A 55,799-nucleotide genomic window follows, 5' to 3' on the forward strand; every position below is an offset into this window, starting at 1 on the left:
CTAAAGTTGCAATTATCTGCTGCGGTAGAAAAATGGAAAACGACATCACAGTCGGGCTGCGACATAAGGATGCAATCCTTTTTATCCATGAAATTTGTCTTATCTTCTTCGGTCAAATATTCGATGGATGTCCCATCGATAGAATCAACATAATAGCCAAGGCAATTTTTTAAAAAACTAGCAATGGTTGTCATGATACAAAACCCTTTTCTGAGCCTTGTTTAAAGCCTTCTTGGTAAATTGTCCGGTATTGTCCTTCATAAGCCTCGCTCTTTGAAGGTTCATTGTTTTTACCTGCTTTGAAACCGGTATTGAATACGCTGAGTTCCTTGGTGCAGTCTGTACATGTTGAATCGCTATCTTCACACATAATGCATGAAAAGGTTGTAAAGCCAGTGATCGGATTGCATTTCATCATTGTTTTGGTCCTTCATGGTTTACATGCTTAGCTACTGATTCTTTTGTTAATTCAATGCGTCCATTGCTATTAGTATTATCAGGTGTGAAGAACACACGATAGCCTTTCTGTATCAAGCATATTGCAATAGTAAACAAAAAGATTTGAGCATGTTCATCCTTGTCTAACATGATCGTTAGGGCTGTGCCGGCATTGTAGGGATTTTCATCAGCCAAGTTCGAAAAATGAAAGAATGGTGTGCGCTGTGCATAATCATTGTCTTTTACATACGTTGGGACAAAAACGGGGTAATAACCAAAAAGAGTACCTTCAACAACTTTGCAAAACTCAATCTTAATGCTAGTGGATAGGAATTTTTCACTGTTCAGGCTTAAGTCCGAATATGCGCCGCTCGTTTGAAAAGCAGTTAAGCAATCATGAAATGCAGTACCAAAATTGAGTTCGGTGGATAGGTTACTTGAAATTATAGTAAGTTCACTACGCAAAGGCATGAGAGTATTCTCCAAAGTTGATTTTATTATTATACAATATATACCGCATATATATAATACTATATTGTAAATATTTGCTTTTAATTTTGGATTATAACTTTTGAAGATTAAGCATTGGCATTGTTGGGTTTAGTCTCAGCATCACCTGAACTCCGATAACTTATAACGAATGCGTTAGCAGACGTTATAAGCGTAAGCGGGCAGGAAATAAGAGGTTATTTGCCTCTATTTTTTTCATACTGTTTTTCCATTAGGGATAGTTTTTCAACAAGAGGTTCGCATTTAGTAAATAGCTCTTGGTAAGGTTTTATATTTTTATTAAATATATAGAAAATTAAAAAAATGGCTCCTAAGAATAATATTGAACCCATACTGATTGAGATTGATAAATTCTGAACAATTAAAAGATCATAATAGGTGGCATCTAAAAAGGATATAATAGCTCCTCCAAGAAAAATACTCACGATAAAAAATGAAAAAAATATGTCTCCAATTTCAGATTGACGTGTTCTTAGAAAATTCGAGAAACTGAAAAGCGCACCTATTGTTCCAATCCAACCGAAACTACCAGTTACCATTTTGTAATTTCCAGTCAAACTAAATAAAGAGTAAAGGAAAATTGATATAGAAAATCCTAGAACTAAAGTAGATAGGCTTGAATTTAAAATATTTTTCTTCCACATCAAAGTTTCTTCTTTTTTTCTTAAATCTTCGTAATTTAATAAAGTATTCTTTAGGTCGGTATTGTAAAGTGTGGTTTGCAATGTATAGCTCAAATTGGGTAATGTGAATGCAATAAAATTTGAACAATTCGTCAAAGTTGATTTACTAACTTCAAGATTACTTTCAATAGTTTTAATCCTTAATTGCTGAAAAGTATAAAACTGTTGAAGCATACTCACTCGGGTCTGAACTCTAGGATCATCAGAATTTGAATTTGAGTCAATAACTGTCTTTAACTTTGAGTTTGCGGATTTTAAAATTGTAATATTATTTTTTATTTCTTCTGACCATGAAGTTAAAGAATCAAACTCTCGACTAAGAAAATTTCCAGTATTTAATATTTCTGATAAATTGTGGGATGAGTTTATTTCTGTAACTGCTTTTTTAAATTCTGTTGATATATGCTTATGAATCCGACTGAATGATATATTTTCTTTAGTTATGTTTATTGCATGTTCAATTTGATTTGATATTTCAATTAATTTATTACCGAAAGATATTTCATCTATGTTAATCGACTCGATTTCCAAAATCTCACCAAAACCAATCAAGTGATGATCATCGTTATGAATTTTTACTGGTTGAAGATGAGTTGCAATTTTATCTTTAATGCTCGGGTCGAATAGGTGTTTTAAAATATTTTCCTCAAAGGTTTTGTTTTTCATTGCAAACAGTCCAAAAAATAGAATATTGTTTATTATAATATATACCGCAAAATAAGAATACTAAAAACTGTAAGCTTAGCTTTCTTACTAAGCTTACAATGAATTATTTATACATCAACAAAACGATAGCAAAGGGCTTCATGGTCCTCGTTTGATAAAAAATTACTGATTGAATCGAGTTCTGAAATTGAATAATCATTGAATGAGCTTCCTAAAAACCGTCTGTATGATTCATTGATATATTCTTCAACCAAGTCCATTCTTTCTAAGATTAGCTCTTTGTTGAATATTTGAAGCCATAACGCCGTGAAATATATGCTTGGGTACTCATTCGCTAGAGGTGTTGTTGACATTAGATGCTCTCCAACACTTTTTCTTTAAGGGTTGGGTAGGGATCAAGATAGTCTGCGGCAATCATTTTGATAATTTCGTTACGCTCGCCGATATATCCCCAACATGCTTCAATTTCTTCATGGTGTTCAGAGCTGCAACTGTCGCATGTCGAAATTTCTTCAATTTTGAATCCAAAGCATTCCCCTGAAATATAATTATTGTAAAGTTCAACTTCACCAAGGATGTATTCCTTGGCTTTGTCTGAATTCCACTCACAACCAATGTTTTGAAAATCTTTTAAAGTTGTAAAGATATAACCGATCTGCCCTGAATCCCATGGGCAAGAAAAAGGACTTGTTGAGTACACAATCCCCGAGTGTTCGTATTTATATAGTGGTTCAATTTGGATGTATTGTGCTTCGGGGTCTGCTTTTTTTAGGGCATCAATTAATTCGAATTGTTCCATATCGTCATAGTCATCAATACTTAATTGACGGCATAAGTCATGTAGGAGGGTGATAGATTCATCGATGTTATCGATTTGTCCCGAGCGGCTATTTCTTGTAGTATAGAAATGTGCAATATTTGAATCATTTTCTTCACGCGGGCTATTGCAATAATGATCATAAATAAGGCTAAAATTTAAATTATTTATGCTAGCTGAAAATGCAATTTCTGACATGTGTATTACTCCAAAGTTGATAAGAGTATTTTACAACATATACCGCAAAATAATAATACTTGTTTTGGTTTCAGCGACACAACTTGACGCTTTTAATTCGCAATAAAACCTTTTAAATTCAATTATCTGAATTGAAATAAGAATGAAAAATTTGGCTTAGTTTTTTTGATTGCATGTTGGCTGCGTTAGCAGACAGCATTTAAAGCGCAAGCGAGGGGATGTAGTAAAATCGCAAAAATCCTCCAAAAATTAAATTCCTTAATTTTTGATTATTTAGAAATCCGATATGAATTTACTATAATAATATCATCATAATTATTTATTTTTATCTCCATCAGTTGCCAAATTTTTATTTGATTCTTTAGAAAATAGAGAAAACGTCAATATAGTTATAAAAACGCCTACGATCATCGTTAGCCAAAATGAACTAGGGTTGTTACTGTAATGAACGTATAGGTCGGATTTGTTTAAGGTTGCTGAAAAAGTATTAGAAATCAATAACGAAAATGGCTTAAGGAAAAATACAAAATAAAGTACGCTAAGTAGAATCGAAAGGCTTAAATAGAAGATAACTAAAAATTTTCTTTCGTTTTTGGTGAAAACCGGATTGAAATTCTCATCGGTTTTCCAATCATCGTTTTTATTAACTGGCATAATGACACTCCGATATTTTTAATAGTTAATATTAGCATTAATATTAATTCAATATTTAACGTTTTCAGAGAATAAGTAAAAAACGGACTTTATCTGGATTTTAGATGCTACTGCATTCAAGACCTGTACATTTAAAAAATGGGGTATAGACATACTCGATACCTCCAGAGATTGCATCCTGTTTGTAAGCATGAATATACCCTTGATTGAACAATTTTTTTAACTTTGAACTTGCATTAGGTGATGAAATATCAAGAAAATGTGACAACTCACTTGTGGTTGTTTGCTTCTTAGAATAAACGAATGATAAAACTTCCTTTCCTCCAGAATTTAGGTCGCCATAAATTGATCCGGTCCCATCATTATTTTTTATCAAAAGCGGCATTTGCTTTGCATGGAAGCCATAAATCAGATTTTCAAGTACATCAACATTCTCAACATTGGTAATTATGATACCAATCTGTTTGCTATTGAGCTTAGCGAAGGCTGCAATACCATTTCGGATAAAGCAGGCATCGAAAGCAGTCATGTTCTCAAGTGAGATTTCAAGGGCATTAACAGGACCATTGACCGAGCTTCTTAAATGATTCAGTACTTCATCACCCGCCTTACTGCCCATGACGAAATTTTTTTTAGTTACATCAATTAATCTAATTTGAAAATTGTGGTCCATTTCGATTTCACCTGATTGTTAAACTACTTATACCGTTTCAGTTTTTAACTCTGGTGTCCGTGTATTCCATTTATGAATGGCATCATTCAATGTCTTGGCTTTGATTTCCAAACGGGAAGAAAGTGGATCACCATCGCAATGGTGGATTATAGAGACACTTATAATAACGTGTCTCATGCCGGTCCAGTTTTTACTTGTGTTGATATTGATTTGGTTTGAACCACAAAAAGGGCAGGGTTGCAGGTCATAAGGTTTCAATTCTTCACTGCGGAACCATCCCCAATGGCGAGTACCACCAACGTCAAATTTTTTTATATCTTGCCGATAGTTCTGGATTTTACCTTCGCACCATTCAACTTCACTGTCAGTGGTGTGGACTGGAAAAAATACTTTATCGCCTAATTGATAATTATGCATACGAAATTATCCTTTCTTTGTTTAGACAAGTTCAAGGTTTGTCTTGATATAACCCATCATATCTTCAATAGAATTTGGACTGCGACAGTCTGATGTCATGCTAAAAGATGACAGTAACCAATTTTCGCTGCATTCTGTGATATGGGTTTTAAGTGTTAATTCTTCTTGATCAATTTGATTTAAGGTTAAATCTATATAAGTTTGATTCAACTGTTCAGAGTCGAATTTTTTTAAGGTTTGTTCTACTAAATCTAAATGACTCATGGTGGCGAATTCACAATAAACTATTTATTAAATATACCGCAAAACAACAATATTAAAAAATTATTTTTTTTAATTTATTTCAGTCGGGACGGGTGAGGGCAATCCATTGCCTCCCGTCCCATATTGATTAACCACTTTTTTTACGGCGTTTTTCATTAGGAAACCCGATGACATCGCCTTGAGTTGAAACATAAGCTGTTTTAGCTGCTTGATTTGCTTCCTCTACTGCTGCTGTAGCAACTTTGGTGACAATTGCTTGCATACCACCCATCGCACTTGTTCTCACTAAGAGAGCAGCTCCTCCGCTTACAACGTTTCCGGTTTTGGCAACCACCTTGCTATACCACGGATCATTTTTAGCTTCTGGTTTTGACGTAGGGGTCGGGGTAGGCTCGCTTGTTTTGCTGCCTTTTGGGGTTTTGGGATTCATAGTATGTTTTCCTAATCGATATTCATGACCAATTCATGAACGAATTAAAGTAAACATAACTGACGATGCTGTGGCAAGTGCTTCTGAGGAAAATCTTTGATAAACATTGGAATAAAAAAATCAGCAATTAAATATTGCTGATTTAATATGCCCACATTAGCCGGCTTTTTTAGTTTTGTGCTTACTGGAGACAACAATTGTTTCGTTAATCTGTTCGATAATTTCGTCAATACCACCAATTGATCTCATTCTTGCATTCTTAGCGTAACCACCATAAATTACGATGCCCGCACTGGTGACTACTTGCGCTGATGCAAAAGTATTTTCTATATCTATAGGTTCAAATGTAAGTGGTTTAATATTTTGCGCAGTTAAAGCACTAGCTATTTTCATTGCGGCTTTTGAATCCTGCCTCAATGAGTCGATTTCTGATCTCGTCATGGCTTGCGGGTTTTTTGAAGTGTCCAAGTTCGCCTTGGGTGAGGTATTCGATTGGAAAGTTGAACTCATATAGCCACCACTCAGCAAGTTGCGGATGTTTTTTCATCACATAATCAAGGGTTTTTTTCAAAGGAACAAGGTCGATCTCTGGTACCGAGAAACCGGTTAATGTAGTTGCTAAAACAACTTTACCACCATTGTTCTCGATATAGCCTTTCAGAGCAGCTAATGTTCCGCCCATTGATACCGTATCATCAAGGATAACATAATTTCGCCCCTCTTGGACCTGACCTTCAAATAGTGGTTGTCTTACAATTCTTTCGTATGCTCCGGCATCTGTATGATTTGCTTTTACGGATTGAACAATATCGTCATTGAATTCAAATCCTAGATAGCCGCTTAAAATATTGGCATAAGCTAAGGGAATTCGATTATTACCAAGGCGTTCTTTTGCTATCACCGGTACCAAAATGGGTTTGTCTTTGAAAAGACGTACACCAAGTTCATATACATCTTTTTCTTTTAAGACATTTTTATAAAGCAGTTTAAACGCAGCTTCCATATCTCCACTTTTAGCATCGATATATAATTCTTCGGATGCTTTTTTTAGTGTACCAAGTGGGTAAAGCACTTTCACTTTGGGAAAGCCATCCCAAGGTGTTCTTATGAAGCTCATTCTTTGCTTTCCTGCATACTTAAAGGCGTTATTGAGATTTTTTGATCACATTGAACGCAGACTAATGAATTTACGTGCAGTTCAGAGAATTCATCGAATCCACAAGAAATACATCGTAAAAAACGCTGAGGCTTATAGTCTGGAATATTAGAAAAATTATCATAACCTTGAAACTTGAATGAGCTTAAAACTATTTTTTCTACATCAAGTTTTGATGACCATTGATTGCCAGATCGTTGGACTCTTAAAACCAAAGCCATTTTTTTAATCCTTTAGTCATTAGGTTTGGCTTCAAATGGGACAAGTTTTGCTATGAAATAAGCACATAGTACTGCAACGAAATAAAATAACGCATATTGCATAGATTCGGTTGTATGCAGATATTCTGTAAATCCACTTGGACCGAGTTTTGCAGCTTTTAGAGCATATATAGTAAAAAATAGAATGGTTGGGATAGCAATTAATATCCCCAACAATATTTGTGATTTTTTATGCATGATTTACTCCAGTACAAAAAATGAAGTTCTAATTTTACAACTCAGATTTACTCAGAAAGTTCTTCTGAGCAACTTTCGCATATATCTTCGCTGTTCACTGGTGATTCAATGATAAGGGAGGGTATAAACCAGTAAAAGCATTCAGTACAGAACAAAATGTAATGATCTAATTCACAGCAAAAGTTTGTATCCTCTGCAAGAGCGGGGTCCATATCCAGTTCTTCAAGTACATCTCTAAGACTGTTACAGGTATGTTCGAGTGTATCTGCGACCAATTTTGCATTAGCTTTGACAAAAGACATAGATATAGCCCTCTTTCGAAAAATAAATCACTCTATTAACTATGTGATGGTTCCAAATTACTTTGAAAGTATTCAGAAGTTAGAGGCATATAGCCCTCATCAACATCGTCTTGTTCGCAGTAGAATGCATTATATCCGTTATCGACAAGTACCTTAGCAATACTAAGCAAAACAAAATTAGCAACCCCACCTACATCCAAGCTGAAATATACATAATTTTCATCTTTAGGGAAAAATGAGTAGCCTGTATTTGGTGCTTGCATGATAGATAATTTACGATTTTCAGTAACTTCAAAGTTTGCAGGATTAATCCCCGTTACAACAATTGGATAGCTACTGTAAAAACCAGATTCAGCAAAAGAAACCTCCAAACGATCACTTAAATATGGCTTTTCAAGTTTATTCAATTCTGAATAAGCACCAATCTTTTTTAGAGCGGTACGAACATGTTTCCAGATTTGACCAAACCACAAAGGAGCTGTTGCATCATTAGGATTGGTAATAATAAGCTTGGTATTAGATGACATATATTTTCCCCCGTTAAACCACCTAGCTTAAGCTAGGCAGTTGTGATAGATGATCGCACGAGCATTTAGATAATTTAACTTCGCACTTTGAGTTTTCAAACTCGATAGATTTTCTACAAAATTTGGTTCCAGTGTTAAGTTAAGGAAGTTGTTTTGTAATTCTTTAGCTTTGATTAAAAAGTCTAAAATAATCTGCCGATTCTGCGCGGTGAATCCCATTTCATCATTAGTATTTAATGGTCCAATTTTTTCAAACTCGGAAATTAATTCTTGTGTTTGAAGTTGTTGAAAACTTTCTTGAGTGCGCTTGAAACTATGAATAAAATTAGATGCCTCACCAAGATTGTCGATACAATGCCAATTAATCCCGAAAGAGTCGATAAATATAATTGCACGATTGCTTAAATCTGTAGAGATGGATTTTAAAGTAGGTTGATTAGTCATGGTGATTCTCCAAAGTTGATAATGCATTATACAACATATACCGCAAAATAAAAATACTTTTGCTTTTAAATTACCCATAATTACAATATTGATGCAGTCGGGTGTTAATAAATTTTCAATTTCCGAGATGCCTTCTTTGGAGGCTCAAGCCGGTTGCGTTAGCAACATGGCTTAAAAGCGTCAGCGCGGGGGGCTTAGTATTAAAGATAACTAAACGAGTGTAGCCGTAAGCAAATAGGAAATATGCAGGCAATGAGCTAAATGATGTGGAAATGCGAGAGAGGTGAGGTGCGTTAGCACCGGCGTAATGAAAATAAAACTCTCGTTTATATTTTCTTTAATTAATGTATTAAGTATATATATTCTTATTAATTGAGAACGTACCAAAATTATTTGTTGCAGATTTTATCTGGTTGGCATCAAAGGCTACAAATTGTTTTGAATGCTCAATGTTATTTGCCCAAGAGTGGTCCTCAAGTATTAGTCCATCAAACTTTTTTTTAATAAAATTTTCTCTTACCATTTCCTTGTAGCGATAGGGGGTATTGCTTAGTTCGGGGTGTAGTGACTTAAGTTTCTCTGATCGTTTCTTTAAGTTGGCATCAGCTCCTTTAAATCCATTGAAAGAATAACAAACTGAGTTGATAAATTTTGGTCGCCGCAAATTTAGAAAAACGGCTTTCAAGCTTCCAAATTCAGTGCCAGAGTAATTAGATGAATAGCGTCTTGCGATTGACTCACTTTCAGTGAAAAATACTCCTTCATCATATACCGTGAACTCAGAAAACTCATAAAAATTAGGCGGAGTGCCATGATACAAAATCAATGGTTCTCCATTCTGGTCTAATACCTTTGATGATTCATTTGGATTATTTTCCCAATCACCAAACCACTGCTTAAATGCATCTGTTCTTACAATCAGCCATTGTTTTTCACTTAAATTAGATGGCTGCCCATTAGGAGCTTTTAACCATTTTTCTGAATTGAAGTGTATTGAATTGATTGAGCCTAAATTTGCAGCCATAACAGCATCCAATGAGTCAGCAAGATTTAAAGTTGATCAACTAAAGCAATCTGCCGTGACATCTCAAGAAACTTTCTAAACTCGATCATTGCTTTGTCAATTAGTACGATCGCACGGGTAGCATTATTGATGACTGGTACACCGTTAATGTTAATATTGCCTGCCATGCATTTCGATAAAATCTTACTTTCCAATTCATCTAGTAAATTATTGTTTTGCGCGACTTCGAAAAGCTTAAGTTTAAGTTTTGCTTTAAAGCCATCTAAGTAACTATTGATTGTGCTGTTGCCCAATGCAACTGATTTTGTAAAATCAGAAAAGTTAAAATCTTCTGAAATTTCAACAATAAACCCATCAATTGCCAATTGATCAGCACCAGAAATAAATACTTTAGCCTGAATATTAATTACATCAATTGAAATTAATTTAGGGTCTTTTAAAAACTGGACGGGGGTATGAGCAGTAAAGAAAATATGTGGACAGCCTTCATCTTCAACAAAAAAATCAAGAAGTTTAATTTCAGCTACGCCTTTAGAATAAATTTGGTTTAATTGCATTTAAATTACTCTATTTGAATTTAAGTATATTATACAATATATACCGCAATAATATAATATTTTATTTTGTGTATTTTTTGGAAATGAAAATATCTTGATTGAAGATATTGATACATAAATTTAAAAACATAATAAAAATGCTTTTGAATCATTCGCAAAAAAAGCCTTGGTTTCCCAAGGCGACAACGGAGTTAAAATTTTTAATCGTCAAGGTGAATACTTAAGGTGCTTACCAAGTTGTCGTAGTCACCTTTTTTTGCTTCATTCTGGACTTTCTTAATTTCATCCTTTGCCCATCCTGCGGCTTTGGCACATTTTTCAAACTGAGCCAATAATGCAAAAGCATTCCCATTGGTTCCAACAAGTGTACCAGTACAAGTTTTGGGTGGGGAGAATAAGTTTTTCATATCAGTAATCCTGTAATGAATTAAAAGCTCTTTGTTTAATAATGTGATTTTATCATATACCGCATAAATATAATACTTTTATCTTTTAAAGTTGCTAAAATAATTATGGTTGATACAGTCGGGTCACTGACCTATAAATAATTTTGAAAATGCTTTCTTTGTAAAACTATAACCTGTTGCGTTAGCAACACGGTTGTTGAGCGTTAGCGGGGCGAGCTTTCATAAATTGTATGATAAATTAGTAGTCTAAAATATCGTGCATACGATTTATAGGTTGAAATACGCACCTTAAATTCCATCTGTGAAATTTATTGAGTATTCGATTTGTAGGGATGGAGTTATATGCGATTGCATGACGGGAGTAATTCTATCGGGAATCCGATTTGAAGTTGAGCTATTGCAAATTGTTTTGCTACGAGGGAAGTATTGGGAAGCCGATTTAGTAAGGCACTGGAAACACGACATTTCTTATGTCTTGAATATCGGGCATCCGATTTGATTTGCTACCATAATCAAAAGCCTTGGTATGAAAACCAAGGCTGAATATTCTGAATTAAACTTAGTACATTTCAGGGAAATTTTCTCTTAAATACTTTTCATTAGCAGCCTGAAAACCCTCATTCCATTGATTTATTATTTCTAATGACTCCCCAACCTTTAATCCTTTGAGGTGCATCTCAATAAAGCCTTGATCATGAGAAGATGAATTAATGTTTTGGGCATGAGCATCATAACCAAATTGGTATGGTGATTTAACTAAAGCATTATCCATTATAATTCCTCTTTAATTTCCAAAATATCAATAGGGCTATCTAAATAATGGGACCAATGACCTTGCTCTGTATATGCAGCCGCTTCATATCCCTCGAGCTTTACAACGTAATCATAATCCATGTGTAAATCATTAGGCATATAGGCAATAAATTCTACATTTACTACCGATCCATCACGTAAACAAACAACCATTCCGCTTTCTAAATTAGACATAACAGACATAGCAGTAACCTTAAATCAATGCGCAAATCGCACTATAAACTTGACGTAGAGGGTACAAACCACCTGAATAAAGCTGATACTCAAATTCTTTAGGTAAGGTGGGGTGTTTATTGTTCTTGATTGCACTCACATAAATTAAATGTAGTTGCTGTTTGTCTTTTAAGATTAAATCTTCTTCAAAGCTCATCAGGTTATATAATTTTTTAGCTTTTTTAAGTACATCTTCTGGGTTTACAAAGCTACCATGAGCTTGATCATTGGCAAAACTAATCGAATTGTTGATTCCAGTAAGAAATGCTTTTACTTGATCCAGAACATCTGGCTTATTAAATTCGGTTTGAAGATCAAGAAGATATTTACCGTTATCAATTAACTCACCTTGTGAGCTACCATAAATAAAGCCAATAGTGGCAAAGTCGCCGTTCCGCATGAAATTGGTAGCAAATATGGCAGGGATTCCGCCTTTCCAACTAATCGATAAATCTAATTTTTTCATTCTAAACGCCTAATCCAAAGTTGATTTTAATATTATACAACATATACCGCAAAATCATAATACTAAAATAATATTAAATGTAATTTTAATGTTAAATTTTGATTATCTATTCTTTACTAACTAAGAGGTCATATTAAAAAAATTTAATTAAAACATTGGAATAAGAAGAAATCATGAGAGTAAAAGTAATTAATAATAAAGCAAGTAAGAATCTGATTTATAATAGTAAACAGTTGATTAGCTATGGTTCTTAATCATGTAGACGATTTGTAGTTATTTTTACATAAGGTGATTTTGACTTTACAGTGTTCTTAATCGTGTAGACGATTTGTAGTTAAATTCTATAAAAGGGGTAAATCGGGCATTGGTTCCTAATCGTGTAGGCGATTTGTAGTAATATCATCAATATGCTTGAAGTAAATGAATCGTTCTTAATCGTGCAGACGATTTGTAGTGAATTATATGCTCCAACTAGAGTCTTATGAGCATTCTTTATCGTGTAGGCGATTTGTAGAACTTCATCTTGTAATAGGATTTTAGTGATTGGGTGCTTAATCGTGTAGACGATTTGCAGTCAAAATTGTTGAAATAAAATGTGATCCATACCGTTATTTATCGTGTAGACGATTTGCAGAGATAACAATGCACATATTGAAAGCATTTTAGGTTCTTTATCGAGTAGTCGATTTATAAAATATATGGTAAATCAGCCGCAGCATTTTTTGATGCTATCGAGAATTCGATTTATAAATCAAAAAATACTGAGCTTATTTGGATGTTCAATCATTCAGATTGACTATTAAATTAACCGACAGAGTTTTAAAAATCATCTTCGATTATGGATAGGTCCTGACTGTTAATTTGAATGAAATGTACATGCTCTGCAATACTGGAGAGTAAATTGCTTTCAATCTCTTTTGGTTCTTTTACTTCAAACGATACGTTATGCTCATCAATTAGGCTTAGTTCGATTCTTTCATTGTACTCAAGATGCTCAGTAGCGATCGCTTGTCCATTATTCCAAAAGTCTGGCTGTAGTTTGGAATTTGTTTCTAGTGTATGTAAATCTATCGAAATAAACGTACAAGATGAAGTATTTTCGCGATATGCCTTTTGGAAAGTTAAAAGCATAATTTTAATAAACTTACCAATATCCTTTTTTTTGATCTCGCTAAGATCGAGGGGAGCTGAAAATATAATAGGCATTTTCCAAGAATCGCCACCATGAGAATTTTCGACAGGTAAAATATAAGATTTCATATTATTGACTCTTACCAAAGTTGATAAATACATTATACTTTATATATACCGCAAAAATAATATACTTTTGTTTATATTTGTGCTTTTAAAATAATGTGTTTTGTTTGGAGCAGTAGGGTTAGAGTTAAAATTATATTTGTGATCCTTTCTTTGAAGGCTAAACCGGTTGCGTCAGCAACACGGTTTCAAAGCGTAAGCGCGGGGCAGATAAAAACTCCATGGTGGTTAGTACTCATGGAGTTTTTATCTTTATTTCGCCGTTGCCTTTTGATTTTCGTAGGCAGACAATAACGTTTGCTCTGTCACTTCATAATCAAAAATCGCAAACGAAATTGCTGTTTGTAAATCCATGGATTGAGCCATTAACTGATTAACCATATTTAAAGCTAGTTCAACTTGATGAGTGTTAATTTTTTCCAAGCTTTCTTGTGTGAGGGTCGTATTTAAGAATGCCGGTATACTTGTCTTATGGCGGCATTTTAATAAACAACTTCTAATTTGAGCATGTTCTTCTGGTGTAATAGCATTTAATAATTCACAAGCATGGGCAAAGCCAACAATACCAGATTCGACAGAAACTGCATGTTCTGTACAATGGACGCTATCAAATTCTGAAAAGTATTCATTCAATTTCTGTATAGCTTCTGCTCTTTGTGGATGTAATGTAGTCATGTATAAAATTCCCATGTTTTTTACATTATACAATATATACCGCAAAAATGTAATATTTATATTATTATTTAATGCTTTTAAATTGTTTCTATAAGTTATTGTTTAGTCATTTGTTTTTACCAAAAATATTATTTTTGATCCCTTTCTTGAAAGGGCTTAAGCCGGTTGCGTCAGCAACATGGATTTAAAGCGTAAGCGCGGGGTCGTTGTATAATATTCCAAAATGAAATCTGTTTGCCTTAAGGCGGATGTCTGTAGCGTTATGATCGTACTTCGAAACTTTAGAGTTGCAATGATTGGGTCCCGAACATTGCATAAAAATCCGGAGAATCACAAAGATGTAGCACTTTGTTATAAGGTTTGCTACAGGTTTGCTGAACTTGGTATTTCATTTACAAGTGGGCTGTGTGGGCTTGGTATGGATGCAATAGCGCAAAGGGCTTATAGTCAAGCTGTAAACGATGGAAAGGCGTTTTTAAGCCAATTCGAGGTGTATGTCAGTCGGAAAGATGATATTGATAAATCTCGGCTTCCTAACAGGCATTTAGCAATAATTAAAAATCCAAGCTTGAAAAAGGAACTTGAGGACTTGGCTTCCTCGCTTCATGGTAATTGGTCGAACTGTGATAGTTATGCGAGAGGGATGCACCATCGAAATTGTCATGAAATCCTTGGCTACCACTTAAATAACCCTGTTAAAGCGGTTATTACATGGTGTGAATTGGATAATTTTGGTGACTATGTGGGAGGCAGCCGGACGGCATTAAAATTAGCAGAACGGTATCGTATTCCGATTTTTAACTTAAATACCCCAGATAAGAAAAAAGTATTGGCAGAGATTCATGACTTTCTCCGTTGGCATGAAATTGTAGGGTAGTGAACACTCATTACAATGAAAAGTTATACATAACCATAAGCAATAAAATTGTGGACCATACCAACTGTCGAATAAAGAAAGCCTGATACCGTGACACCAATCGCCAATCTATAGCAGTAGGAATAATACTTTTCTCTGTTGAGCAAATATCCAAATGTTAGGATCAGTAAACTCAGAAAACAACAAGTTAAAAGAACCTGAGTAAAGTGATTGCTATAGAAAGAAATGAGCCAAGAATCCACACTAGACATCCAAAAAGAAAATCTTTGAAAAAATATAAGTTTTAGTTGTTCGATACACTTGAGCGAATAGCATTGACTTCATCAACGTCCAACTTTTCTTCTAATAACTCCATAATCGAAATTTCATCTTCTTGAGAGAGTGCAGTAATCTCACCCCCATGGAAATCTTTGCCCATTTGTAAGGCATTAGTGATTGCTTTACGCTGATCCTGATCATCAGGCAGTTTTATCACGACTGTTAAAAATTTATTTTTCATGGATAACTCACTTTAAAATTATACTCTGAGGATTTGAGATTCTAAGCCATTAGATATTCATAAACTAACCATGGCTACCTTGTTTAGCCAATCTTTCTTTAGCTATCGCCAATGCCCATTCTACAGTTGCCTTTGATTTAGCTTTTTCAAACTTTTTGCGTAACTTTGTGAGCTGCTTATCATGGAGTTCAAACTCAGCGATATAATCTTCATCTGCACCACCATCAATCTTGCCTGCTGCCTCATGACGAAGCTCACGGAAAGAAACAAGCTCATGTTCAAAGACTTCGATTCTATTTGACTTTGATGCAAATAAACGATCTGTAAACTCAGTGTAATGAGAGGTATATGCCTCAATTGACTGGACATACGCCTCATCACTTGAACCCTCGACCTTATCTGTCACTTCCGAGCGGAAAAATGAAATAGCTTCGAATTCCTTTTTGGTTACACCGATAACAACTTTGACTTTAATTTTGCTCATGAAGTGATCTCTGGTAAATAGGTAATGGGCAGTTCTGTGTTTGAACAGTAAAGTTATTATCCTTGGGATAAGAGATCATCCCTTAAGTAACAAACGATATGGCTCATTCATAAAAACTTTCACCTAACGCTTCTTTTTGCTTCGCAATTCTCACACATTCTTCGCATGTAATTTCATCCGGTGCTAAAAAACATAGTCTTTGTATTTGCTGTTTCCTTTTGAGAACTTCCTGATTGGGCGTATATTGCCATTTTTTCCCACACAAAGTATCAAAAGCAGAGCTTGTAATGTGGTAAGTTTCATCTATGCCACAACAAGCATAATCATGTTTTTCTAATGACTTTGTAGACATGGAGCATCCTTTATACAACTTCCATTTCGAAATTGGTATTCAATTTGAAAATGCATTCTTTGATTGCATGAGCTTCGACACGATCAATAAAACCAAGCGCAAATTCTTCGGATTTAGTGAACTCAAAAACAATCCCCATACTTGAACTGACTTCAAAGTATTCGAGAAATTTACCAGTGTTGGTATCTTTTATTTTGAAAGCCATGCTGCACCCTTAAATTATTTAAGTTCAGTTGTTAAGAAAAGTTGGTTTAGTCCGGTTATTTCGTGAGCTTTTAATGAATTTCTGGACCTCAATAAATTCATCTTCACTGAATACTTTTAGCATTTTACATGCAAGTGCAAAGCCTACGATATGACTTTCCCTCACAATTATATGTTCATTGCAAGTTGGGTTTTCTAAATCGTCAAAAAAAACATTGATGTTTTCGATAGCTTCCTGACGCTTTTCACTTTTGATCTGCATTGTTTTCTCTCTAGGGTGTCTCAGAACGGTAGATCATTTGAATACTTTTCAATTTCATCCTGATCACATTTGCAAGTGAATGTCTCGCAGCAGTAGCAAAATTCGACATCCATAATGGAGGAAAAGGGCTTATTCTCTCGAATAGTCATAGTACTCCGAATCAATGTACTGTTGAGGTAGTGGTTAGTCACTTGAGGGGATACCATAATCCAGTTTTTTTGGATTGACATGTCTATCGGTTTGTTGAATGTGTAGCCGGTGGCATACTTGTAAGCACCATATAGATCATCAAGCTCTAAGGTGTCATAAAGTAAAAACTCATCATCAATGTTTTCATAATCAGGTACCAGAATTTTGTCCATATCCTGATCAAATAAAATATAGTTAATAGGCTTGTAGACTGTTACTGGATCAAACAAACCTAAAGGGTCGGTGGTTGTGTGTTCTTCATGACGCAGTACTATAAATTCCCTTTCAGTAAGGTTTCTATAAATAGGAATTTCTTTACTTTCTAACTGCATGATGCCAACAAGGAGATCGGCATGTTGGTTATCTAACAAGAGACTAATCTGCTTGGAGAGTAAATTTTTAACTATGCTTTCATCTGCAATTTGAGCTACATGGATGGATTCGTTTTTCTTTATTGCTAGTAGCATTTCAAGCACCAACTTATAAAATATTAATTGGTTCTATTATAAAACATATACCGCAAAATAAACATACTTAAATCATATTAAGATACTTAATTAAACATTATTTTAAGTCGGAGATGGGCTATGAAAAATTAGATTAAGCCTAATAAAGAAAGCCGGATTATGTTGATCCGGCTCTCAAAGGGGGTTAGAGGTTTTTGATTACATCTTTCACATTCTGTTCTTTCTTGGCTGCTCCGATTGAATAAATTGTTAGAACAATATCGGTATACTCTTTTATCGAAATTATACCGTCAGCCTTGTAACTGTTGATTTTTTCAAACTAAGGGGGTGAAAAAATAATTCAGATAAAACAAAAAATTAAATGGTGGTTTGCCTGTAGTATCTTAAAGCCTATTCCTGCTTCAATGAGTAAGATTTGCTTGGCAAGCCCTTTATTCTGGCTTTGTTAAGTTGAGCCTTATTTAAGTTTGATAGCAGCCCCTTAATCGTTTTAGGAGATACGCTGATTTTAGCCTTACCAATGTATCTGCTACCCTCAACCAAAGTGCTTTTATACCGATCCTTGAGTTCATCAAGGGTGCCTGTAACCTCTGTGCTACGTTTTAAATCGTAGCTGTATTCAATAATCGTAAACTGTTTCATGTCACCCCTTAAAAACATTCAATTATGAGATGTTTGAGCTAGATTATAGGTGGAAAATGAATGTGTTCAAAAACACATTCAAATCTACATAGCTTAGCCTATTCGGTGTCTGGACCATTCCATCAATGAATGCAATGGAGACTCTGGTTTTGCTATTTGGTTGGGACACGTTTGCTTTGCTAAGAAGTTCAAAAATCAATTGATCTAACCAATTGTAATAATTGTCAATTATCTCCAAACATGAGGCATTAGATAGTTCAGCCTTAGCCTTTTGATAGAGCATTCCATTGTAACTAGGAATATGAGTGATGGTGTAAAACCATGAAAATAGGTTTTTGATTCGTCCAACGTAATCATCTTCGCTTAAGACATTAATGGAACTCATTAAGTCGGTTTCGATGACTTTGATCTCATGATTTAAACAAGCTTCATACAAGTTCACTTTGGCAGGGTAGTACTTGTAGTAAGTCATTTTTGCAACTTTTGACTCTAATATGATTCTGTCAATTCCTACTGAATTGAATCCATGGGCATAATACAATCGAATGGCTGTATTCAAGATGTCTTTGCCTTTGTGCGTAAAAAAAGTAGTCATAGCGGTTTCATTTACTCACATGTAGATAGAGCCAAAGCATGTTTTAGTGGCAGGATACGATTCGTCCATTTGAAGCGATAGAGGGGGAAAGAGAACCCTTTTGACGCTAAGAAATGGCGTACCATAAGTACTGTTAAATCGAAGTCCTGAGGTTTGCCGGACTTAACATTTGCAAAGTGTTCACTACGCAGAACGTAATATTCTTTCCCATCTTCCATGAGTTCTAAAGGGAGGGAGAAGCGATCAACGACTTCATCCACGTAGGTCTTTTGTTTTGCAAACCATTGTAAATAGTTCAACACCGAAACTTTGATTTTTGCCTTTTTGGTAAAACCAAATTCTTGAATGGACTCATTTCTATATTGACCAACAAGAAATACATCGCCGTTTATGATGTTGTTAGCAACATCTTCATATTCCGGATCAAAATAGGTGTCTTGTCCATTTTTAACCCAATCTTCTATCCAACCTTGTTCGTCAGCATAGTTGTAACAAATCTGAGCCATAAGATTCTGAGAATCATCTGCTAAATCTGGATTGTAAATATTTAGTACTACCCAATGAATATAGGATTTTTCAACACTACTGACATGTTGGTTAGCATATTTGCCAACAGGGAGGTAGCCTGCTTTAATTGCAGCCAAACGCTGTTCTAGCAACCCTTGCTCGCGTGCAGACATCGCATGTGGTGAGTCTAAAAGTACAAGCGGAATCTCACTGGTGAGTCCTTTATGCCATTCTTGAGCCTTTGTCATAGCTTCGGTGAAATCATGACTCAAGTTACGTAAAAAAGTATGTTTACGAACTTTATTTTCAACAACTTTCTGTTCATCTCCAACTTTTCTGTATTGAGTGTCCAGATAGCTGTAATTAAGCGTGTAAAAATAGCTTTTTTCACCAACACTGACATAGTAGTAATCATTTTGGTTCATGGCTAAAATTCCTATATATAGTCCAGTGTTGATGTGAAAAACGTTATATTTCTGATTAGGAATCAGTTTATACATTATACAACATATACCGCATAAATAGCATATTATATGCTTTTAAATTTACCAAAATTAACATTGTGATTCAGTCGGGAAAGGGATGTATTTAAAATTTGCGTGATGACTTCTTTGAAGGCTAAAGCCGGTTGCGTCAGCAATACGGATTAAGAAGCGTCAGCGCGGGGAGCTAACCCTAAAGTCAATAAACGAGTGTAGCTGTAAGCAAATAGGAAATATGCAGGCAGGACATAATCAGCTATGGAAATGCGGGAGATATGAGGTGCGTAAGCACCGGCGTAATGAAAATTAAACCTTGTGGCTAAAAGCAGTTTGGTTTTATCCTTTTATGGTGTAAAAAAGCCACCCTGTTGAGTGGCTTAAGGTGGATTAGAGGCAGTTTTCAGTCAAATGTTCTTCATGCCATTTATCGAAAAAAAAATCGCAAATGCCATCAATATCGTTAGAGAAATCTTCCATCTTGTAATAAGCATTCTGACCGTCTTTCGCTTCAAAAAATTCATAAATACAGTGGTGATAAAAATCACCATGATGATCAAAATGGTAATACTTGATGGTCCCACCAATTGCCAGAGCTAAAGCACCTAAAGTCTCTGATGAAAGACTTTCGGTCTCAAAGTGATAAACCATGTGGGTAATATCATTTAAATCATTTAGATCAGTTAAGGTGGCTGTTTCGCTAATTACAGGGTTTTCGGCAATGCCCCAGAAGTTCATTAAGTTGACTTCGGTGCGCTCACCAGTAAACGGCAGAATTTGATTCAGGTCTAATTCCTGTTGTTCACCATTCGCCACTAAGAACAGTTCAAATTTTTCTTTTAAGGAAAAAGGAATAACAAGGGCATTTTCTAAAGTTGCTGACATTTTAACTTCCATCTACAAAAGTAAGGTTTACTTGTTGTCATAAGCTTCCATAAGTTCTTCTTGAGATACTGAGAATACATCTAGTACCTGAGCTTCTGCGTTTGGATATTCCATGCCTTGAGACACAAGCTGCTCTAAACACTCCAAAGCATTCTCTGTTGTATCGCCGTCATTTTGGATTTTGTTTTTTAAAAAAGTTTTAATTTCGATAATGCTCATTTTAGAATCCTTATTCTGTAATATAAAAGAGTGAATTAATGTGGTTGCTGAGTAGTTACCTTTGATAGCACTTGTTCTAAATCCGAAGCATTAAAATCTAGGTAGCTATACCAAAAGCGTTCATTTTTTTTGATATTTAGGCATTCAATCTTGGACCATGATTGGTCGTAACCATGAATCATCTTCAATTTTTGCCCACTTTTAGTTGTCAGTTCGATGCCATAAGGCAAGGCTTTAAACAGCTTTATGATGGTTTCCTTGTTGAGTTGATGCTCTCGGTTCTTAGCCCGCCAACAAACTGCGTTTGAATTGAGGTTGGTTGAGTGATCTAGTAGTCTCTCAGGGCAAAGTAGTATTTGTGGGTTGTCGTTTTCAGAGTTATGTAGGTGCTTCCAACCGCTCTGGTCGAAAACTACTGTATCGATGAAAATTATTTTTGAGCCATTGTTGAGTTGAACCAATGAGAAAACAACGTTTTCAACTAATTCACGGTCTAATAAAATACCTACTTGAGAGTCGATTGAAAGTTCTAGTGCAGCATATTCAACCAAATCACGAAATACAGAATTAGATTTATGCCATTGCATAAAATTACTCCTAAATTGCTTTATTTTTGTGCTTTTGCCCGTATGTTATTGTATGGCGTACAAAAACATACGGGCTTTGGAGTTTAGGAATCTTTTTTTGCACGTACTTGTTGAACATCAAAAGGGATGGAACTGTTCTTATATTTTTCTTCAACGATGAGCAAATCTGCTTCGTCAACTCCAATCAGACCATCTTGTAAGGTAAGGCTACTGAGCGGTGCAGCCATCCAATAACAATCACTGTCTAAATAGACGACACGACCAGATTCAGCAGAAAATGTGAACCCTAAGACTTTTTTATTGAGGAAAGTTACACCGTATTCATTCGTGTAAGCCACAAGGTCGCCAATTTTTAAGTTGATAGGGGAATCTGGAACAACACATGATAAGTCGGTCGTAAAGCCATTAGGGAATCTTCCGTAGAAAGCTTCTTCATGGAACTTTGCAGAAACTAAACGCTGAATAAGACAATCTTTATTGATTTTATGGCGTAAAAAATCAGCCTTAGAAAATTTTGGGTGTTGAATTTGATTAGCGATGCTTTCATAAGATTGAAAATTCATAGTTTTCTCCAAAGTTGATAATAGCAGTATAACATATACCGCATAATAACAATACTTTATCTTTTAAATAAATACCAAAATTAACAATACGGTTCAGTCGGGAAAGGGATGCATTTAAAACTTGCGCGATGCCTTTTTGAAGGCTTATACCGGCTGCGTTAGCAGAACGGTACTGGAGCGTTAGCGTGGGATTTTTATGTGTACATGATCTATGCCATGTAACACATAAAAGAATTAAAGGTGGGCGTATATTTCGCCATTTCGATAAGTATTGAGTTTGTCCTTTGGGATGGCAGTATCAAAGATGTCGCGATAGATTTGTTTGAATAAACTTACGGTAGGTTTCTTTTCATCAATCATCATCAATACTTTTAATAAAATTTCATCAAGGGTATCTTCAAATTTGACTAATTCCCCATCTTTATAAGATGCGAAACTCCAGTATTCGAAATCGTCTTGAAGATTGGCAATATCACATGAAACTTTATAAGTTTTAATCCATTTTTCTAAAAGTTTGTATGGTGCTGATCCATTGGTTTTAAATTGGATTTTATTATTAATAACTGTTGTATCGAAACAATCAAAACGGCAACCCCAGTTTTTTTCTCGCCATTCTCTTGAGCTTGAAATTTCATATTTTTGATAAGTATTAGCAAGAAATGCCTCGTTGGTATTGTGGTTTATAGGTCCAACAAAAGAGGGTAGAAGTCGTTGATCCTCAAGAATTGAAAGTTTTGCTATCTCATCAGGCATAGGAACAATTAAGCCAAAGTGAAATTTACCTTCTAATAACTTCAAAAAATGAGATTGAGTAGAGTGATGAATGATTATTTTTGAAATTGAATTTGTTAGCATAGTGGCTCTCCAAAGTAGATAATTTCATTATATTGTATACCGCATAAATACAATACTTATGTTTTTTAATTATTTGTTGTGAAAACTTATTCCATTCAATCGGGAATGGGGTTAGTTAGAAATTTGCTTGATGCCTTTCTTGAAGGCTAAAACCGGCTGCGTTAGCAATACGGTTCTGGAGCGAAAGCGTACTACATTTGATTTTTCAAGGATTACGGGCAATCTCGAGATATAATTTTCTTGGTCTAAATTACCATGTTAAATGTCATAAGATATGAGATTATATTATTATTTAAAAACAATAATTTATAATTATTATGACAAGTAATCTCATAGTGGTTTCGCCACATAAGTTGAGACATTTAGTGGATTTAAGACACATACATTAAGATTTTTTTGATTATTTGGGATGTGAAATTATGAAAATGAATAGGTGGCGGAAAGTTGGAGTGAATAATCTTGAAACTTATGTCAAAAATCTCACACCAACTGTCATTTATCTATACGTCCAGATCAACGATAAGGGGATTTTCCCGAGTCTTGAAAAACTCAATCCCACATGCTTCAAGCATTTCATCAATGTAAAGCTGAGCATCTTGAATAGATGTACATAATTTATCTTTGATGTAATAACATCCCTCATCACCAGTTTTGATCTTCCGATTTCGAAGAATCGTTACATCACGGTAAACTCTGGTTTCATCGTTATCGTACTGGACCTGAAATTTATCTTTTTTCATAAGGATGCCTAAATTCTATCAGAAAGGGTGGGTAGTGCATTGAGCAGTTAACTTAACTCATAACCGAAACTGCAAAAGAATTTTCATCATCCTTATTAATCTTATCAAATAGGGAGTAATGCTCTCCGCAATCTTCGGGTTCACTGCTATCCATAATGAAATCACAGTCATCATTATCACAAAGAATAAAGCTTCTACTGGTGGTATTGGGAACACGCCGTTTGGTAGTTCTTTTCATTAATTTACCGGTTGTGGGTTCAATGTTTTTCTCATGAAGAACAATTTCTTCCACTCCATATTTAAGTTGACCGTTACAGTGAGGGCAACTTAATCTTGTTTGGTTCTTACTTGTCATCTTGCCTCAACCATTTAAAGTGATTTGATTGTCGATTGCGCCCATAAGTTCCTGAATCTCATAATAATCATCTTCTTCGATTAAATGGTATTCAAGCAGGGTGTTCGCTCCACCAAGAATAAAAAAGTATCTTTGTTCTTGGGTAAGTCCGAGGAAATCACGATTAATAAAATGCTGTATTTGCATTTTAAACTCAGTATTTTGGATTGGAGTTATTTCCTCTAACCTTTCAAAAAAAGAACCCATAAGCTGCTCCACTTTTTGTTTAATTGATATGCCTATAGTGCCGTCAGAACGGAAGCTCAGAGGAAGCGTATTCCTTTATTTGTTCTGGAGTGCATTTACACTCAAATGTTCCACAACAGTAACAATAATCGATATTAAGTTGTTGTGATCCCTTCACATTCTCACGGAAAATATAGGTTGTGCGTACTAAAGAATCATTGATTTGATGATGCACATTGGTAGGTTTGACGAGGATTAATTTTTTTGCAAATGCAAATTGCAAGATTCGATTGTGTGTAATTATGCCGGCTGCATGTTCATACGCTTCATAGGCTGAACTTAATTCGCTAATCTCGGTAAGATGGAATCCATCTTCATAATCGTAGTAGTCAGGCACGATAATTTTTTGATTGTCCAAATTGAACAAAATGTAGTTATATGGCTTGTAGGTAACAGTATCTTCTAAAAGATACATTGGATCACGACTTACTGTTACATCATGGCGTGCGTCAAAAAATTCATTTGGACTTAAATTTTGGAAAGATTTGTATACTGCATCTTGAGGGCTAACCACCTCATCAAAAATATTGAAATTTTTTCCATCAAGTTCATGTCCAATTGCTCTGGCAATCATCTCACAAGCTTGGCGATTATCCACTAAGACGGCATGAATAATCTGGTCTTTTTGCACGGCAATTAGCATAAGAACTCCAAAGCAACATGTTAGAAATTTAAGATAAATTATAACTAATATACCGCAAATATAGCATATTTAAATGTATTAATTATTTTTTTGATATTCCAGATAAATACAAACTTATATTGGTTATTAATAAAAATGATTGGGGTAAATCTTTTTTATTAACGATAAGGAAACCAACTCATGTTTGAATGGTTGGGCGCGTGATCTGAGTGTATTTGACCCCCTTACTTTCATAAGTATTTTTAATAGTTGCTTTGATCTTAACAGTATCACCTTTGTGACCAAGTTCTTTCGTACCAGTATACGAAATCATATTGTCTCCCTGTTTAAGCAGGATGTTATAAACTTCTTGACGATATAAATCATCATAATAACCACTAGCATTCACGATCAGACATTCGACTGTTAAGCGTTGACCCTTTTCACCAATATATTCAGATTTAGAGTTTTGATGGTTGAAATCAGTGAGGCAATTTAAGATGTCATCGCCATTTTGGAGATAGCCCAGATCAATAGCAGTAGATAGCGTTGCAAACGCAAGGGAATTTTCTACTGGATTGGTAGAGCTTTGGAATTTGGAGATCGCCCAGAGCATATAATCCTGTGGTAATTCTTTCAGGGCTTTATCTTTGTGTTTACCAAAAGGCATGATTCCTTCTTGGATTTTTTTCATTTTAAAGTGATCTTCAACTTTTAGATTTGAGCCTAATTTGCCATAGGTTTCGCCGTCTACAGTTCCATCAAACACACAGTCCAATCCGGCATCAGATAAGCGTTTGGAGAAAGCCTCAGCTTTTTCGATAGCTTCATTTTCTTCCATACTGAGGTTCTGGACATAATGATGAGAAACTACGATTGCGCCTTCTTGAACGACCTTATTAAGGGTGTAATAGACATTTTTTGCACCTGTAGAGATATAGAAAATAATTTTTAAACGATTTTTTTGAGGAGTAGTTGTATTCATTAGTCTGAGCCGTATAAAAATTTATAATTGCATTATACTATATATACCGCAAAACAATAATACTTTATTTATTTTATTTACAATTATTAACAGCCATCCTGCGTAAATAATTATTTCCCCGCCTCATCATGTCGATAAGCTCATCGTAAAGATAAAATAATATTTTATGCAGGGATGGTATGCCAGTTCATATAAATGCGCTCTAATCGCCGTTAAATGCGATTAAGAGGCATATATGGAATAGGGGGGTATAGGTTCTTAATTATTTTCTTTTACTTTATTGAACAGGTAAAGTGAAATGATGGATAGCAAAATGCCTCCCACAAAAAACCAGTAACACAATTCTGAAAGTTCCTTGAAACCTAAAAAGTTTATCAAAAGACCTATAAAGGCAGAGGTAATACCAAAAGTACCAAAGACAATCGTGGAAAGAAAAAGTACTTTAAACTTAAATTTCTCAATATCGAACTTATTTTGATTCATTAAATCGCTCATAAATACTTACTCTTTATCTAATCTGGAATCTCTCAACTCCAGTCCTTTATTCTTTATTGACCACTCAAATGCTTCATCCACATCACTTACTTTAATTGGACCTAAGCCGTGATCAATGGTATCAATTAAACAATCTACATCCAAATCGCTGTAATGATACCCAAACCTTTCAATACAAGCTTCTCCAACCAACTTCATAATTTCGCGATGCTGAATCGCTGCTTTTGAAGCTTGATCAAGTAATTTTTGAAATTCTTTATCTTTCATTTCTGAACCCTGCGTTTTAAGAAGGCAATATCAAATTGCCTTCGCCTCAGCCAAACGATCTGGATGAGTCACTTCAATACGGGAAAGAGCATAATCAAAACGATGTTGGCAACCTCGAATCTGGTTTTTTAGATTTGCGATAACTTTTTGGTTCTCGCGGTCATAATCGCTTTCATCTAAGGTTTTGAGTTCTTCATTGGATTTGACAATCTTATTGCGAAGAACATTTAGTAGATGGATCGTACCGTCTGCACTTACTTGGAACGGTGCAAAATCTGCACCCATACATGAGCTATTCACAACATCAGTGTAAGAATAACGGCTTAGGGTATAACCATGGTATGCGATACGTGTGCGATCGCTCGGTTGTAAACGGACCCAACGGAAACAACAAGCACAGGTTTGGTAATCACTACGATCTTTAGGCTCAAAGTTTATTTCTTCGATACTTCTGCGAATTCCATCCAAGAGCTTTGCTTCATCACTGATTTTTTTGCAGAGTTGAAGATATTGTGAGTCTGGTTGTTTTTCTAAAATCTCTATAATTCTATTTTCAGTATGATCAGAATAACCATAACGGCTGCACAATTTATCTGGATCAATGTTGTTGCAATTAGACATGGTTTGCTGCTTGATGTAATCGCGATTAACATCATGTTTTTTATAAACTTTAGAGATGTACTTGAAAGTGTTTTCAAAGATAGGAGAAAAAAGATTACTAAATCTTGTCCGTTGCAACGAACGTAACCCAATGTAATCAAGTTGTTCAAATAGAACCTTTGCTTTGATCGCATTTATAAGGATTTGATCATGGGCTTTGCGACCAGATGTTGCACAAGCAATTTCATAGGTAGTTGGAGCGTACTGTTTTAACCAGTCAATGATTTGGGTATCGAGAACAGAAAAATCCGGATTAGCTGAAAGAGTTTCCCACTCTTTTGGGTTAATCATTTGAGCAAAATCAACAGAAGAAATATCTGTGTCAAAGTGATCTGCAATAAGAATTATATTATCCATGACACCCTCAGTATTATTAATGTTCAAAGTTGATGAATTACATTATACACCATATACCGCAAATATAATATATTATGCTTTTAAATTTATTGAATATTTTTAGATGATTCAGTCGGGGGAATGATGAAAGTAAATTATGCGCTATGCCTTTTTTGAAGGCTATAAGCCTGTAGCGTTAGCAACATGGCTTAAAAGCGTTAGCGCGGGGAGCCACACCCTAAAGTCAATAAACGAGTGTAGCTGTAAGCAAATAGGAAATATGCAGACAAAGAGCGTTATGAGGACAAAAATGCGGGAGAGATGAGGTGCGTTAGCACCGGCGTAATAAAAAGAGAACCTTTTGCGGTTTAAGCTTTATCCAAAGCCAGAAAATGAAGCAAACAAGAAAATAGGAGACTTGCCAGAAGCACAAATGCTCCACGAAGAATATAAAGTTTCTTTTTCTCAATAAAAAATGTAGTTCCGTCAATTTCAGAGGGATGTATTGTGTAAGTTGTCTTGCTGACTACGTTTTGGCTTGAAAAAGCACAATAAGCCAAGCACAAATGGGTAAAAAATAAAATCATAACCAAAACTGAGCTATTGTTTTCAGTTATCGGTAAAAGCTCAAATTTTTTGATAGCGATCCCAGAGATCAAGGCGATCATAAATATACAGCCGAGTAGGGTTCCCCAATCATTTTTGAAATAAAAACGCTTTTCATTGGCTAGGAATGTGGCAGAAATTAAAAATAAGTGTTTAGAAAATATGATCAAGTTAATCATATATAAAAGAAAAAAATTAAAACCTATCTGTTCAACTTTGAACAAATATGAGACAGCGAATGTGAGTAGCAAAAAAACGATCGCAAAAGTATTTATGCATAAAACATAGGTAAAGCCTGCCAAGATACTGTTTCTTTTTTCAGAAAAGGTAAACATTTGATTTAACATTTAAAAACTCATTATTGTAGATACGCATTTTAGTACAGTTTGGCAGCCATCGCTATTGCCATCTCGACTAACCCATTGGATTAAACAGAGAATTTATCAAGTTAGGATTGTACCCATTTGTAAAATCTATTGAATAAAGTCAGAGCTGCATAAAATACAAAGAACATAATAAAAACAATAAGAAAAGGGTAAGCCAGAATCAGATTTTTCACTCCTAAAAGCAAGGGGTAAAAGTATATAAAACAAAGAGATATGGTGAGTAACGCAGCAGTGAGACCAAAACCAACTAACAGCAAGTAGATGAAAAGACTTTCACTTTTGCTGAAAACCGGAATGTTATTATTATCAAATTTATCCATCACGATCTTACTCATCAATTTAGGTAAATAATGATTCCAAAGGAGAGTCTAAGCTTGCATAGCGGATTGACGCTTTTCGCGGTCCAATTGGATGTATAGAGGGAGAGCATTGTATTGATATGCAATTTCAAGTGCATCGAAATCTTCTGCACATGTGAGACCAACATAGCCTTTTTGCAGCGTTATATCTGTAATTGAAACTGGCTTAAAGCAATCTCTAATGTCGAGAAAAAGATAGACTTCACCATTAGGCTTCTGGAAGAAACTTAAGATACGATGATTGGCATAAGATTCGCCGTGTTGATTTGTATACGTTACTAGATCACCAGTTGATAAATGCTTAACTGGAGAGACTAAGTTTGGTTCACACCAGAAAAATTCATGATAACGGCTAAAAAAGATTTCTTTTGAATGACGTGCTTTGACCAGATCATTAATCACATATTCTTTCATGAACATATAGTTGATGAAATTTTCTTTGCGAAAATCAGGTTGAGAGAGTTGTGAGGCAATACTTTCAGCATCCTGAAATTGCATCTTCACCAAGATTCTGTTTAAAAATTTAGGATACTTAATTTTATTTGCCAGTTTTTCGATGTCTTGAAATTTCATTTTAAAGCTCCAATGTATATAGCTGAATTATAGCATATACCGCATAAATATAATACTTTTGCTTTTAAATTATGGATTTTAATTTAAATGAATTCAGTCGGGCGGGGCTATATTCAAACTCCGTGAAATGCCTTCTTTGAAGGCTCAAGTCGATTGCGTCAGCAATACGGCTTAGAAGCGTTAGCGTACCTATTTGCAGATATTTAAAACGAGCGTGGCTGTAAGCAAATAGGAAATATGTGGGAGTGGTATTTAGTTCGGAAAAAATGCGAGAGAGGTGAGGTGCGTAAGCACCGGCGTAATGAAAATAGAATCCTACGAAAAACGACAGTTTTTAGGAGGTCTATTTTGAAAATTTGTCCGGAACAAATTTAGATGAGTCTGCGAAGCAGAAAGGTGGCGGAGGGAAAGCCACCTTTAGCCTTATTAGAAATGTTATTTCTGGGATGTTAATGCCGAATGCGTTAGCAGCACGGCACGAAAGCGAAAGCTTGAGCAACAGGCATGATGGTTTCCCATCTAAAATGCCCAAGTACCAACGACAGTTGGTACTTTTTTTCTGGATAAGAATTTACGTGTTAGAAAATTTTGTGCGGCTTGCTCTGAATTAAAAGAAGCTGCATCAAATATCAAACTCGATTTTGAAATACGCACACCCTTATAGACCGGAATATAGAAAAATCTGACACCTTGCGTATCGGTTTTTTTTGGTACTACTTCAATTTCAAAATCACGCATTGTTTTCACCTAAATTATTTAAGGTTTAGTGCAAAATCCCATGGAGAGAAAGCCTGCATCATGGGATTTTTATCATTATTGTGACAGTTGGATCAGGACTGGTTATTTATTTGCTGATCCTGCCTTGAACGGTGGAATATCCTTATGAACTTCTTCAAGTGCTTTGGTGAGGTTTTTGCTGCCGTAGTGGGTCTCATCTTGAGGTGGAAAGGTTTTAAAATAAAACCGCTTTTGCTTGCTGAAATAAGTGTTCAGGTAGCGTTCAATTTTACCTCGTGATGTATCCCAATCGTTGATCCATGCTTCCATCCGCAATGGCAAATCGGCATCTTGGCAATCAGGATGGAGTAGCTTAAGGAACATGCTGCCGGTTTGTGTGATGTTGATGTTTAGCTGATCGTCCTCTGACAAAAGATTATTTTCAATTAGTCCTTCTAAGATCGCATTTCGTGAGGCGTGTGATCCAATTTGAGCAAGGGCATATTTTCCGGAACCGATCCATTGTCCCATCAATGAATAGTAATTATTACGATGAACGGGACCACGAATATTTAAATCATAAAGTACCTGTAGGCTATATTTGCTCATGATGAATTGGTTGGTATCAACCCCCAATCCTCGAAGCAGCTCACCAAAAACAATTAAAGAATTGGTATTGTAGTTGAAATCAAAGTACTTCTTGGCTGTGCCTTTATTTAGAAGTTTTTGGTACCAGTCATCTTTTGTAGAAAGTGGGTTATCAACGGCTCTTTGTAAAATCTCTGGTGTCATCGAGTAAGTGACAATGGCTTCGTATTCATCCTGCGCACGTTCGTGACCTAAAAATTCACTGATCATGAGATGGAAACCGAAAACGTTTGCAGGGTCGAGATCAGTCGCGAGGATGATCTTGTTTGCAACACTCAATACGTCTTTAGGTGACAGGTCCAAACGGATAATACGATCGGCTAAAATTTCTTGTACGGGTCTGAAATCACGGTTTGATGGATATTTCCATTTCGGTTCTTGTAAATAAGGAATATCACGGAATTTAAGCCCCCGAGGATAGTCAAATTCAAAGGTACCAATTACAGAAAGGGTTGAGAGGGCATAAATCTTGGCATCGCTGAACTTGGCTCTTACGATAGAGGCTAATTGAGCTGCCACGTCTGGTTTTTCAACCACGAAAAGGATTGTTTGTTGCATTTTTCCGTACTCCGGTAAGGGAAGGTGTTTTTGCATGGCTTAGCCATGGACTAAATGAAATTATGTTTATGAAAACATGAGCATTATTTTATCAGAAAAACATTATTAAAATAATTTATTATGTTTTATTGAATCTAATTTAAGTAAATTATTGAAATTTAATATTTAGTGAAAGTGATGCTTTGAACATCACTACCAACTTTGTTAATTCATATTTTATGTCCCATCCAATCGAGCTTTAAATAATCCAATAGACGCATCGATAATTCGCCGTCTGAGATGATCCATATATGTATTTTGTACATATATGGATGTTAGCTAAAATCCTATGGACTTGACTGCAACAATTCAATTTTCTTTCCGTTTTCTTGAGCCTCTATGCGGGCTTTTTTTCTGCGGTAATCGAGTTCCCCAGAAGTGACTTTACGCACGGTGAAAGCGATACTCGGAATTCTTTTCCGAAGTTTTGGCTTAAGCGCATCAACGAGCTTTAAAGCATGTGCTTCGGTTTCGATAAAAATACATTTCTTGGTTAGACGACCTGCCAAGCTAATATAGCAGTGAGCTGTTTCGTCTGGTTGGACCGGATGGTACCAATCGCTTAAGAAGTTTATTGGTAAGTCACCATGATTGAGAGTTACGGCGACAGTGTAAAGATCAGAAAGCGAATGATCATGCGACATAATAGATTCCCTAATTAATGAATATGATACTTGATTGGCATTTTATTACATCAGATCGCGTGGAAATATAAACGATCATTTTTTAATCATAAAGTGATATTTAGTATATAAACCAATAGCTTATATTGTTATTGCTATGTTTTTCGATTGGCAAAATGTTACACTAACAAAATTCAGCCTCCATTGCTTTTTCAACCATACAAGTAGACACAATATTCTTCTCATTACTCTGCGTTGATAGAACATAGTGAATCTGAGGAGAAACGCCAGTGAACCACTGGAAAACGTTCTGAATCATCACGGCGGTTTCAAAGTCATAGATATAGCTATCAGCATCAGTTTTATTGGATGGTGCTTTAAGAATCCCAAAATGGAATGAGTTATGGTCGGGTTTTAATGTATCAAACCTAAATTTGAATTTTTGAATGAAGCCAGACTTTTCTCCTTTTTCGTACCAGAGCGCGTAACCAAGAATATCCGGTTCTACTGGTAATCCTAAACGTTTGGCAAGATCGGCAGGATTTTCGAGTCTAAGCATAGTATTGCTCCCTTAGTAAAAAGTTAACGCTATGATTGGTCTAATAGTCTTTATATCTGTATACAAACAAAATGCTTCAACCATTGGTTGTAGCTGTTGCAGTTAAAAATGATTGATGGTCCTCTGAATAAATTAATAAAGGTTGGTATCGATCAGATATTTTTATCAAAGTTTGCCATGGTCTCATTGACGACAGTTTGAATGACATCGAAATCTAGCCCTTGATCCTTAAGTGCCAAAGTAAGGGCAAATGTCATGTGAGCGGTCGCATCTCTATATCCGATGTTATAGCCATCAGCTTTTGTCAAATCAAAAGAAAGCTCGAGGCGTTTAACAATTTCATCAGTGATAGAGCCTTCTTCCTTGGCTTCGACTTCCGCAACAAGCTTAGCTTTCAGTTCAACAGGTATCCGATAATTGACTTGGGTAGTTGCTCTACTCATAGAAAGTAATTTTTTCCTAGAAAATAAAAGCCATAAAATTGATAAAAGTACACTCGTACTCATAGCCCCAAAGATGTTAGCTATTTTCTTTTCAAATAGACAGACTATTCTATGAAAAAATAAATAGCTGATTCTGAAAAAAATATGAAACGGCGCACAAAAACATCTGAATACATGAAGAATTACGAGTTATGAAGAAAAGCAAAAGAATTGAACTTCTATTCGGGAAGATGTATTTCAGTCGGTGGAATGCTCACGCATTTTTCTAAAGAACACCGCTCTCGCTCATACCCAAATACACATTGGGAATGAAAACCCTTGGTGCCGGTACCAATACAAACAACAAGTCATGTTTTGTCTGCGTGTTAGATATATAAGATAGCTATAGAGGAAGAATAGGGAGCGATATGCCAAGTGGATAGGGAACTATAACTATATATAGAGGACTAAAACTCAACACGGCGTTACCTTATACGCTTCGAGGATACGTTTAAGCATCGGTGTAATTTGAGTGGTTCTCTCAAAAGGGGATAATACATCGAATGGTCCAATCAGTTCATGTATATCACTATGAAGTATCTCGTATGGAGCTGTAGCAGCAATAGCGAAGGTAATTTTGTATAAGGATTCACTATTAAGAGAACAATAATGCTCAAAGCCTTTTTCGGTTACATCGACAAGTAGGTTTATATAGCCTTGTTCCAATTTGGAGATTTCGGTACTTAACAGTACATGATGTAAATAAGCTGTACTCATCAGTAGGATGAACGGATTAATCACTGCGCCGTAGAGATGAAAGTAATGTGGGGTTTGTTCCCCTGTATCGGAACAAAATTCGTAGGCTCCAACTTCTTGGGTAGAGCATCTTTCATTCTGGAAAGCTTTACGCAATTCGTTGCATAAGCCCATCAAGACTCCTTCTTTGTGAGGGATACAGTCTAATTTTTTATTTAGGCAATGGATCACTTCTTATAGCTGTTTTAGAGAGCTGTAGGTTCCCCAGATTGTTATCGTTTGCTTATGATCCGGTATGCTGAAATTGTACATCTAAGAAGTCTCTTAATTTATTATATCGAATTTACTATCCCACAAAGCAATCTACTGGTCCATAAGTTGAAACATAAGCCATAAGGAGACAACCTTGAACAGTGGCTACAAGGATCAGTAAAGTGTTAATTTTATGTTCATGAGACTGGAACGCTGCGGTCTATTAAATATAAGAATCTATAACAAGTTCTATCGGAACCTATAATCAATGTGCTTTTACCCGAAGGGAGAAACTAAAGGCAATACAAGGTATAGGATAAGCAGAATAGCGTGAGCGGAAGTGTGCCAGTAAGGGAGCGAAAGCGGACGCTTTTTTCCGAAATTAAATTACAGAAGGGAAAAATTTCAATAAAAACATTAGGGAAATATTAATATTAATAAAAAATATAAATGCGCCGTAATAGCCATCTTAAAATAATTTTGAAAATCAAATTTACAAGAAGTAAAAATCATAAATTGCAGAGTTAGCTTGTTAGGCAAGAAGCAAAGCTGAGACAAATTTTTCTGATCCAGATGAAAAATTCCAAAAAAAGCGCACGGCGTAGTCGTGGCAAAATGCATTAGAAAATAGCATCAAAGATGGCAAAGCTGCGGTAAATTTTCAGAGTAAATAAACCAAGAGGCGATCAATTTGTGATCTGCTTTTGTGTCGTAATTCTGAAAAAAATTACGGCGAATTATGGTCAAGATTTCTCTTTCATGGGGAAGTGGAAGGTCTAAATTTTTGGAGAGGTAAAGCAACTTTAAGATAAAATTTCATTGCTCAAGAAAGTGCCAGTTGCAGCATAGTTGCTAAGGCATAGATAGAGGGTGAAAATCAATCCACGGCGCACGAGTCCAATAATTATTGTATCGCTCACGCTAGTAAATCAGCTCACGCTGAGATTAATGATACTAGAACATAATCCTAAAAAAAGATTTACTTCTAAGATAGATAAACCTAATAGGAAAATTAAATTAACTATTTATTATTAATTAAAAACTATTTGGCACGGCGTAACGATATTCTTATAGATCGCTATGTCCTGATATATAGAAAGCTATAATACAATCTATAGGGAACTATAGATGTATCTATAGATAGCTATAGGATAATACTTAGGGAGCTATAGGAAACCTAATAGGGACCTATAAAAAAAGTATGAGAGCATCGGGATTAGATGAAAGTGATTTCATTAGGGTAGTGTTATAGTACTTCACTATGACCATATACAGCGTTAGCGCATATATGGTAGCCGTTAGGCGATTAATAATCTTTTTTTTAATAAATTAATTGGTGAATATTTAGAGGGCAAATTAGATAGTATTTTTTTAGCGTAAGCGAAATACAAAGACAGATATTTATAATAAAGCGTAAGCGCCGAGAAAGTTCCCATCTTTAGCGATTGTAGATAGAATTATATATATCAATAAGTTACATTAGTAAAATAGACGTAAACGCCGTGTCTAAGTTCAGAATTGGTAACTTAGTCTAAAAGCTGTCAAAAAGTTTCCCAAAAAAAGCATAAAAAAGAGTACACAAAAAAACAACATGTTCATAAGCTTAGATGGCTAGTTACCAAAAAGTTTCACTTTGGATTTAGGAACTTTGGTAACTAGCTTGAGTGCATAGTGTAGAAATTAATCAATATTAACTTTAATAGGTGTCCGAAATTAATCTCGGGTCCATTTCTTTATATGTATCCAAGAAAGATTCAATTTCTTTATCTGTTGGAGTTATATCACGCTCCTTTCCATTTTTATCGTGTTCACGTATTAGATTATTCAGGGTTGAAGGTGAGGCTTTCATTAATTCAGGATTTTTATTTCGCAACGCCGTGCGTAATTTCTTAAACCGTTTTTGGTTTTCTTCACGGTAAGCTTTATTTTTCTCAATGATAATAGTTTCATTAATACATGCTTGTTGGAACTCTTTAAAGTTCTTATATGCAATAGGTGAGAACCGCACATAATGAAGCATTTGAGGGAAAGCTAACCTATTGTAAATATTAGGATAAGTTTCTTTAACAATCTTTTTTACTCGTCCAGATATTTTTCCAATCTGATGTCTAACACCATGATAGTTGCCTCTGGCATAAAGTCTACGCATTGAATCTTCAAACTGAGTAGGTCGGGTCGGGATTAGGACAATCTTTTTCTCAATATCTGTCCCCATCTTTTGAAGAAATTCATTGTTTAGATACCAAGTAAAACGAAATTTTTTCTTAGATTTTCTTTTAAAAATATGAAGATACTGATTGTTAGTTCGGGTCAAATGTTTCGTTAAAAGTTTAATCACATCATTGTAGGGAGTACCCTCATCAGGGGTTACACCGTACTTGTTCTTAAGCATACTCAGGGCTTTCTCATGGTTATATTCCAATTGTTCGCCATCTTTGAGGTATAAAAAACCAAAGTTTTCTTTAATCGCTTCGTATTTTTTTTCATCATTTGCTGATAATTTTGAACCCAATTCAAGGTTCGTTTTAAGCCCGTTAATTGACTTTAGTGACAAATGATCAAGGTGATTTGCAATGACTGGATCAAGTGGAATTCCGTAGTTGTATGGAAAAAGATAGTCGTTGTCGATGCTGTCCTTAAGATCGTCATAACTAATGTAAAGACCGAGGATATATTCACCAAATGTTAAGTACTCTAGGGGATTGCGCGTAATAATTGGCTTCAAATTTTCACGCGACATTAATTTCTCGTTGAGTGAATTGATGTCCTTATTGTTAACATTTTTACTCCGTGCAGCTTTACGGTAGCCGGTAGTCAAAAGCCAAAATTCAATCTGACCAATATACGAGGGATTGAAGTGAATGACTAAAGTCCAAACAGGCTCTCCACTCCGTCTTTGATAAGCACGTTCATTATCATCAGTCTGCAAACCATACTTAGAGATGAGCTTAGGGATTACAGAGTTGACCTCACTAATTGATATTTTACCGCTCATCCAATAACGGCAACGACCCGTAGTTACCGCATTCATCAATGCAGTCAAACAATCTGTTTTTTTTATGGAATAAGTGATCATAATTTGTACAATTCCGTGATATATTGGTTCAACAATAAAAGTGGCACCATGATTTACAAAAAGAATAAGAGAAATTTTCTTTAAAATCTATCTTTTTTAAAAGGAAAATGGTTTTTCCGTAAATAAGAGTTCCTGATGATTTAGAATTCACTATGTTTTTTAGCTTGTTTTCGGGGGGTATCTGCCTTATCCTGTGTTTGCCAAATATGGTTTTTTAGGGGGGATGTGAATAGTGTTCCTCGTAAAAAATCTAAACTCTTGTCGAAGTGTTTTATGTGTAAACGTCAGCCAACGTTTACTAAAACTCGCAAAGCTGCGTGCGTGAGAAATCTAGCTGGCGCGGCTATGAAGGGCACTAGGCGGTGAGATTCCGCTTTTTGACCCAATCCCCGAGTAACGCAGATAGATCAGTAAGTAGGAATCAGTAAATAAATTAGAATTTGCGTAAAAGTCGGGCGACATAGAAACGGGCATCGTGGTGACACGATCAACCCTGTCTAATGGAGAGTGTGAGTAGCTTCAAGGAATGATAGCTGCGTTAATAACACCTATTTCATGCTTCAATTTCTACATAGGGCATGATGTATGGCGCACAGGTGGGCTGCTGAGAGTACGGTGACGTACTAGGGGGTATGAGGAGAAATCTGGATTACTCTGGTACTAAGCGATTGACTTAAATGACTTGTCGTGATGACGTTTTAAGTTGGTTGGTTAGATCGTTGGATAGCTCAAGCCTGTAACGATGACACGTAGAAAATAATGTCATCAAGATATTAAGACTGCATTAATTAAGTTTAATGTGGTCTTTTTTATTTTTGGTGGTTGCATTATTGAGATGTTGTTTTGCGTAGATTAAGTGCTTTACCCACAGTGAAGTCGAATAGCGGTTAATAATACGGGTTTTTGGAACTCTTACCGTAGAAAAACGGAATAGCTGCTATTTTGTGGAGTGGATAAGCGTACTGATCGTTGAAAGATATTGTTTTTTAAATATCTATTAACAAAGACCATTATGACTAATATGGGAATCTCTCAGGTCGATGATTATACAAGGTGGCTCCTTGATATAGACTTTTTGAAATGAAAACCTGCCTTGAGTGGGGAATAAGTTTTAATTTATGAGAGAAGGAGAATTGTTGAGTAGATTCTTTATGAGAATTTGATTTTTAATTAAATCATTTATTTATGAAGATACAGTCATTTCGAGCGAATAAAAACGTAAGCGGTGATGAAGCGAAAGACAATGCGAGAAATATTTAAAACCAATGACAAGGGTTTTATAAGCGAGGTGTGGCAACCTCTGTATCTATGAAATGATACGAACTTTTTTGGCGTGGAAGAAAATCAAATAAATAATTTCAATTACTATCGTGGCTGATTGTATTTGTGATTTTTGATAAGTATTCAGTAAGAAACAAAAACGGTGGCTCCGTTGTTGGTTCACGCCAACCATATAACCTAGTTATTAATATGAATTATGATTAATTTCATTATTGTATTAATCGCTACTAGCTATTTTTTTTGTAGTGATGCTATTAAGCACTAAAGTTAAATTATTAGCGGAATCTTTTTTGCAGTGATGTATGTTTTTCTGGATTTATCTTCTAGCGGTCCAGATGTGACTTAGCAGTGATGTTAGATGATGATAGTCAACATACGAGTAAAAAATTTTTCTTAGCGGTGAAGTAATTTGCTTGCTTTATGGTTAGCAGAAAAATAGTAATAGAAAGTCGTAGTTGTGGAACTAAAACACAACCGAAGTTTGTATCAAACTTAGCGGTGATAGCAGTCGGGCATAAGCTGCTTGAGCGGTTTGAAATTCGCTTCCTTTGTTCTTCAAAGAAATGTCACAAGTTGATAACTGTGAAAACGTACCAATGCGTTCATTGGCGTTAGGCGGTAACGTGAAACTCCAAGCAAGCCCTGTCTCATCTCAATGAGCAGGGCTTACCTTTTTGGATTAATTAAAAATTAATATTAAAAAAATATTTATTATTAAAAATAATAAAAATACATTAATTAATATTTAAAATTAAAAAAATTATGATTATACTAGCGAAATTGATATATCAAACATTTTATAATTAGGTTTTAGAATGATTTGCAAAAGAATTATTTTACCTTTTGTTGTTCTAACAACTACCACATTGACCCAAGCGGTCTATGCGGAGATTCAGATTGTCCGTAAAGAAGTCGTGCCGGTTGTAACCCCTACAATCGCTCTGGCTATGGTTTCGAATCCAGAAACAACTACTTCTATTCAGCCAAGCAATGTACCTAGCGCATCTAAAGTTTCTTATAGTAGTACGGCAAATACTACAAAGTTATCTCCTCAAACTCAGAATGAATTATTGCGCTCTGTAAGTGCTAATGATTTTAATGCACCAACCTTTGCCACTTCTGTTAGCACTCAAAATGCCAAGACGTTCAATACAAACATCCCTCAATACTCAACCTCTATAAAACTCCGGAATCCACCTCCTTATGTTGGTTGTTTCTATACATCTTCTCGAAAGTACGGAGTTCCTGTTGATTTGTTAATGGCTATTGCTCAAACAGAATCTTCATTTCGCACAGATATAAAAGGTGTGCTTGGTAAGGGAGCGGATCATGGTCTCATGCAGATCAATGATTATTGGGTACCTAAATTGCGTAAGCGATTCAATATCACATTAACTGACATTTATGACCCATGCACAAATATTGAAATCGCGTCATGGATTCTTGCACACAACTTTGTTCAGTTCGGATATTCATGGCGAGCAGTTGGAGCATATAACGCTGTGACCGAATGGAAGCGTGTGCGTTATATCAACAAAGTTGCCAATAACTTAAACAAACTCCATGCGGGGCAATTATGATTTTCATCCGGATGCTATTCAGTGCCGTAGTCGTTTTACTTTTTGTGATTTATTTCACTTATGTAATGATCACAAGCGATCCGTGTACACGAATTGACCGCGCAACTAAACCTATCGAGCTGACAACAGATTTTGTTGTTGTTCTTGCGAAGCCATGGGCTGAGCCTCAAACCTTACAATCTATTCGTAACTGGAGTGCAAGAACTCGCTTACGTGCAGCAATTGTGTTTCGCATTCAATTTTATTCTGACTCAGTACCTCCAGTTGTATGTGATTGGGATTTGGCAAAAGACCGTATCTTAGGTACTGATAGTTCATTATCTGAAAAAGATGAAGAAGTAAAACAAAAAAGAGGATTAAAAAATGACTGATTTTTTAAATCCAGAAATCTTTAAAGACGAAAAGTTATCCGATGAGGAATATGTAAAGCGTGGTGATGTTGATCGAATTCCCGATAACTTTATCTGCGTAGATAAAACAAATTCGTATGAGGTATTCGCGGTTGCATATCTCAATGAGCTGTTTAAAACAATGATGGAGCATAAGGTTTCAGATATTCATTTAGAAAGTATGGATTTAGGGCATATTTGTCGTGTTCGAAAAGATGGTGTGCTTCATCAGTTCGGTCGATTACTTTCGGATAAAGAATATGCACAAATTAGAAAAAAAATCTATGCGCGAGCTGATATTGAAGAATCTTATGCAAAGTCTTTCGCTGTAGATGCGCGTGGGTGGCTTAAATACACGACTAAATTGGATTTGCGTATTAGTTCCCTGCCTACTGTCAAAGGCTACACAATCGTAATTCGCTTATTAGATCAATCAAACTCAGGTCGTAGACTTGATTCAGTTGAAATGACAGATGCGACTCGTGTTGCGACTGTAGATACCATTAATTCAGCTCACGGCTTGGTTCTTGTTACTGGACCAACTGGATCGGGTAAAACAACGACTCTTTATAGTTGTTTGAATGAGATTAATAGTCATGAAAAAAAGGTGTTTACAGTAGAGGACCCAGTTGAATACACGATTAAGGGTGTTCAGCATATTAATGTCAATCGGAATATTCCTTTTGCTCGCGCTCTTAAAAGTGCATTACGACAAGACCCCGACATTATCCTTGTTGGTGAAATTCGTGATAAGGAAACTGCAAAGATTGCTATTGAAGCCGCGCAAACTGGTCACTTGGTTTTATCTACGCTTCACACCAATTCATCTGTAGGTGCAATTTCGCGTTTGATTGAAATGGGAATTGATCCTAGCCATATAAATGAAACTTTACTTGCAGTAAGCGCACAACGTTTGGTGCGTAAATGTAAGGACCCTCGAAACATGGACCATCCGAACACGCATGAAGCGGAATGGTTAAGAAAAAATGGCTACTCCAGTTATATAAACAAAGTTTTTGGGCGTGGGTATGCCAAAGAGAATTATGAGGGACGTTTACCAGTAATCGAATTTTTGATGATCACTGATGAAATTAAAGAATATATAGCAGCAAATGATATTGCACCTATTTATAAGCTTGCTCAACAACAGCCTCAGTACGAAACATTAACTGAGGCAGCATTGCGTTTAGCAATGGAAGGTAAGACTTCGCTCGAAGAAGTCATATCTATTAGTAAAAACAGATCAGCAGCAGGCATGGATGGAATGTTGTTGGGTGAGCGGTTATTAACGCTTGGCTATATAACTGAATATCAATTGTCTTATGCACAAAACCTACAACGTTCCTCAAGTGATGTGAATCGGAAAAAATTATCAGAGATTATTCTTGATTTGCATTTCTGCTCACTTGAACAATTGAATGAGGTGGCAGATGCACCAGATGCTTAGTAAGAGTTTCTTTGTGGTAAGCCTCAGTCTAATTTGCTTATCAACAAATGCTCAAGACAACCTACTAGCAACAGGGAAAGCAACTGGTGTGGACCCTCGTACAAGTCAAAAAGTAGATGTGCAAATTTTTGGGCGTAGTAGTGTTCAAAACGAATTTAATGTGATTCGTTTTTTCTTCACTTACACATGTGACTACGGTGAAAAATATGATGCTGAGATGGCAGTCTGGGGAAGTACCTTGCCATCGAAATTTAAATATGTTCGGGTACCAGTAATAACACAAGAGCCGAACTCAACAGTCGGTGCATTTGCATATTACGCAGCTTACCAGACAGATAAATCTAAAATTAATCAGTTTCAACAACACGCATTTAACCTCATCAAACACCAAGGTAAAGACCCCTCAGACCAGTGGACCTATTACGAGGCTGCCAAACGAGCGGGATTAAATCTAAATATTTTCAAAAAACATTGGGGAACAGAAAAAACAGTTCTTCTCGTAAAAAATGCTGTGATATTGGGAGCCAAATATAAAGTGGATTACACGCCAACTTTAACAGTCGGGGGGATATATACGCTGAATCCCGAGCCTATCGCGGAGAGCAAGACTTCGTTTATCGATTTTGCCAACGCAATTACTTCTAAATATATAAGTGAAAATGGAGTGGCAATTCGATGAAAAAAAATAGTTTGTCAGGTGCTTTGCTTTTAGTGATTGCTGCTTTGTATGGGTGTTCTACTGCTCAACCTGTTCCAGAGCTAAAAGTAGAAACTATTCCTCAGCCAACTTTTAACATCTTAAAAATACACGTAGATAGTGAAATTGTACGGGTACCTACAATTGAGCAGACAGTTGTATGTAACGGCTGTGATCAAATTCCGGCAGGCGTTGTACAAGAAGATGATGTGATCTGGATTCGTATGACCCCTGCACCAGAAGAAACCATCATTGATGCTAAGCATTTTGATTTTGATAAAGCCATTTTAAAAGGGGATTTATCAAAGTTAACTGCTATTGCTGACAAGATGAAGGCAGATTCTCTACTGGTGGCAGATATTGTTGGACATACAGATTCAATTGGTAAAAAAAGCTACAACCAAACGCTTGGGCTAAAACGAGCAAATGCTGTTAAACGTTGGTTGGTTAGCCAAGGTATCGATGGAAAGCGAATTATTACAAGTAGTAAAGGCGAAACGTCTCCTATTGCAAGCAATAAAAGCAAAGAAGGTCGTGCAAAAAACCGCCGAGCTGTCATCACAATTAATGTCACGGAATAAGGAGATTTCTTATGGCTTTAACACCTATCGAGATTCCAGACAATATTGATGGACCTCCATTTTTGTTGGCTTTCGAATCTGATGAGTTGGGTATCTATTTCACAATTATTTTTGCCTGCTTATTTACTAAGACGAACATTATCGTGATGTGCCTACTACTTTATGCATTTGCAAAGCTGTATGTGAATTACAAAAAAAGATCGATGGCAGGCTTTTATATTCATTATCCATACCGTTGGGGGATGATCCCGTTGAATTCGTATTTTAAAAATGGCTCGATTATGGAGTACAAAGAATGAAATTTAGCTTATTTAACGGGAATTGGGACTTATCTCACAAGGTAGCTATTGTCTCAACTTGCACGGCAGCCGTTCTAGGCGTTGTGGTATTGGTGCAATCATGGGGTTTGGCTAATAAGCGCGAACGTATTGTTCTAACACCACCAACCATTGATCAGGTTTATCAGATTCAGTGGGATTCTGCCAATACAGAATACTATAAACAATTTGCAGTTGTTATTTCGGGAATTATTGGGCAAACGACACCACAGAACATTGAGAACACGATTAAGACACTTAATCAATTCTTTGCCCCTGCATTGCAAAGACCAATGGCGGAATCGCTTAGAGCTTTAACAACAAAATTACCGGACCAGAACTTCTCAGCATGGTTTGTCCCAGAAACATCATCTTATGAGCAACAAACCGGAAAACTATTTATTCAGGGTAATTTGCAGTCGGCATTGACGGGAGCAGATATTCAGACTCAACCCGTTATTTATGAATTCATTATCCAAATGGAAAGTGGTAAGCCAATAGTAACGTACTTCAACAGTTATGAAGGTTATGAACCAAGAACACTGTCCTACCTTCGTAATAAACAGCAAGCAGAAGCAGAAGCAGCTAAGCAATAATAATTGGAGAAATTTTATGAAGTTACATAAGCTTTTCATTGGTTTAGCTTTAGCTGTAGGGGTTGCAAATGTTCCTGCTGCTTATGCTGATGGGCAAATATTTAGGAATGCAAATGATATTCCTCCACCGAGCAATCTATCTAATGGGAACTATATCCCATTGCCGCAAAATAAAAATGCGCCAAATACAAATAATTTGCCGGCTAATTTTCAGTCGGGAGCAAATGCCCGAACTCAGGTGGCTAGATTACCGCAAGATTCATTAACTAATGCATCAATGATAGCCCAACAACCCATTTCGTTGGATCAGGCTAATTTAAAGCAACAAACAGTTCAGATTGATAATGATGATACGCATGTAGTCCCTGTGTCAGCATCAAATATGAACCGAATTTCAACTCCATTTCGAAATCCAATTGTACTTGTGAATGGTGGTGCTAAATATAAAGTTGTTGGTCAAGATGTCTATGTTGTCATGGAGAGTGATCAACCAATTGGTGTATACATCCGTGAAGATGACAACCTTGCTAATAATTCTCCTGTAGCTTCATTGACCTTGGTACCTAAGGCTGTACCTCCGCAAAATATTGCAGTGGTATTAGAAAACTCAATGAAAGAACGTCTTACGAATCCAAATGCAAAAATTGCATCAGATTATACAGATGTTATCCGCCAAACTCTCGGAACGATCGCTCAGAAAAAATTACCTGATGGCTATTCACGTTCGAATGTCAATGAAAAAACAATTGCGCGTGTGGGGGCTGTAACACTACAACCTAAGGTCCTTTATTCAGGTGTTGAACATAATGTTTATGTATATCAAGCACGTAATGTAACTGGTCAATACGTTGAATTAAGTGAACCTTCTTTTTGGCATAAAGGAGTTCGAGCGGTTGCTTTTAATGACGGAAAAATTCGTCTAGCTCCTAATGATACAACTGAAATTCTTATCCTTGCTGATGTCGGCAACGGTGAAGATTCTATTTACGATTAACCGGAGTCGATAAGATGAGTTTTAAAGAAAATATGCAGACACAATTTGCTGATATAAAGCAAAAATGGCATGAATTAGACCCTTTTAAACGCCGTATTATCATGGCAATGGTTTTCATTAGTTTGCTAACTTTTGTAATTTTATATCTTGGCGAAAAGCGGGCTAAGGAAAGTGAAGAAAAAGCTAATGCAGAAATCACAGTAGCAGATGAGCTTCAAACAGATCAATTGGTCCAACCAAAAGTCGGTGAGGTTGGTATCGATGATTTACGTGGGATGACTCAATCCGAACTAGAGCGTCAAAGACAACAACAAGAAGCTTTAATACAGAACCAAGAGCAAATTACTAATGATTATAAAACTGGTAATCAGGCTGTAGGTCAAAGTGTTTCTGATCTGTCTCGTCAATTGGCTTCTGTTACAGATGAAGTTAAACAGCTTAAGTTAGGCAATCAAGCGGGTGGTGCAAATGGGGTAAGTTTACCTCCATTACAAGGTATTGATCCAAACATGGACCAAGCATACCAAAACAATAATCAAAACCAAAGTGGTGTACCTGATTTGGGTTCAGCTCCAATGGTTAATCCAAATGATCCTGCTTTGAATAGCCTTCCAGATAATTCAGTTGCTCCACGTCCAATTGAAAATTCTGATCCATTCCAAATAATTAGAAGTGGTAAGGATGCTAGTAAGTTTCAAAGTAATGGATACCGCAGCAGCAGTAATGCTAGTGCAAAAAAGGATGTTTTGTCTGTTCAGGCTAAATTGTTGATTGAACATGGCTTGCCTACCGGAAGTATGATCCAAGGCGTTTTAATAAACGGTATGGACGCAACCGCAGGACGGGGAAAGGGAAACGCAGTACCGGCATTGGTTCGTGTGAAGAAGGATGCTGTACTGCCTAACCGCTATATTCAAGCTGTTAAAGAGTGCTTCATCATTGTTTCTGGAGTCGGTAATTTGGCAACAGAGCGAGCAGAAATGCGTGGTGAGACAATCTCATGCATATTTAAAGATGGAGCTGTCGTTGATGGTCCATTATCAGCTTATGTTGTGGGTGAAGATGGTAAAAGTGGATTGCGCGGACGAGTTGTTTCTAAGCAAGGTTCTGTAATTGCGCGTTCAATTGCTGCCGGATTCTTTGGTGGATTAGGTAAACAACTTGCACCAAGTCAAGTTCCAACTTTGGATATTTCTGGTAGTGATGAAACTAAATATCAAGTTCCAAATGTAGGGAATGCTTCAAAAATTGCATTGGCAAATGGTATGGGAAGCAGCTTGGATCGCGTTGCTAACTTCTATATGGACTTGGCTGAACAGATGGTACCTGTAATTGAGATTGATGCCGGTCGTCAAGTAACTCTAATTCTGAACAATAAATTTCAAGCTCAAGAAGGAAATGGAAAATGAAAAAACAACATTTTATAGCTATTAGTGCTTTGGCATTTCTAACAACAGCTTGTACAGGTTTTCAGGGTAAATATGGTTGTTCTGGGCTTCCTGACGGTATTGTTTGTAAAACACCAATGCAAGTGTATGAGCAAACGAATAGTGATGATCGAATTGGTGTATATCAAGCTGATTTAGATGGTGAAACTACACGAAAGTCGAAATATGATAAAGGTTCTAAAAAAACTACCGCATCTCAGGGTGAGCAAATGGTTAACTTATTTGCTAAACCTCAATTTCAAGCGGCTTCATCGCCAATGCCAGTATTAGAGCAACCTAAAGTACTCCGAATTTGGGTAGCACCATGGAAAGATGAAAACGAAACTTTGAACTGGTCATCTTATTTATTTACTGAAATCACTCCACGCCGTTGGAATTTTGGTGATTCGGTAATGCGTAACACTCCTGTAACTGCCCCTAATAAAGCTGATTATATGTCTCCGAGTACTACTACTCCGGCTCCGAGTGGAGATGGCAACGCAGCTAATTCTGAGGCAAATCAAATCATGGGTATGAATAACCAAGTTCCAGATCAAGAAAGTCAGCAACAAGGTCAGGTAAATCAAGTACAAGCACCAGAAATGCAAAGACAGCAACAACTAGCAGAAAACGGTGGGTTCAATTAAAAGAAAATATTGAACAAAACAAAGCCCGATTTAATCGGGTTTTATTTTTTTTAAATTTATTAAAATTAATAAAACATTTCTTAAACTTTTTTGTTATTTATATCTAGCATTAATAAAAAAAAGATGTAAAATTCTTAAATGCGGGTTTGAGAGTCCTGCATAAACAGCCATCAATAAGTAAAGGAATTGCCATGCAATTAGTTCTAAAAAAATTCAATTTCGCTGATCTTGCATCTAACAAAGTTGCTCGTTTAATGTCTTACGTTACATTAGCTTTTGTTGCGGTGCTTATGTTCGCTGTACTTAACGAATCATCTGCTATTACAGAAGCGCAGCTTAAAACTGCTTCAACGGGTGGTGCTGATAAGTCTGGTACAGTAATGAATACCCCTGTTTTATGGGTAATTAACTTCCTGAAAGGAACCGGTGGTTTATTCGCAACTGTGTTAGCTTTCGTAGTTGGTCTATATGGTGCGATCTTCGCTAAATCTTTAATGACAATCATGATCGCGGTTGGTATTGGTATTGCAGCAGTTTTCGGTCCTGCAATTTTAATGTCAATCTTCGGTGCTGCAATCTAAGTTATCTTAAATTGCTTCTATCAAAACTCGCGTAAAGCGAGTTTTTTTATATCTAAAAATTAAGTTATCGCCTCATCAAGCTTGCAAAGCATAGATTTCATTAGCATTACTGAAAAATATACAGACCTAAGAGAAACTAAAAATCAGTAATTCACATCAAATCTATAGCCTGAATTTCTTCTCGATATAATTAATTATTAATAAAACAATTTATTTTATTGTGGATATTTATAATAAAATATTTATAATAATTAAAATATTTAATATACAATTTCGGATGTGTTATGCAACTAAAAGCTTCTGTCATCGATAAGATGCTACACCGATACCGTTTATCAGACCTGACACCAGTTAAGAGTCCTACAGAGGATAATTTCTTTTACTGTGAGAATAATAAGAAACAGTCATACATTGGTGCATGCTTCATGGCAACACCGCTCAATGGTATGAATGACCAAGGGTATGACCAATTTGTAAGTGCAATTTCGGTTAAGCTACCTCCAAACTCAATAATTCAAATCTCCCATCCATCAACCAATCATGTTGATGACCAGATTGACAATTACTATGAAAATAAATATCGAGCAATTAACGAAAATTTTGGACTAACTCAAAAACAAAAAGAGAATTTACACTCAATTGTGTTAAGAAGAACTGAATCGCTCAGAGAGGCTAAGAGTGTTCCTCCAATACCCGCAAACGGAATTACTTTAAGACAATCACGTATTTTAGTTTCCGTGAAAGTACCTGCCGACTTGCAATTAAGTGAATTTGATTTACAAAGAAGCAAGGAGCTGATTCTTACAGTATATGAGACTCTTAAGAGTTCTGTATTACCAGACTTAAAACAACTCAGTAAAAATGAATATTTGGCACAGTTAAGAGCAATTATTTTCCCTTTTGAGCCACTAGACTATAATTATGATGAGTTCCAAGATATATCAGCACAAGTATTTAAAAAGACTACAGAAACCGATAACAGCGACCCTACCATAACTAAGATAGGTGATTCTTATTTATCAGTACTTTCTGTCGATGCCTTGCCTAGCCCAAATACAATTGCATTGACCAATTTGTTAGTTGGAGACCCTAAAGGGACAACCCAACAAGTAGGTTGCCCGTATCTTATTAATTGCACAATCATTATCCCAGATACTCAAGAAGAAAATCAAAGAATCGATTTTGACTATGCACAAACTGATGATACAGCTACACCTTGGGCTAGAAAATTCTCACCAAAATTAGTTGATAGATTAAATGGGTTAAAGCTATTACGTGACGTAACTAAGCGAGGAGAAACACCTTGTCGGCTATTCTTTAATATTACCTTATTCAGTAAAGATAAGAATAAATTACCCCGAATTGCATCAGTTTTAGATGCTTATTATAGTTCGAAAAATTTAAAAGTCGTAGCTGATAGTAAGATCGTTTTACCCCTTTTTTGGAATTCTTTACCTTTATATCCAAGCATAGAATCTTTAAAAAATACAAGCCGAACTTCTCGAATGACAACATATCGTGCGGGAACATTTGCTCCATTATTTGCTGATTTCCAAAATCTTAGAGGCGATTTTAGTCAGATATATTATACCCGTAGGGGTAATATTTTTGGATTTGATCCGATGGCAGGACAAAACCATAATGGTATGGTTTTTGGTTCTTCCGGTGGTGGTAAATCTGTATTTGGTCAAAACTTCTTATCACAAGAGTTTGAGTCTGGTGCCTTAATTCGCATTATTGATGAGGGACAATCATATAAAAAATTATGCAAAGCACTTGGTGGTACGTTCATTGAATTTACGGACCATAGTGATGTTTGTTTAAACCCATTCACTTTGGTTGAAGATATAAATGAGGAAGTAGATCAGTTAGCTCGTGTAGTAAAACAAATGGCTTCACCGACTGAAAATTTAGGTGACTTTGCGATGTCTAAAATTAAGCAGGCTATTAAGTCTGTATTTAGTAAAAGTGCGCAAAAAACTACAATTACGGATATAGCTGACTTCTTTCTGGTGCAAGAAGAAGAAGAAATTCGAAAACTCGGTACTCAGTTATTCGAGTTTACCGAAGATGGATCATACGGGAAATATTTTAATGGAGATAATAATCTCGATTTAAATGCTCAGATGGTTGTTCTTGAGTTAGAAGCTTTAAAAACCAAACCACAACTAAAGACAGTTGTGATGATGATGCTTTGTACTAAAATTCAAGAGGATATGTATCGTAACTTTAACTACTCAAGAAAGTTCGTATTTTTTGAAGAAGTTACAAGTTACTTTCAAGATCCTCTTGTTGGTGCATTCATTGCTGATTTCTATGAACGGATTCGTAAATACCGTGGGGGGTGTTGGTTAGTAACCCAGAATGCAGAGAAGATTCAAGAGTCAGCCGCACTTGGTAAAGTTATGACTAATGCAAACTATATGGTCTATCTTCCTTATGTTGCAGAACAAATCGACATAATGGCTGATAAAAAACTTATTAAAAATGATAGTTATATTATAGATACATATAAATCACTGCGATTGGCAAAAGGTGTATATTCAGAAGCAATGATTTTTGAAAATAGCACAGAAAATGTTTCTGTTATCAGAACAATTCTAAATGATTATGAAAAAATATTATATTCATCTAGTGAGGAATATTTTAGACCTTTCTTAGATAGAATTGATGCAGGTGAGGATATTGCTGATATTATTGATTCTTATCTAGGTTTAGAGATTAAGAAGAAAAACCTAACTAAAGCTCATTCTAATCAGGATATTAATGAAATTAAAGCACGTATTCAAAGTGGCGAGAATATCGATCAAGTACTAAGTGAATATAAGCGAAATCTCCTCAACATTGAAAAAAATCATTAATAGGATAAGATTATGAATGAAATTAGTGTTAATACCCCTATCTTTGAAGAAGCGAAAGAAGAAGGGGTTTATAATAAAAATAAGATTGTTAGATTGATTAATAATCTTATTGAACCTGAACAATTAAATGATTCGGATGAAACAGTATTAGGTGGAGTTCTGCTGTCGATCAATGATAGTGACACTAAAAATTTAAACTTAATTCAATTGATTAATAAGATTGAGTTAAATAAAACAAATGCATCAAAAGCTCTAATCGAGAAAATATATTCCAACACAAGCATTCGCTTACAAATAGGTGAATACAAAAAAGCGAAAAATAAAGAAAACCGTAAGTGGATTTTTTGGCTATTAATAATTGTAGCTTTGATAGGCTTATTATTAGCATATAAATTTAACTTAATTAAGCTCCCAATCTCACCCGCTAAAGAAGGAGCAAAGGTTGTTGTACTTGATACTGCAAGGTTAGCATACTCGGCTACAGTTCCTTACATGAATATGCAGCTTTCGCCTGATCAAGCTCAAAAAATATCGATTCAGTATCGTAATAACTTACAGAAAGAAATTAAAAAGTACGTTGATAATGGTTATATCATTATTAACAGAAGTAATGTCTATGTTACTTCTGAATCTAATGACATTACTGACAAACTCATTAAGGATTTAGGTTTAAAACCTATTGCCCGAGAAAAATTTGATGCGGATTATTCGAATCAACAAAAATATGATGTGCTAAAAAACTTCGCACAATTAAATGTTGGTGACTATGAGAATGAGGCTTTAAATGATGCAAATAAAACTCTGAATGAACAAGCTCAAAAACAGCTAGATAATTCTCAAATCATTACAAATAATGAAGGTCACTCTATAGATTTAGAATAGTAAATTTGTAGATGAAAAGTAGAGTATTGGTGATGAAATCAAGTCTTAAAAATAATCCGGTTGTTAAATTTATGGTATCACTTGTAATGCCATTGTTTGTTTTTTTGAAAGAGTTATTTATTGCTTGTAAAGGTCGCCGATTAACTGTTCTTTGGATGGCTGCCTTATTCTCATTTATATATATTAGTAGCCAATATTATAGTGTTAAGTTGCAGAATAAGTTTGGGATCGCGGTAGATATAAGTAATATTTCTTCTAATGATCATATAATTTTTAAAGTTAATAAAGGAATTAGAGACTATAAAGATTTAAAGAAAGGAGAATATATAGCTTTCAAAACTGACAAATTGGAACCTTTTGTCAGTCAGGATTTTACGATTGTGAAAAAAGTTATAGGTAAACAAGGTGATCATATTCAGATTGTAGGCTTAAATGTTTTAGTGAATGGAACCAAACATGCTGAACTTAATCCAATCGCTTTGAGCAAGATCAATAAATCTGTGAATCAAATGCAAACTGATTATATCGTTCCTGAAAACGCCTTATTTGTTTTGGGTTCATATAAAAGATCGTATGACAGTCGATATTGGGGAGTCCTGCCAGTTAAACAAGACACCAAATTAGACATTGCTACCCCAATTTTGTTTTAAAACAGGAGAATTAGAAAAGTGAGAAAGAAAAAATTACTGGTTCTTGCTGCTTTAGCTCTCCAAGTTACACATGTTTCTTCGGCATTGACTGAACAAAGACAACAAGCTTTAAAGAATCAACCTAATACACAAACCTCTGAAAATTTTTATGAACGTAGAAGTGAAGGTTGGTATTGGTATGAGGACCCTCAAGCGAAGAAAAAGCAGCAGAAACAAGTGCCACCGACAGTAGTACAGCAACCTAAAAAAGTTGATATTTATGACCCTAAAACGAATAGATACAACGAACCTATAGTTGTTCAGGCTACTCCCGCTCAGCCCAAACCGTTATCTACTGAATGGCTTAAAGTGAATATGCCTAAGGCATTACAAGCTGCCATGGATAATCCTTATGATGAGAATGGTCGTCCAAGTAAAGAGATGGAAACATATATGTATTTCCAAAAATTTGCTTTGGATAAGTCTCAAAACTTTGCTAAATCGGCTACAACTTTGACTCAATTAGACCCATTTTTGGATGAAACTAATCGTGTTCCAGTTGATACCGCATCAAATAGAGTTTTCATGGCTGCTGCGGAAAAAGATAGAAAAGAAATTTTGAATTACCTATCCAAAACAACTGGTTTATGGTTCTTCTATGATACAAGTTGCTCATTCTGTACAGCACAATATGAATTTCTAAAAGATTTTAAAGCTGAAAACAATTTTAAAATATTTAATATATCTATGGACGGAAAGCGTTTGCCGAAAATGGATAACAATGAAATAATATTACCAGATAGAGGGCAGGCAGTTAATCTTCGTTTAAGGATTACTCCATCAATTGTTTTACTTGCACCACCAAACAATTTTTATGTAGTTAGCCAAGGGCTAATTACTCAAAGTTCTTTAGAATCAAAGATTTTGTTAGTTGCAGAACAACAAAATCTACTTCCAAAACACCTTAAAGATAAGCTTGACCCTTATGCAAAAGGTGTAGTAACACCACAGCAAATGAAACGTATGCAGCAAGTGGAAAAAGAGTTAAATGATGATCCAACTAAAATCGTTGATTTAATCAAGAAAGCAGTTGGTAATGAGTAATAAGGTTGATTAACTATGTTGATAAAACAAAAAACCGGAAAAAATTTGGTTAATATTCCAAAAACGTTTCTAAAACCTTTACGTGTTTGTTGCTTATTGGCAACTGTCCTTGGTGCAAGCCAAACAGCGACAACTGGTGGTTTGGATAATTTCATGTCTGATATGTACAGCAATACTACGGCACCCGGCATGTTCCAGACACAACAACGCGGAGTAATTTCCGGAGGCTCTTATGTCGGACGTTTTGGAATTAAATCTATTAATTTAGTTTCTTTTGATCCACCTCGCGTTAGTGCAGGATGTGGTGGAATCAATTTGTTTGGTGGTTCATTTAGTTTTATTAATGCCCAAGAACTGACTCAGCTTTTACGTGCAATCGCTCAGAATGCATTGGGCTTACTTTTTCAGCTTGGATTGAATGCAATTAGTCAGCCATTATCTTCACTGTTAACTACATGGTCTGCAAAGTTACAAGAAATGAATGCTTTGTTGAAAAATAGTTGTGAAGCTGCTCGAAAACTATTCCAGATTGATAAAACTGGCGGTGAGATGCTGAATTCTATTAAGAGTTCATTTGGTGAAATCAAAACTCAAACTGGTGGTTTCAAAGATTATTTTAGTAATGTGCAAAAGAATTTTACAAGTGGTTGGAACTCACTTCGTGGAAACTCACCAGATGGTCAAGCTACTACGAGAGCTGACAAAGCAATTCAGGAATTGCCGAATGTTGGTAACGTATCGTGGCGTGCAATTAATGCCTCTGATAGCTTTAAAGCTATTCTACCTAATAGCGGTGGTAGCGATTTAGAAGCTAAATTAATGATTATGAATGTTGTTGGTACCGAAGTATTTAATGCCTCAGCACAAACAAGTAGTGGTGATAAAGATTGCGCCACTGGATCAGGACAATGTGATCCAAAACCTGCTATTTATAACAGTACAATTGGTATTGCTGATTTGATCTCACCACAAGACAGTAAGCCATTTTATACTTGTCAGTCGGGGGATACTTATGATGAAGGATGCCAAAAACTACCATTGGCGGAAGGCAAACTATCAACTTATTTCAAAGGTATTGCTCGTATAGTAAACAAGAACCTATATGGTATTGACAGTTCAAGTGTAGATTTGGACCGTACACTAATTGCAAGTGCGGTTAATAGTGGTAAGGGAATTGTAGGTAAAGCCGGCAAAACAAATATTGAATCAATACTAACGGGCGAGGAGAAAGCTTTTTATGCTAGTGTCAACTCACAGTTGATTGGTTATATAGCTAAAGTGAATAACCAACCGGACCAAGTTATTTTGATTGCAGAGCATATTAGACCGATCATTATCAATGATATGGCTGTAAAACTTGCTAAGAGTTTAGTTGATTCATCTGTATTAACTTTTAATGGCTCTACAGTGAAAGCTTCGCCACCACAAAGCTTTGATGACAACCTAACACGTTGGCGCAGAGAAATTGCTCAGTACGAGATCACACCTAATGAGCGGGTTAAACAGTTTAATGAGTTAGAGCGTATGGTGGGAACCATTGCTAATAGTTTGCCGGTTAACCCTATATCGGTTAGTACTAGATAAACAAGGAAAACCTCCAATTGGAGGTTTTTTCTCTTAATGCCAAGTGTTCTTTTTATTATGAAATCTAAATTAATCAATATTGCAAAGTCAGAAACAACATATTTTAATATCATAATAGGATTATGTATTTTAACTTTCTTTTTGAAAAATATTTACATTCAATGTGTTTTGTTAGCAATTGTAGCGATGATGAGTTATTTAAAGAAAAGTGGAAAAATATTTAAAAATAAAAAGGACCATTAATTTTGGTCCTTTTTTTTAAAGTTCATTGAATAATTTTTTGTTTTCATTGTCAAAATTATCAATCGATAATTTGTCTAAAATTGAATATGTATCAACAACTTCTTTAAGAGTTATCTTGTTGTCTTTTTTTATTTGAGTGATGTGTTTTTTTAATTGCATATCATTCTTGTATTTCAATAAATTAGGTTCAGTTAAAAAAATTCTTAAACTTAATTCGTCAATAGCTTCATTATTATATTTATTTGTAATACATTCTTTAAATGGCACAAGCCTTTCAAAACTAATATCTTTAATAAAATAGGTTCCTCTACCAAGCCCTTTACTTTCATATCCAACATCATTTTTGTTAATTTTAAACAATGACTTGCATTCATTTATGTAAAAGTTAGTGAGTTTTTCCTTTTCAAAATATGCTTCTTCCCCCTGTTCTTCATTATTACTTTTAGTGTAAGAATGATAACTATTGGTTTTAGAGGAGAGGGGGGAAGTTAGTTCACCTAGTAAACTATTTCCAACTTTCCATACTTTTTCTTCATTTAGTCTTTCTACAGTAATATCACTTATATGATCGCTACAACCATACGATAATGCTAAAACTGGTAGAGTTAGTAGTGATAATAATATTTTATTCATAGAATAATCTCAAAAAAAGTATATAATAAAATTATTGTTTGGGGCTTGAATGCTCCTGTAAAGTAATTAACTATTACTACTGACTCATTGAGGTTGAGCCTTTAATATAGCTGCATTGTTTTAAAATCATGGAATGTAATACAATTAAAATTACAGTCATGATGACAAGACTTATGGCTTTATTCATTTGAACAACCTTGTTTTATCTGATGATAAGAGCTAATCTAAATTATTTCGTAACTTTTCCATTAAAATGAAAAATTCACTTAGATTAGATGCATAGAGTGTTTTT

Annotated in this window: 74 protein-coding genes (2 of these 74 cut by a window edge); 17 read left to right on the forward strand and 57 right to left on the reverse strand. The window is 35.5% G+C overall.

The genetic code is table 11. The features are described from left to right. The 25 genes from IRT38_RS00990 to IRT38_RS01110 all read right to left on the reverse strand — a co-directional run. Positions 1-194: the 5' portion of a hypothetical protein gene (locus tag IRT38_RS00990; RefSeq protein ID WP_194596553.1), read on the reverse strand. The gene continues 148 nt to the left of window position 1, outside the view; the window shows 194 of its 342 coding nt (coding positions 1-194); it begins with the start codon at positions 192-194; the stop codon falls past the left edge of the window. Further along, positions 191-418, reverse strand: coding sequence for a hypothetical protein (locus tag IRT38_RS00995; protein WP_194596554.1), 228 nt, complete (start codon positions 416-418; stop codon positions 191-193). Before IRT38_RS00995 ends, IRT38_RS00990 begins: the two co-directional genes overlap by 4 nt. Then, complete coding sequence (locus tag IRT38_RS01000) at positions 415-909, reverse strand: hypothetical protein (RefSeq protein WP_194596555.1); 495 nt, start codon at positions 907-909, stop codon at positions 415-417. Before IRT38_RS01000 ends, IRT38_RS00995 begins: the two co-directional genes overlap by 4 nt. 215 nt (positions 910-1,124) lie before the next feature. Next, positions 1,125-2,297, reverse strand: coding sequence for a hypothetical protein (locus tag IRT38_RS01005; protein WP_194596556.1), 1,173 nt, complete (start codon positions 2,295-2,297; stop codon positions 1,125-1,127). A gap of 107 nt (positions 2,298-2,404) precedes the next feature. Further along, positions 2,405-2,650: a hypothetical protein gene (locus IRT38_RS01010; RefSeq protein WP_194596557.1), complete on the reverse strand. Its 246-nt coding sequence runs from the start codon at positions 2,648-2,650 to the stop codon at positions 2,405-2,407. After that, positions 2,650-3,312 carry a hypothetical protein gene (locus tag IRT38_RS01015; protein ID WP_194596558.1) on the reverse strand — a complete coding sequence of 221 codons (663 nt, stop codon included), beginning with the start codon at positions 3,310-3,312 and terminating at the stop codon, positions 2,650-2,652. Before IRT38_RS01015 ends, IRT38_RS01010 begins: the two co-directional genes overlap by 1 nt. A gap of 315 nt (positions 3,313-3,627) precedes the next feature. Continuing rightward, complete coding sequence (locus IRT38_RS01020) at positions 3,628-3,966, reverse strand: hypothetical protein (protein WP_194596559.1); 339 nt, start codon at positions 3,964-3,966, stop codon at positions 3,628-3,630. A gap of 100 nt (positions 3,967-4,066) precedes the next feature. Next, on the reverse strand, positions 4,067-4,639 hold the full coding sequence (locus tag IRT38_RS01025) for a hypothetical protein (RefSeq protein ID WP_194596560.1): 573 nt from the start codon (positions 4,637-4,639) through the stop codon (positions 4,067-4,069). 27 nt (positions 4,640-4,666) lie between these two features. Further along, positions 4,667-5,056 carry a Lar family restriction alleviation protein gene (locus IRT38_RS01030; RefSeq protein ID WP_194596561.1) on the reverse strand — a complete coding sequence of 130 codons (390 nt, stop codon included), beginning with the start codon at positions 5,054-5,056 and terminating at the stop codon, positions 4,667-4,669. A 21-nt stretch (positions 5,057-5,077) separates the two neighbouring features. Beyond that, on the reverse strand, positions 5,078-5,320 hold the full coding sequence (locus IRT38_RS01035; protein WP_194596562.1) for a hypothetical protein: 243 nt from the start codon (positions 5,318-5,320) through the stop codon (positions 5,078-5,080). Between the two features lie 127 nt (positions 5,321-5,447). Further along, complete coding sequence (locus IRT38_RS01040; RefSeq protein ID WP_194596563.1) at positions 5,448-5,750, reverse strand: hypothetical protein; 303 nt, start codon at positions 5,748-5,750, stop codon at positions 5,448-5,450. Between the two features lie 156 nt (positions 5,751-5,906). Further along, entirely contained in the window at positions 5,907-6,143 is a 237-nt protein-coding gene (locus IRT38_RS01045) for a hypothetical protein (RefSeq protein WP_194596564.1), read from the reverse strand. Further along, positions 6,130-6,867 (reverse strand): phosphoribosyltransferase, encoded by a 738-nt coding sequence (locus tag IRT38_RS01050; RefSeq protein WP_194596565.1) that lies wholly within the window; start codon positions 6,865-6,867, stop codon positions 6,130-6,132. Before IRT38_RS01050 ends, IRT38_RS01045 begins: the two co-directional genes overlap by 14 nt. After that, complete coding sequence (locus IRT38_RS01055) at positions 6,864-7,127, reverse strand: hypothetical protein (protein ID WP_194596566.1); 264 nt, start codon at positions 7,125-7,127, stop codon at positions 6,864-6,866. The genes IRT38_RS01050 and IRT38_RS01055 overlap by 4 nt, the downstream gene beginning before the upstream one ends. A gap of 12 nt (positions 7,128-7,139) precedes the next feature. Further along, entirely contained in the window at positions 7,140-7,364 is a 225-nt protein-coding gene (locus IRT38_RS01060; protein WP_194596567.1) for a hypothetical protein, read from the reverse strand. A gap of 337 nt (positions 7,365-7,701) precedes the next feature. Next, complete coding sequence (locus IRT38_RS01065; protein WP_194596568.1) at positions 7,702-8,193, reverse strand: hypothetical protein; 492 nt, start codon at positions 8,191-8,193, stop codon at positions 7,702-7,704. A 27-nt stretch (positions 8,194-8,220) separates the two neighbouring features. Then, positions 8,221-8,637, reverse strand: coding sequence for a hypothetical protein (locus tag IRT38_RS01070; protein WP_194596569.1), 417 nt, complete (start codon positions 8,635-8,637; stop codon positions 8,221-8,223). 349 nt (positions 8,638-8,986) lie between these two features. Beyond that, positions 8,987-9,661, reverse strand: a complete 675-nt coding sequence (locus IRT38_RS01075; protein ID WP_194596570.1) for a hypothetical protein — start codon at positions 9,659-9,661, stop codon at positions 8,987-8,989. Between the two features lie 26 nt (positions 9,662-9,687). Then, positions 9,688-10,218, reverse strand: coding sequence for a hypothetical protein (locus tag IRT38_RS01080; RefSeq protein WP_194596571.1), 531 nt, complete (start codon positions 10,216-10,218; stop codon positions 9,688-9,690). A 200-nt stretch (positions 10,219-10,418) separates the two neighbouring features. Further along, complete coding sequence (locus IRT38_RS01085) at positions 10,419-10,625, reverse strand: hypothetical protein (RefSeq protein ID WP_194596572.1); 207 nt, start codon at positions 10,623-10,625, stop codon at positions 10,419-10,421. A 559-nt stretch (positions 10,626-11,184) separates the two neighbouring features. Then, the gene (locus IRT38_RS01090; protein ID WP_194596573.1) at positions 11,185-11,397 is read right to left on the reverse strand and encodes a hypothetical protein; all 213 of its coding nucleotides are present in this window, start codon (positions 11,395-11,397) and stop codon (positions 11,185-11,187) included. Further along, entirely contained in the window at positions 11,397-11,621 is a 225-nt protein-coding gene (locus tag IRT38_RS01095) for a hypothetical protein (RefSeq protein ID WP_194596574.1), read from the reverse strand. The genes IRT38_RS01090 and IRT38_RS01095 overlap by 1 nt, the downstream gene beginning before the upstream one ends. 10 nt (positions 11,622-11,631) lie before the next feature. Beyond that, positions 11,632-12,117 (reverse strand): hypothetical protein, encoded by a 486-nt coding sequence (locus tag IRT38_RS01100; RefSeq protein WP_227592117.1) that lies wholly within the window; start codon positions 12,115-12,117, stop codon positions 11,632-11,634. Positions 12,118-12,936: 819 nt separating this feature from the next. Next, entirely contained in the window at positions 12,937-13,377 is a 441-nt protein-coding gene (locus tag IRT38_RS01105; RefSeq protein ID WP_194596575.1) for a hypothetical protein, read from the reverse strand. A 249-nt stretch (positions 13,378-13,626) separates the two neighbouring features. Further along, entirely contained in the window at positions 13,627-14,049 is a 423-nt protein-coding gene (locus IRT38_RS01110) for a hypothetical protein (RefSeq protein ID WP_194596576.1), read from the reverse strand. Between the two features lie 310 nt (positions 14,050-14,359). Between IRT38_RS01110 and IRT38_RS01115 the strand changes: the two genes are divergently transcribed. Then, complete coding sequence (locus IRT38_RS01115; RefSeq protein WP_194596577.1) at positions 14,360-14,926, forward strand: hypothetical protein; 567 nt, start codon at positions 14,360-14,362, stop codon at positions 14,924-14,926. A 283-nt stretch (positions 14,927-15,209) separates the two neighbouring features. Here IRT38_RS01115 and IRT38_RS01120 read toward each other — a convergent pair whose 3' ends face one another. From IRT38_RS01120 to IRT38_RS01265, 30 genes are all read right to left on the reverse strand, one after another. Continuing rightward, entirely contained in the window at positions 15,210-15,425 is a 216-nt protein-coding gene (locus IRT38_RS01120) for a hypothetical protein (RefSeq protein WP_194596578.1), read from the reverse strand. 64 nt (positions 15,426-15,489) lie between these two features. Beyond that, a complete protein-coding gene (locus IRT38_RS01125; RefSeq protein WP_194596579.1) occupies positions 15,490-15,909 on the reverse strand; it encodes a hypothetical protein in 420 nt (139 codons plus the stop codon). Positions 15,910-16,012: 103 nt separating this feature from the next. Beyond that, complete coding sequence (locus IRT38_RS01130; protein WP_194596580.1) at positions 16,013-16,261, reverse strand: hypothetical protein; 249 nt, start codon at positions 16,259-16,261, stop codon at positions 16,013-16,015. 10 nt (positions 16,262-16,271) lie between these two features. Beyond that, positions 16,272-16,466 carry a hypothetical protein gene (locus tag IRT38_RS01135; protein ID WP_194596581.1) on the reverse strand — a complete coding sequence of 65 codons (195 nt, stop codon included), beginning with the start codon at positions 16,464-16,466 and terminating at the stop codon, positions 16,272-16,274. A gap of 281 nt (positions 16,467-16,747) precedes the next feature. Continuing rightward, positions 16,748-17,383, reverse strand: coding sequence for a hypothetical protein (locus IRT38_RS01140; RefSeq protein WP_194596582.1), 636 nt, complete (start codon positions 17,381-17,383; stop codon positions 16,748-16,750). Between the two features lie 390 nt (positions 17,384-17,773). Next, positions 17,774-18,025: a hypothetical protein gene (locus IRT38_RS01145; protein ID WP_194596583.1), complete on the reverse strand. Its 252-nt coding sequence runs from the start codon at positions 18,023-18,025 to the stop codon at positions 17,774-17,776. A gap of 43 nt (positions 18,026-18,068) precedes the next feature. Beyond that, entirely contained in the window at positions 18,069-18,620 is a 552-nt protein-coding gene (locus IRT38_RS01150) for a TetR/AcrR family transcriptional regulator (protein ID WP_194596584.1), read from the reverse strand. An 11-nt stretch (positions 18,621-18,631) separates the two neighbouring features. Next, positions 18,632-19,552 carry a hypothetical protein gene (locus IRT38_RS01155; RefSeq protein ID WP_194596585.1) on the reverse strand — a complete coding sequence of 307 codons (921 nt, stop codon included), beginning with the start codon at positions 19,550-19,552 and terminating at the stop codon, positions 18,632-18,634. 444 nt (positions 19,553-19,996) lie between these two features. Beyond that, the gene (locus tag IRT38_RS01160) at positions 19,997-20,491 is read right to left on the reverse strand and encodes a hypothetical protein (RefSeq protein ID WP_194596586.1); all 495 of its coding nucleotides are present in this window, start codon (positions 20,489-20,491) and stop codon (positions 19,997-19,999) included. Between the two features lie 27 nt (positions 20,492-20,518). Continuing rightward, positions 20,519-20,710, reverse strand: coding sequence for a hypothetical protein (locus IRT38_RS01165; protein WP_194596587.1), 192 nt, complete (start codon positions 20,708-20,710; stop codon positions 20,519-20,521). Positions 20,711-20,745: 35 nt separating this feature from the next. After that, positions 20,746-21,297 carry a hypothetical protein gene (locus IRT38_RS01170; RefSeq protein ID WP_194596588.1) on the reverse strand — a complete coding sequence of 184 codons (552 nt, stop codon included), beginning with the start codon at positions 21,295-21,297 and terminating at the stop codon, positions 20,746-20,748. Positions 21,298-21,380: 83 nt separating this feature from the next. Beyond that, a complete protein-coding gene (locus IRT38_RS01175) occupies positions 21,381-21,860 on the reverse strand; it encodes a hypothetical protein (protein ID WP_194596589.1) in 480 nt (159 codons plus the stop codon). A 234-nt stretch (positions 21,861-22,094) separates the two neighbouring features. Further along, the gene (locus IRT38_RS01180) at positions 22,095-22,715 is read right to left on the reverse strand and encodes a hypothetical protein (RefSeq protein ID WP_194596590.1); all 621 of its coding nucleotides are present in this window, start codon (positions 22,713-22,715) and stop codon (positions 22,095-22,097) included. Between the two features lie 500 nt (positions 22,716-23,215). After that, positions 23,216-23,455 (reverse strand): hypothetical protein, encoded by a 240-nt coding sequence (locus tag IRT38_RS01185; protein WP_194596591.1) that lies wholly within the window; start codon positions 23,453-23,455, stop codon positions 23,216-23,218. 52 nt (positions 23,456-23,507) lie between these two features. Next, positions 23,508-23,810, reverse strand: coding sequence for a hypothetical protein (locus IRT38_RS01190; protein WP_194596592.1), 303 nt, complete (start codon positions 23,808-23,810; stop codon positions 23,508-23,510). 6 nt (positions 23,811-23,816) lie between these two features. After that, a complete protein-coding gene (locus IRT38_RS01195) occupies positions 23,817-24,056 on the reverse strand; it encodes a hypothetical protein (RefSeq protein ID WP_194596593.1) in 240 nt (79 codons plus the stop codon). A gap of 43 nt (positions 24,057-24,099) precedes the next feature. Continuing rightward, a complete protein-coding gene (locus tag IRT38_RS01200; protein WP_194596594.1) occupies positions 24,100-24,738 on the reverse strand; it encodes a hypothetical protein in 639 nt (212 codons plus the stop codon). Positions 24,739-24,916: 178 nt separating this feature from the next. Then, positions 24,917-25,702 (reverse strand): putative quorum-sensing-regulated virulence factor, encoded by a 786-nt coding sequence (locus IRT38_RS01205; RefSeq protein ID WP_194596595.1) that lies wholly within the window; start codon positions 25,700-25,702, stop codon positions 24,917-24,919. A 258-nt stretch (positions 25,703-25,960) separates the two neighbouring features. Next, a complete protein-coding gene (locus IRT38_RS01210; protein ID WP_194596596.1) occupies positions 25,961-26,197 on the reverse strand; it encodes a hypothetical protein in 237 nt (78 codons plus the stop codon). Positions 26,198-26,203: 6 nt separating this feature from the next. Then, the gene (locus IRT38_RS01215; RefSeq protein WP_194596597.1) at positions 26,204-26,464 is read right to left on the reverse strand and encodes a hypothetical protein; all 261 of its coding nucleotides are present in this window, start codon (positions 26,462-26,464) and stop codon (positions 26,204-26,206) included. A 30-nt stretch (positions 26,465-26,494) separates the two neighbouring features. Next, a complete protein-coding gene (locus tag IRT38_RS01220) occupies positions 26,495-27,481 on the reverse strand; it encodes a hypothetical protein (protein WP_194596598.1) in 987 nt (328 codons plus the stop codon). Positions 27,482-27,828: 347 nt separating this feature from the next. Next, positions 27,829-28,413, reverse strand: a complete 585-nt coding sequence (locus tag IRT38_RS01225) for a hypothetical protein (protein ID WP_194596599.1) — start codon at positions 28,411-28,413, stop codon at positions 27,829-27,831. Between the two features lie 407 nt (positions 28,414-28,820). Further along, positions 28,821-29,384 (reverse strand): hypothetical protein, encoded by a 564-nt coding sequence (locus IRT38_RS01230; RefSeq protein WP_194596600.1) that lies wholly within the window; start codon positions 29,382-29,384, stop codon positions 28,821-28,823. 519 nt (positions 29,385-29,903) lie between these two features. Next, the gene (locus IRT38_RS01235) at positions 29,904-30,122 is read right to left on the reverse strand and encodes a hypothetical protein (RefSeq protein WP_194596601.1); all 219 of its coding nucleotides are present in this window, start codon (positions 30,120-30,122) and stop codon (positions 29,904-29,906) included. Between the two features lie 102 nt (positions 30,123-30,224). Continuing rightward, positions 30,225-31,343, reverse strand: a complete 1,119-nt coding sequence (locus tag IRT38_RS01240) for a type IA DNA topoisomerase (RefSeq protein ID WP_194596602.1) — start codon at positions 31,341-31,343, stop codon at positions 30,225-30,227. A gap of 290 nt (positions 31,344-31,633) precedes the next feature. Next, positions 31,634-31,990, reverse strand: coding sequence for a hypothetical protein (locus IRT38_RS01245; RefSeq protein WP_194596603.1), 357 nt, complete (start codon positions 31,988-31,990; stop codon positions 31,634-31,636). A gap of 163 nt (positions 31,991-32,153) precedes the next feature. Then, positions 32,154-32,528, reverse strand: coding sequence for a hypothetical protein (locus IRT38_RS01250; RefSeq protein WP_194596604.1), 375 nt, complete (start codon positions 32,526-32,528; stop codon positions 32,154-32,156). Positions 32,529-32,680: 152 nt separating this feature from the next. After that, on the reverse strand, positions 32,681-32,971 hold the full coding sequence (locus IRT38_RS01255; RefSeq protein ID WP_194596605.1) for a hypothetical protein: 291 nt from the start codon (positions 32,969-32,971) through the stop codon (positions 32,681-32,683). 453 nt (positions 32,972-33,424) lie between these two features. Continuing rightward, positions 33,425-33,880 carry a hypothetical protein gene (locus IRT38_RS01260; protein WP_194596606.1) on the reverse strand — a complete coding sequence of 152 codons (456 nt, stop codon included), beginning with the start codon at positions 33,878-33,880 and terminating at the stop codon, positions 33,425-33,427. Between the two features lie 1,774 nt (positions 33,881-35,654). Then, the gene (locus IRT38_RS01265; protein ID WP_194596607.1) at positions 35,655-37,034 is read right to left on the reverse strand and encodes a hypothetical protein; all 1,380 of its coding nucleotides are present in this window, start codon (positions 37,032-37,034) and stop codon (positions 35,655-35,657) included. Between the two features lie 2,096 nt (positions 37,035-39,130). Here IRT38_RS01265 and IRT38_RS01270 point away from each other — a divergent pair. The 16 genes from IRT38_RS01270 (at position 39,131) to IRT38_RS01345 (ending at position 54,631) form a co-directional block, all read left to right on the forward strand. Further along, positions 39,131-39,895, forward strand: coding sequence for a lytic transglycosylase domain-containing protein (locus IRT38_RS01270; RefSeq protein WP_194596608.1), 765 nt, complete (start codon positions 39,131-39,133; stop codon positions 39,893-39,895). Then, positions 39,892-40,266, forward strand: a complete 375-nt coding sequence (locus IRT38_RS01275) for a hypothetical protein (protein WP_194596609.1) — start codon at positions 39,892-39,894, stop codon at positions 40,264-40,266. The genes IRT38_RS01270 and IRT38_RS01275 overlap by 4 nt, the downstream gene beginning before the upstream one ends. Beyond that, the gene (locus tag IRT38_RS01280; RefSeq protein ID WP_194596610.1) at positions 40,259-41,731 is read left to right on the forward strand and encodes a GspE/PulE family protein; all 1,473 of its coding nucleotides are present in this window, start codon (positions 40,259-40,261) and stop codon (positions 41,729-41,731) included. Before IRT38_RS01275 ends, IRT38_RS01280 begins: the two co-directional genes overlap by 8 nt. Next, positions 41,715-42,410: a hypothetical protein gene (locus IRT38_RS01285; RefSeq protein ID WP_194596611.1), complete on the forward strand. Its 696-nt coding sequence runs from the start codon at positions 41,715-41,717 to the stop codon at positions 42,408-42,410. The genes IRT38_RS01280 and IRT38_RS01285 overlap by 17 nt, the downstream gene beginning before the upstream one ends. Then, the gene (locus IRT38_RS17475; RefSeq protein WP_227592118.1) at positions 42,407-43,009 is read left to right on the forward strand and encodes an OmpA family protein; all 603 of its coding nucleotides are present in this window, start codon (positions 42,407-42,409) and stop codon (positions 43,007-43,009) included. Before IRT38_RS01285 ends, IRT38_RS17475 begins: the two co-directional genes overlap by 4 nt. A gap of 11 nt (positions 43,010-43,020) precedes the next feature. Beyond that, positions 43,021-43,308 (forward strand): type IV conjugative transfer system protein TraL, encoded by a 288-nt coding sequence (locus IRT38_RS01295; RefSeq protein ID WP_194596612.1) that lies wholly within the window; start codon positions 43,021-43,023, stop codon positions 43,306-43,308. Further along, complete coding sequence (locus IRT38_RS01300) at positions 43,305-43,922, forward strand: TraE/TraK family type IV conjugative transfer system protein (protein WP_194596613.1); 618 nt, start codon at positions 43,305-43,307, stop codon at positions 43,920-43,922. Before IRT38_RS01295 ends, IRT38_RS01300 begins: the two co-directional genes overlap by 4 nt. A gap of 16 nt (positions 43,923-43,938) precedes the next feature. Then, entirely contained in the window at positions 43,939-44,916 is a 978-nt protein-coding gene (locus tag IRT38_RS01305; protein ID WP_194596614.1) for a type-F conjugative transfer system secretin TraK, read from the forward strand. A gap of 14 nt (positions 44,917-44,930) precedes the next feature. Continuing rightward, positions 44,931-46,325, forward strand: coding sequence for a TraB/VirB10 family protein (locus IRT38_RS01310; RefSeq protein ID WP_194596615.1), 1,395 nt, complete (start codon positions 44,931-44,933; stop codon positions 46,323-46,325). Then, positions 46,322-46,990 (forward strand): type IV conjugative transfer system lipoprotein TraV, encoded by a 669-nt coding sequence (traV, locus tag IRT38_RS01315; protein ID WP_194596616.1) that lies wholly within the window; start codon positions 46,322-46,324, stop codon positions 46,988-46,990. Before IRT38_RS01310 ends, traV begins: the two co-directional genes overlap by 4 nt. 191 nt (positions 46,991-47,181) lie before the next feature. Then, positions 47,182-47,571, forward strand: coding sequence for a hypothetical protein (locus tag IRT38_RS01320; RefSeq protein WP_194596617.1), 390 nt, complete (start codon positions 47,182-47,184; stop codon positions 47,569-47,571). A 284-nt stretch (positions 47,572-47,855) separates the two neighbouring features. Continuing rightward, complete coding sequence (locus IRT38_RS01325; protein ID WP_194596618.1) at positions 47,856-50,432, forward strand: TraC family protein; 2,577 nt, start codon at positions 47,856-47,858, stop codon at positions 50,430-50,432. Between the two features lie 12 nt (positions 50,433-50,444). Beyond that, positions 50,445-51,314, forward strand: a complete 870-nt coding sequence (locus IRT38_RS01330; protein WP_194596619.1) for a hypothetical protein — start codon at positions 50,445-50,447, stop codon at positions 51,312-51,314. 32 nt (positions 51,315-51,346) lie between these two features. Then, positions 51,347-51,964, forward strand: a complete 618-nt coding sequence (lepB, locus tag IRT38_RS01335; protein ID WP_194596620.1) for a signal peptidase I — start codon at positions 51,347-51,349, stop codon at positions 51,962-51,964. 18 nt (positions 51,965-51,982) lie between these two features. Next, positions 51,983-53,047, forward strand: coding sequence for a conjugal transfer protein TraF (traF, locus tag IRT38_RS01340; protein ID WP_194596621.1), 1,065 nt, complete (start codon positions 51,983-51,985; stop codon positions 53,045-53,047). A gap of 15 nt (positions 53,048-53,062) precedes the next feature. Continuing rightward, a complete protein-coding gene (locus IRT38_RS01345) occupies positions 53,063-54,631 on the forward strand; it encodes a conjugal transfer protein TraH (protein ID WP_194596622.1) in 1,569 nt (522 codons plus the stop codon). Between the two features lie 258 nt (positions 54,632-54,889). On the opposite strand, the gene IRT38_RS01350 is transcribed toward IRT38_RS01345, so the two are convergent. Both IRT38_RS01350 and IRT38_RS01355 read right to left on the reverse strand, forming a co-directional pair. Further along, the gene (locus IRT38_RS01350; RefSeq protein WP_194596623.1) at positions 54,890-55,507 is read right to left on the reverse strand and encodes a hypothetical protein; all 618 of its coding nucleotides are present in this window, start codon (positions 55,505-55,507) and stop codon (positions 54,890-54,892) included. 219 nt (positions 55,508-55,726) lie between these two features. Then, positions 55,727-55,799: the end of a UvrD-helicase domain-containing protein gene (locus tag IRT38_RS01355; protein ID WP_194596624.1), read on the reverse strand. 1,682 nt of this gene lie beyond the right edge of the window; 73 of the gene's 1,755 nt are visible here — the last part of the coding sequence; the start codon falls outside the window, past its right edge; its stop codon occupies positions 55,727-55,729.

This window comes from Acinetobacter sp. SK-43 (assembly GCF_015351505.1).
In the GTDB taxonomy this organism is placed as follows: Bacteria; Pseudomonadota; Gammaproteobacteria; order Pseudomonadales; family Moraxellaceae; genus Acinetobacter; species Acinetobacter junii.

Coding starts and splice junctions, on each gene's coding strand:
- IRT38_RS00995 (WP_194596554.1), bottom strand. CDS start 418: ATGATGAAATGCAATCCGATCACTGGCTTTACAACCTTTTCATGCATT.
- IRT38_RS01000 (WP_194596555.1), bottom strand. CDS start 909: ATGCCTTTGCGTAGTGAACTTACTATAATTTCAAGTAACCTATCCACC.
- IRT38_RS01005 (WP_194596556.1), bottom strand. CDS start 2,297: ATGAAAAACAAAACCTTTGAGGAAAATATTTTAAAACACCTATTCGAC.
- IRT38_RS01010 (WP_194596557.1), bottom strand. CDS start 2,650: ATGTCAACAACACCTCTAGCGAATGAGTACCCAAGCATATATTTCACG.
- IRT38_RS01015 (WP_194596558.1), bottom strand. CDS start 3,312: ATGTCAGAAATTGCATTTTCAGCTAGCATAAATAATTTAAATTTTAGC.
- IRT38_RS01020 (WP_194596559.1), bottom strand. CDS start 3,966: ATGCCAGTTAATAAAAACGATGATTGGAAAACCGATGAGAATTTCAAT.
- IRT38_RS01025 (WP_194596560.1), bottom strand. CDS start 4,639: ATGGACCACAATTTTCAAATTAGATTAATTGATGTAACTAAAAAAAAT.
- IRT38_RS01030 (WP_194596561.1), bottom strand. CDS start 5,056: ATGCATAATTATCAATTAGGCGATAAAGTATTTTTTCCAGTCCACACC.
- IRT38_RS01035 (WP_194596562.1), bottom strand. CDS start 5,320: ATGAGTCATTTAGATTTAGTAGAACAAACCTTAAAAAAATTCGACTCT.
- IRT38_RS01040 (WP_194596563.1), bottom strand. CDS start 5,750: ATGAATCCCAAAACCCCAAAAGGCAGCAAAACAAGCGAGCCTACCCCG.
- IRT38_RS01045 (WP_194596564.1), bottom strand. CDS start 6,143: ATGAAAATAGCTAGTGCTTTAACTGCGCAAAATATTAAACCACTTACA.
- IRT38_RS01050 (WP_194596565.1), bottom strand. CDS start 6,867: ATGAGCTTCATAAGAACACCTTGGGATGGCTTTCCCAAAGTGAAAGTG.
- IRT38_RS01055 (WP_194596566.1), bottom strand. CDS start 7,127: ATGGCTTTGGTTTTAAGAGTCCAACGATCTGGCAATCAATGGTCATCA.
- IRT38_RS01060 (WP_194596567.1), bottom strand. CDS start 7,364: ATGCATAAAAAATCACAAATATTGTTGGGGATATTAATTGCTATCCCA.
- IRT38_RS01065 (WP_194596568.1), bottom strand. CDS start 8,193: ATGTCATCTAATACCAAGCTTATTATTACCAATCCTAATGATGCAACA.
- IRT38_RS01070 (WP_194596569.1), bottom strand. CDS start 8,637: ATGACTAATCAACCTACTTTAAAATCCATCTCTACAGATTTAAGCAAT.
- IRT38_RS01075 (WP_194596570.1), bottom strand. CDS start 9,661: ATGGCTGCAAATTTAGGCTCAATCAATTCAATACACTTCAATTCAGAA.
- IRT38_RS01080 (WP_194596571.1), bottom strand. CDS start 10,218: ATGCAATTAAACCAAATTTATTCTAAAGGCGTAGCTGAAATTAAACTT.
- IRT38_RS01085 (WP_194596572.1), bottom strand. CDS start 10,625: ATGAAAAACTTATTCTCCCCACCCAAAACTTGTACTGGTACACTTGTT.
- IRT38_RS01090 (WP_194596573.1), bottom strand. CDS start 11,397: ATGGATAATGCTTTAGTTAAATCACCATACCAATTTGGTTATGATGCT.
- IRT38_RS01095 (WP_194596574.1), bottom strand. CDS start 11,621: ATGTCTGTTATGTCTAATTTAGAAAGCGGAATGGTTGTTTGTTTACGT.
- IRT38_RS01100 (WP_227592117.1), bottom strand. CDS start 12,117: ATGAAAAAATTAGATTTATCGATTAGTTGGAAAGGCGGAATCCCTGCC.
- IRT38_RS01105 (WP_194596575.1), bottom strand. CDS start 13,377: ATGAAATCTTATATTTTACCTGTCGAAAATTCTCATGGTGGCGATTCT.
- IRT38_RS01110 (WP_194596576.1), bottom strand. CDS start 14,049: ATGACTACATTACATCCACAAAGAGCAGAAGCTATACAGAAATTGAAT.
- IRT38_RS01120 (WP_194596578.1), bottom strand. CDS start 15,425: ATGAAAAATAAATTTTTAACAGTCGTGATAAAACTGCCTGATGATCAG.
- IRT38_RS01125 (WP_194596579.1), bottom strand. CDS start 15,909: ATGAGCAAAATTAAAGTCAAAGTTGTTATCGGTGTAACCAAAAAGGAA.
- IRT38_RS01130 (WP_194596580.1), bottom strand. CDS start 16,261: ATGTCTACAAAGTCATTAGAAAAACATGATTATGCTTGTTGTGGCATA.
- IRT38_RS01135 (WP_194596581.1), bottom strand. CDS start 16,466: ATGGCTTTCAAAATAAAAGATACCAACACTGGTAAATTTCTCGAATAC.
- IRT38_RS01140 (WP_194596582.1), bottom strand. CDS start 17,383: ATGCTACTAGCAATAAAGAAAAACGAATCCATCCATGTAGCTCAAATT.
- IRT38_RS01145 (WP_194596583.1), bottom strand. CDS start 18,025: ATGAAACAGTTTACGATTATTGAATACAGCTACGATTTAAAACGTAGC.
- IRT38_RS01150 (WP_194596584.1), bottom strand. CDS start 18,620: ATGACTACTTTTTTTACGCACAAAGGCAAAGACATCTTGAATACAGCC.
- IRT38_RS01155 (WP_194596585.1), bottom strand. CDS start 19,552: ATGAACCAAAATGATTACTACTATGTCAGTGTTGGTGAAAAAAGCTAT.
- IRT38_RS01160 (WP_194596586.1), bottom strand. CDS start 20,491: ATGTCAGCAACTTTAGAAAATGCCCTTGTTATTCCTTTTTCCTTAAAA.
- IRT38_RS01165 (WP_194596587.1), bottom strand. CDS start 20,710: ATGAGCATTATCGAAATTAAAACTTTTTTAAAAAACAAAATCCAAAAT.
- IRT38_RS01170 (WP_194596588.1), bottom strand. CDS start 21,297: ATGCAATGGCATAAATCTAATTCTGTATTTCGTGATTTGGTTGAATAT.
- IRT38_RS01175 (WP_194596589.1), bottom strand. CDS start 21,860: ATGAATTTTCAATCTTATGAAAGCATCGCTAATCAAATTCAACACCCA.
- IRT38_RS01180 (WP_194596590.1), bottom strand. CDS start 22,715: ATGCTAACAAATTCAATTTCAAAAATAATCATTCATCACTCTACTCAA.
- IRT38_RS01185 (WP_194596591.1), bottom strand. CDS start 23,455: ATGAAAAAAGATAAATTTCAGGTCCAGTACGATAACGATGAAACCAGA.
- IRT38_RS01190 (WP_194596592.1), bottom strand. CDS start 23,810: ATGACAAGTAAGAACCAAACAAGATTAAGTTGCCCTCACTGTAACGGT.
- IRT38_RS01195 (WP_194596593.1), bottom strand. CDS start 24,056: ATGGGTTCTTTTTTTGAAAGGTTAGAGGAAATAACTCCAATCCAAAAT.
- IRT38_RS01200 (WP_194596594.1), bottom strand. CDS start 24,738: ATGCTAATTGCCGTGCAAAAAGACCAGATTATTCATGCCGTCTTAGTG.
- IRT38_RS01205 (WP_194596595.1), bottom strand. CDS start 25,702: ATGAATACAACTACTCCTCAAAAAAATCGTTTAAAAATTATTTTCTAT.
- IRT38_RS01210 (WP_194596596.1), bottom strand. CDS start 26,197: ATGAGCGATTTAATGAATCAAAATAAGTTCGATATTGAGAAATTTAAG.
- IRT38_RS01215 (WP_194596597.1), bottom strand. CDS start 26,464: ATGAAAGATAAAGAATTTCAAAAATTACTTGATCAAGCTTCAAAAGCA.
- IRT38_RS01220 (WP_194596598.1), bottom strand. CDS start 27,481: ATGGATAATATAATTCTTATTGCAGATCACTTTGACACAGATATTTCT.
- IRT38_RS01225 (WP_194596599.1), bottom strand. CDS start 28,413: ATGTTAAATCAAATGTTTACCTTTTCTGAAAAAAGAAACAGTATCTTG.
- IRT38_RS01230 (WP_194596600.1), bottom strand. CDS start 29,384: ATGAAATTTCAAGACATCGAAAAACTGGCAAATAAAATTAAGTATCCT.
- IRT38_RS01235 (WP_194596601.1), bottom strand. CDS start 30,122: ATGCGTGATTTTGAAATTGAAGTAGTACCAAAAAAAACCGATACGCAA.
- IRT38_RS01240 (WP_194596602.1), bottom strand. CDS start 31,343: ATGCAAAAACACCTTCCCTTACCGGAGTACGGAAAAATGCAACAAACA.
- IRT38_RS01245 (WP_194596603.1), bottom strand. CDS start 31,990: ATGTCGCATGATCATTCGCTTTCTGATCTTTACACTGTCGCCGTAACT.
- IRT38_RS01250 (WP_194596604.1), bottom strand. CDS start 32,528: ATGCTTAGACTCGAAAATCCTGCCGATCTTGCCAAACGTTTAGGATTA.
- IRT38_RS01255 (WP_194596605.1), bottom strand. CDS start 32,971: ATGAGTAGAGCAACTACCCAAGTCAATTATCGGATACCTGTTGAACTG.
- IRT38_RS01260 (WP_194596606.1), bottom strand. CDS start 33,880: ATGGGCTTATGCAACGAATTGCGTAAAGCTTTCCAGAATGAAAGATGC.
- IRT38_RS01265 (WP_194596607.1), bottom strand. CDS start 37,034: ATGATCACTTATTCCATAAAAAAAACAGATTGTTTGACTGCATTGATG.
- IRT38_RS01270 (WP_194596608.1), top strand. CDS start 39,131: ATGATTTGCAAAAGAATTATTTTACCTTTTGTTGTTCTAACAACTACC.
- IRT38_RS01275 (WP_194596609.1), top strand. CDS start 39,892: ATGATTTTCATCCGGATGCTATTCAGTGCCGTAGTCGTTTTACTTTTT.
- IRT38_RS01280 (WP_194596610.1), top strand. CDS start 40,259: ATGACTGATTTTTTAAATCCAGAAATCTTTAAAGACGAAAAGTTATCC.
- IRT38_RS01285 (WP_194596611.1), top strand. CDS start 41,715: ATGCACCAGATGCTTAGTAAGAGTTTCTTTGTGGTAAGCCTCAGTCTA.
- IRT38_RS17475 (WP_227592118.1), top strand. CDS start 42,407: ATGAAAAAAAATAGTTTGTCAGGTGCTTTGCTTTTAGTGATTGCTGCT.
- IRT38_RS01295 (WP_194596612.1), top strand. CDS start 43,021: ATGGCTTTAACACCTATCGAGATTCCAGACAATATTGATGGACCTCCA.
- IRT38_RS01300 (WP_194596613.1), top strand. CDS start 43,305: ATGAAATTTAGCTTATTTAACGGGAATTGGGACTTATCTCACAAGGTA.
- IRT38_RS01305 (WP_194596614.1), top strand. CDS start 43,939: ATGAAGTTACATAAGCTTTTCATTGGTTTAGCTTTAGCTGTAGGGGTT.
- IRT38_RS01310 (WP_194596615.1), top strand. CDS start 44,931: ATGAGTTTTAAAGAAAATATGCAGACACAATTTGCTGATATAAAGCAA.
- traV (WP_194596616.1), top strand. CDS start 46,322: ATGAAAAAACAACATTTTATAGCTATTAGTGCTTTGGCATTTCTAACA.
- IRT38_RS01320 (WP_194596617.1), top strand. CDS start 47,182: ATGCAATTAGTTCTAAAAAAATTCAATTTCGCTGATCTTGCATCTAAC.
- IRT38_RS01325 (WP_194596618.1), top strand. CDS start 47,856: ATGCAACTAAAAGCTTCTGTCATCGATAAGATGCTACACCGATACCGT.
- IRT38_RS01330 (WP_194596619.1), top strand. CDS start 50,445: ATGAATGAAATTAGTGTTAATACCCCTATCTTTGAAGAAGCGAAAGAA.
- lepB (WP_194596620.1), top strand. CDS start 51,347: ATGAAATCAAGTCTTAAAAATAATCCGGTTGTTAAATTTATGGTATCA.
- IRT38_RS01345 (WP_194596622.1), top strand. CDS start 53,063: ATGTTGATAAAACAAAAAACCGGAAAAAATTTGGTTAATATTCCAAAA.
- IRT38_RS01350 (WP_194596623.1), bottom strand. CDS start 55,507: ATGAATAAAATATTATTATCACTACTAACTCTACCAGTTTTAGCATTA.